Raw genomic sequence first — 41667 nt, 5'->3', positions numbered from 1 at the left:
ATCGGCGCACTCCTCGGCAACTTCTCACCCACCGAATGCGCAAACTACTTCGTCAATTCCGGATATGCGTCAACGTAGAATCATCGTGCTCTAGCGGCCGTCGCCGCGGGCCAGCGCGAGCGCTTCGAACAGGCGGGGCACGCGATCGTATTGGACCGATCGATTGTCTCGGCAGGCCTCGTGGCCAAGCGCACAGGCAATCCAGCTTTTGCCGAGCCCGGTTGCCCCGGTGATCAGCAGGTTCTCATGACGGTCGATCCAATCGCCGGCGATCAATTTGGCGAACACGGTGCGATCGATGCCGCGCGGCGTGCGCAGGTCGATATCTTCCACGCATGCGTTTTGGCGCAGGGCGGCGAACTTGAGACGGGTGGTGAGACGTTTGGTGTCGCGCTCTGCGGCTTCGCGATCGACCAACAAACCGATGCGCTCCTCGAATGACAGCGCGTCAAGATCGGGTGATCGTCGTTGTTCCTCCAAGGCCTTGGCCATGCCGATCAAACCGAGCGTGATCCGGCGCATCGAAAATCCCTCGGTAGGCATCGGGATTCCTCATCGATTGAATGAGAAACCCGTAACCCGGTTGAGTTGTCGGCCGAAGCGTCCGGCACCCACACAATGGGTCCTCACGATCCCCTGAAATCCTTGCTCACGATCCCGCGAAATCCCTGCTCACGATCATCTGAAATCCGTGCTCACGATGCCGCGAAACGCGCAGCGCACCGACCCGGTGAAACTGATCTACTGGGACGGCACGGGAGTGCGTCTGTTTGCCAAGCGGCTCAAGAACGGTTCGTTCTGCTGGCGAACGTGCAGGACGGCCTCATTCGCCTGACCGCGGCACAGCTGTCGGCGCTGCTCGAAGGACTTGATTGGAAGCGTTCGCGAGACGCCGCGACGCGTGATGTAATCGCATCATGACGACGACGGCCGACACGCTTCCTGCGATCCCAGCACGCTAAAGGCGATGCTGCTGACCGAACAGGCGCGCCACGCGGCTGGAGTAGATCATTAGGGAGTTGCAGCGTCATCATGTTGACCGCGGGCCGAAACGGTGCTCGAGGACCAGTTGCTGCTCGGCCTGGACGATGTCGAACAGATCGAAGCGTGCAGCGATGCCGCGACCGATGCTGGAGCGATCCAGCCGGGCCGCCAGGCGCCGCAACAACAGAAGAGCGCTGCCGGCGCATCTGCCGTGGATCGAGATGCTGGTCGACATCGGCGATCATGCCTGCCCGTGCTGCCAGCACGCGCTGGAGCAGATCGGCGAGGATGTGAGCGATTACGATCTTCAATCGAGCGGCACGTCGCCATTTGTCGAAGGCGGCTCTTCCACCGAGGTTCATCGAAGACAGAGAATCCTCTCCGGCGCAGAAGCCGTATCCACCGAACGAGCTCGACTCATTCCGCTCCAGACGAGCACTTCAATATCAACGAGGTCAACCGCCGAAAGGGCCGCTCGCCCAGGCTCGATGCCAACCGGCGGCGCGACACGATAGCGATCCACTCATACGCGAGCATCTCACCTCGGCGATCCGCGATTCCATCTTGCGGCGTTTGCTGATGGGAGGGATCGATGAACAGACCGCGCGATGATCTTCAGGTCGACCTGTTACGGCCGGCGTTTGCCTGCGATCTCGCGGCGGATGTCGCGGATGTCGCGGATGATACGCCCTAGCCTTTGTGCGCGGGAATTTGAGCTCGCGGCGAGCGCGCTTGAACTGATGGGCATGGGTATAGCGTCCAATCATGATCCTGAATCGCATCCAATGCGTTCAGCTAACGTACCATTATCGCGCGTCAACGATCTTTTGGAACGTGCCTTGCCGAGTCCATTTCGAAAGCCTCCTTTCCCTTTGCGGCCCAGAGCGCTCGGGCCTGTTCGCCTTGATTGCTTTTGAGCTTTTCGGCCATCCAGAGCAGCGCGCCGAGGATAATGGCGCGGTCGCCGCCGGTCAGGTCCACGATCCCGGCTTTGACGACGAGGCCGCCGAGTTCGATCAGAAGCCGTGTGCGCTTGCGGCGCTCGACCTGCCATGTTCGCATATCATGTCGCGCCTTTGCGGCTTGGTGCCGGTTGCGCGCCGCTTGGTTGCGCAGGAGCGCCGTCCGTGTTGCCCTCAGTTGTTGGTGCATTTCGCCGCGACCGGCTCTGAAAGAACGCGGCCCCGCGCTTCGCCCAGGCCTCCCTCTTTCCGGCATCCTTGGTTTCCGCCAGCACGACAAGCGCGCCGGCCAGTTCGTCGGCGTCCAGAACGTCGGCGCCGGTGGCGATCACCAGTTCGCCGAGTTGCTGCACCTTGCGGGTTTTGAGGTCTCTGGCCTTTTCTTCTAGCGCCTTCAATTCGGCATCAAAGTCGCGTGGCTTGCGCATCGTCTTCTCCACAAGTTGTCGATGCAGCGATGATAGTTGAGCGCCTTGCGGAATGCCGTACGGTCACCGGGACGGTTTGAGACGGCGTAGTCCCTCCCGAGAATTTTTCGAGGGAGGGCGCGCTTATACGTCGTTCCGACGTGCGCTTCGTCGTGCCACTGATCTGATCGCGATGGCGATCTATCATCTTCACGTCAAGGTCATTGGCCGCAAGTCCGGCTCCAGCGCGGTAGCGTCGGCCGCCTACCGCTCGGGCTCGCGGCTGCGCGACGAGCGCCTGGACCGCAGCCATGACTTCTCTGCCAAGCGCGGCGTCGTCCATTCCGAGGTGATGATGCCGGAGAATGCGCCGGCGGCATGGAGCGACCGCGAACGGCTCTGGAACGATGTCGAAGCCTTCGAGGTCCGCAAGGATTCGCAGCTTGCCCGCGAAGTGGAGTTCGCCATTCCGCGCGAGATGACGCAGGCGCAAGGCATCGAACTGGCCCGCGACTTCGCGCAGTCCGAATTCGTTGACCAAGGCATGATTGCCGACGTCAATGTGCATTGGGATATGGCCGAGGACGGCATGCCCAAACCCCACGCCCATGTCATGCTGACCATGCGTGCGGTGAACGAAAACGGCTTCGGCCAAAAGGTGCGAGACTGGAACCGCACCGAGATGGTCGAGCGCTGGCGGGAGCGCTGGGCCGAGATCGCCAATCAGCGGCTGGCCGAACTCGACATCGACGCCCGGATCGACCATCGAAGCCTGGAAGCGCAAGGCATCGGGCTGGAGCCGCAAAGCCAGATCGGCGCGGCCGCGCAGCGGATCGAAAGCCAAGGGATCGCAGGGCAAGGGATCGAGGCCGCCGCCAATGTCGCTGATCGGGCCGAGATGCACCGCGAGATCGCGCGCGGCAACGGCGAGCGCATTATTGCCGATCCTTCCATCGCAATGGACGCCATCACGCAGCAACAATCGACCTTCACGCAGCGCGACATGGCGAAGTTCGCGCACCGGCACAGCGACGGCATCGACCAGTTCAACGCCGTCACGGGCGCAATGCGCGGCGCGCCTGATCTGGTCGAACTGGGCAAGGACGGACGGGGTGAGGATCGCTTCACAACCCGCGAGATGATCGAGACCGAACAGCGCCTGCACCGCGCCGCCGAGCGGATGGCGAAGCGGGATCGTCATGAGGTGCGGGACGCTGACAGGTTGGCGGCGCGGGCGCGGGCGGAAGCGCGCGGTCTTGTGCTTTCGGCGGAGCAGGCCGACGCCTTGGCGCAGGTGACGAACGGTCGCGATCTCGGCGTCGTGCTCGGCCATGCCGGAACGGGGAAGAGCGCGATGCTGGGCGTGGCGCGGGAGGCATGGGAGGCGGCGGGTTACGAGGTCCGGGGCGTGGCGCTGTCCGGCATCGCCGCCGAGAATCTGGAAAGCGGATCTGGCATTACGTCACGCACCATCGCCGGCATGGAAAATGGCTGGGGACAGAGCCGCGACCTGCTCAGCGAGCGCGATGTCCTGGTAATCGACGAGGCCGGCATGGTCGGCACGCGGCAATTGGAGCGCGTGCTGTCCCATGCCGCCGAGGCTGGCGCCAAGGTCGTGCTGGTCGGCGATCCGCAACAGCTGCAAGCAATAGAAGCGGGCGCGGCGTTTCGGTCGATTCATGAGCGCCACGGCGGCGTCGAGATCGGCGAGGTGCGCCGCCAACGCGAGGATTGGCAGCGCGACGCCACGCGCGACCTGGCGACCGGAAAGACCGGCGCAGCGATCCATGCCTATGCGAGAGGCGGCATGGTGCATGTGGCGGGGTCCCGCGAGCAGGCGCGCGACGATTTGATCGAGCGCTGGGACCGCGACCGACAGGCATCGCCGGACCGCAGCCGCATCATCCTCACCCACACCAACGACGAGGTGCACGCGCTCAACGAAGGGGCGCGAGAGCGGATGCGTACCGCAGGCGATCTCGGCGAGGATGTGCGTGTCACGGTGGAACGCGGCGCGCGCAGCTTCGCCAGCGGGGACCGCATCATGTTCCTGCAAAACGAGCGCAGTCTCGGCGTGAAGAACGGCACACTCGGCACCATCGAACAGGTCAGCGCGCAGTCCATGTCGGTGCGTATCGACGATGGCCGTTCCGTTGAATTCGACCTGAAGGATTACAACCGCATCGACCACGGCTATGCCGCGACCATTCACAAGGCGCAGGGCATGACAGTGGACCGGACCCATGTGCTGGCCACGCCGGGCATGGACGCCCATAGCAGCTATGTCGCGCTGTCGCGACATCGCGACGGCATGAACCTGCATTATGGCCGTGACGACTTCGCCGGTCGGGACCGGCTGGTCCGCACCCTGTCGCGCGATCGGGCCAAGGACATGGCGTCGGATTACGAGCGCGCCGACCCGATTCAGGGTTATGCCGAGCGTCGCGGCATCAATTTCCGCGAGCGTGTCGCCGAGATCGTGCGCAAGATCGTGCCCGAGAGGGTGCGCGGTATGTTTGACGGCCTGCGCTTTCCTGGAGATGTGCCCGGCCCGGATGGCGAACGGAGGCGAGAGCGGGAAACGCCGGAAAGGGAAAGCGCCACGGCGGCGGTCCGGCGAACGACGGATGCGCCGGAAAGGACCGTGGCGGAAGATCCGGAAAAGGAATTGCGTCGCATGCGCACCCGAGCGCTCGTCCGCCATGCCCGCGCCGTGAATTCGATCTTCGAGATGCAGCAGCAGGGAGGCAAGGCCAGCCCGGAGCAGGTGAAGGAATTGCAGGAGGCCCGCAATGAGTTCGAGGCGGTACGGCCCTATGGATCGCACGACGCTGAAGCCGCCTACAAGACGAACCCGGAACTCGTAGAGCTAGCCGCTTCGGGCAATCCCGCCCGCGCGATCCGCGCCCTCCAACTTGAAACCGAGCTGCGCACCGACCCCGCCCGGCTCGCCGACCGCTTCGTGGAACGTTGGCACAAGCTCGACCAGACCAGCCAGCGTCAGTATCAGGCCGGCGACATGTCCGGTTACAAGACCACGCGGGCAAGCATGGGCGACATGGCCAAGAGCTTAGAGCGCGATCCGCAGCTTGAATCCATTCTCGCGGGCCGCAAGCAGCAACTCGGCATCCAGTTCGAAACAGGCCGCCGCCTCGGCCAGGAATTGGCATTCACCCACGGCATCGACCTCGGCAGAGGCCGGGGCATCGGGCTCTGATCTGATGCATGTCATTGGCCCCAAACCTCTCCGCACCTTTGGCGGCGTGCATCGATCCGCCGATCAGAAGTATTTGCCGCCGATTCTACGCCCGGTTTCGCCGACGCGAAAAATACTCTTGCGTGCGCGTCACTGCTTGCTCTGACTGGATCAAGAGCAGTCAGAAACAACCGGCAGGATGTAGCGAAGCCATGCCCGAACCAGACCGTATCGTTCGCCTGAAAACCGTCCTTACCCGGACCGGCCTGTCCCGATCCACCATCTACCGCAAGATCACTGAGGGGACATTCCCGGCCCAGATCAGGATCAGCGTCAACGGCGCGGGCTGGCATGAATCCGAAATCAATCGCTGGATCGCAGATCCCGTCTCATGGCGTCCGAAACACGAGTTCGATGAGGCTCGTTGAGGTGGGTGGTTGTACCATTTTCTCGCCCGGGTGCTTGAGGCTCCGCAGCCAAATCCGATGCTGGAAAGTCCGCACGCCTTGCAGCGGTCCGCCAGCCCCCATCGACAGGACTTCGGCAACGTCCAGCACCGTCTTGCCCGCGCCACCGGGCGTGTTGGAGACGTAGGGCGGTGGGATAATGCACAGCTTCACCTCCTACCCGTTTCGGCCAGGACGGCATCTGCGCGGGACGCAAGCGGCGTGTCGCCGACGTAGACGACTTTCAGATCGCCGCGTTTTATCTGACGCCCTGCTTCTCCGGTTTCATGACTACGCCCGGAACGCCACGACGGTGTCACCGCTGCTGAAAGGTCGTGCGCAATAGTCGGCCCAGTCCTCCATCATCCGGTTGCGCAGGTCGAGGAACGTCGTGCGCCGATAGGCCGCGACCACTTCGTCGCTGACCTTGTGCGCGAGCGCGGCTTCGGCGACGGGATCGTCATAGCCGTGCTCTGCAGCCCAATCGCGGAACGACGACCTGAAGCCGTGCGGAACGATTTCGCGGTCGAACTTGGGATCGATCCAGCGCCGCTCCAGCTCATTCATCCTGTCGATCACCGCGGCCATCGAAGCGTCACTCAGTGGCTTGCCTTTGGTGTTGGGGAAGATGTACTCGCTGTCATCCTTCTTGGCTTCCATCCGATCAAGCACGGCGAGCGCCGCCTTGCTCAATGGCACTCTGTGTTCGGCATCGCTCTTCATGAGTGTGGCCGGAATCGTCCAGACCGATGTCTGCCGATCGATCTGGTCCCATTTTGCCGCGACTGCGTTGCCCGGCCTGACGGCCGTCAAGATTTGAAACTCAAGAGCCGCCGCAGCGGCACCGTCACGCTCGCGAAGCTTGCGCATGAAGTCGGGCAATTGCCTGTAAGGCAGCGCCGGATGATTGCGGACCTTGCGAACCTTCGACGTGGCCGGGAGCAGATTATCGAGATGCCCCTTCCAGCGTGCCGGGTTTTCGCCATTGAACTCGCCCTTCGCCTTGGCGGCGTCAATCACCTGCTCGATGCGACTGCGAATACGGGTGGCCGTTTCGGTTTTGCTCGCCCAGATCGGCTCAATGACCCGCAGGACCAGTGTCGTATCAATCGCGCCGATGGGAAGCTCACGGATCGTCTTGCAGTAGTCGTTCTTGCTCGGCTTGCCCTTCTGGTCGATGCCGAGCAACGTCATCACCCATTGGTCGGCATGCTTGGCGTTTTTCCAGCCTGCCCGATTGGCTTTGATGAACCGCTTGGCCGCCTCTCCGAACGTGATCGCCTTGGCCGCGTCGATGCGGGCGGCGGCTTCCGCTTGGCGCTTTGCCTGGATGGGGTCGCCGCCATTGCGGCGGACCTTGCGCGCTCCGGTCGCCTTCTCTCGCGCCTCTTCGAGGCCCACGTCACGCAGCGAACCCAAGCCATGCCAATGGGTGCGGCCGTGGAGCTTGTATCGAAACAGCCAGCTCTTTGAGCCGCCCTCGGCGATCTGCAGATAAAGCCCGCCGCCGTCAGCGTGCATACCTCGCCGAGACAAATGCTCGACCGTCTTGACCGTTAGTTTTCCGAATCCCCGCGCCATAAGCCGGCACCTTGGAGCTACATACACCTTTACATACACTTAGGCGTGAGATCTGGCGAGACACGGTGGAGCGGAGTGGCACGCCAACCCCTTTGTACAAGGCTGATATTACTACGATTTATGGCCGAAATTGGGATTAAATGGAATGTCGTGAAACAGTATTCTGGCGGAGAGAGTGGGATTCGAACCCACGGTACGGTTTCCCGCACACACGCTTTCCAAGCGTGCGCCTTAAGCCACTCGGCCATCTCTCCGTGCGCCTTCTCATGACGGGGCCGAGGGATTTTGGCAAGGGATGCCGCGGCAGATCGCGCGGTTTTCCATAAGCCTATGGTTTATCTTTTGAATCCGGCGCGCCGGGACGCCGGCGGCGGCAGCCCAGCCATTCGGCGCGCGGCCTTGGGCGTTTCGCAACGCGTGCGCGCCTGCGATTCCTTGCGAAAGCGCCGCATCGGCCGCGGCCAACTGCGTCGGCATCTCTTCCGAACCTTGGCGAAATCACCAGATGGAACAGCTGCAGCTCAAGGCACGCCTGGCAAAGCGCGGTGCGCCGGCCGAAGAGCGAAGCCACCCGCCGAAGAGCGAAGCCACCCAACGGCTATGCGCGGAGCTGCGCTCTGTACTGCTCCGTCGCAAGAGCTGCCCGCAAGGGAGCTTAAGCGCCTGGATCCCTTGCGACATCCCGGCCATGCGACATTCCGGCCAAGCTCTCATTTCGGCTGGTCTTCACCGCCCATCGCGGCGCCGACCCTAATGAAACCGGATGGTGTCCCGGCCGAGCACCGAGCGCAGCGGCCACAGATCCGGCGGCTCCGCCACTTCGATGGCCTGCTCGGCCTGGTCGTTGACCGCATGGGCGCTCTGCAAGGTGGCGAGAAAATCCTCGAACCAGTGGTGGATCGAGCCGATCCGCAGCTTCTCCATCATCGCTTCCCAGCGCATCCGCCGCTCGATCAGCGGCATCGCCAGCGCGGTCGCCAGCGTCCGCGCCATGCCCTCGACGTCGTGCGGATTGACCTGCAGCGCGGTCTCCAGTTCGTCGGCGGCGCCGGCGAATTTCGACAGCACCAGCACGCCGGGATCGCCCGGGTTCTGCGCCGCGACGTATTCCTTGGCGACCAGGTTCATGCCGTCCTGCATCGGCGTCACCAGGCCGACCTGCGCGGTGCGATAGAGGCCTGCCAGCACGGTCTGGTTGAAGCCTTTGTTGAGATAGCGGATCGGCGTCCAATCGACCTCGCCGTGACGGCCGTTGACGTCACTGACCAGGCGGGCGAGTTCGGACTGCAGCGTGCCATAGGCTTCGATGGTGCCGCGCGACGGCGTGGCGATCTGCAGCAGCGAGACCGCGCGCAGCATCGCCGGGTGGCTGGTCAGCATCTGGTCGAAGGCGGAGATGCGGTTGACCAGCCCCTTGGAGTAATCCAGCCGGTCGACGCCGATGATCAGCTTCTCGCCGTTCAGGCTCTTGCGCAGCCGCGAGACGTCGGGATGCGAGACCGCCTTGCTGGCCTGCTGGGCGAATTTGTCGACGTCGATGCCGATCGGGAACACGCCGCAGCGGGTGGTGCTGGTGGAAGATTTGATGGCGTGGCCGGCGACGTCGAGGCCGAGCTCGGACCCGACATAGCCGAGGAAATTGTCGAGATCGTCCTCGGTCTGGAACCCGATCAGGTCGTAAGCCAGCATGGCTTCGATCAGTTCGCGGTGGTGCGGCACCCCGCTCATGATGGTGGCGGTGGGCCACGGCGTATGCAGGAAGAACCCGATCGGCTCGGTGACGCCGAGTTCCCGCAGTTCGGCGCCGAGCGCCAGGAAGTGATAGTCCTGCACCCAGAACGCCGCCTCCGGCTTGCGGAAGCGGAGCAGCGCGCGGGCCATGAAGGCGTTGACTTCGCGGTAGGATTGGTAATCGTCCTGCGTCACCCGAACCAGATCGAGGCGGGAATGCAGCGCGGGCCACAGCGCCGAATTGGCGAAGCCTTCGTAATAACCGGCGTAATGCGCAGAAGGCAGATCGACCATCGCCAAGGCGCCGGTGCCCAGCGCCTCGACTTCAGCAAAAGGGTCCTTGTGGGCCCCCTCGCGCACCCGGCCGCTGGAACCGACCCAGATCGCTCCGGATTTCTCGACGACGGGAAGCAGCGCCGCGGCCAGGCCGCCGGTCATCGGCTCGTTAGCCGCAGCGCGCGCTACCCGGTTTGACACGACGATGAGCTTCACTGGGGTCCCCTCCCGGCTTTCCGCACAATGGGCGTTTGGAAAGATAAACAGCTGTTCATCAATATCGTTCCGGGAACTTCCAGGCGCATTGCGGCGGGTTCAAGTCTTCAATCGGGCGGGAACCGGAAAAATGCTTGGACGCGAGGATGAGTATCGCCGCTCAGCCGCGTTGCAGCAGGCTCGCCAACCAGGCGCGCACGTCGCGCGGCTGCTCGAAATGTCCGGCCACGCCGCGGCTGTGGCGGCCGACCGAAAACGCAAATCCCTGCAGATCCGGCATGATCGCGAACACCGTCTCGTCGGTGACGTCGTCGCCGATGAACACCGGACGGCGGCCTTGGAACGGCGCGTGCTGCATCAGGTCCAGCACGCCGGTGGCCTTGGTGAATCCCGCGTGCTTGATCTCGCAGACCGATTTGCCCGGCAATACTTCGATCGGCGCGCTCGGCAATTCGGCCCGGATCAGCGCCACCGCTTCGTAGATCGCCTTTTCGGCGTGCGGCGCCAGGCGATAGTGCAGCGCCAGCGAGTAGCCTTTGTCTTCCAAGAGAATGCCGGGGCTGAGCTTGGCGATGGCGGCGAGCCGGCCTTTCAGATCCTTGTCCAACGGCGGCGCCTGCGTCGGCATCAACTCGCCGTCGCCGGTCAAGCGCATCTCGGCGCCGTGGCCGCCGACCCCGGGGAACCGGACCGGAGCGAAGATCAGATCGATGTCGTTCAACGAGCGGCCGCTGACCAGGGCCATTGCGCCTCCGGTTCGCGCATGCAGCCCGGTCAGCGTCGCCTCTAACCCCGGCGGCACCCAGACCTCGCGCGGCGTCGGCGCCAGATCGAGCAGCGTGCCGTCGATATCGAGCAGGATCGCGCAATCCGCCAGCGGCGGCAGAATCTCCAGCGGCACCGGGTCGAATCGCAGCGTGGCCGCATTGTCCTGGCGCGGCTGGTGGGCGAGATCTTGCTTCATTTCATTACTCCACGGTGGCCAGTGGACGCGCCACTTGCTCCAGCGATTTTCGTTCGGCGGCGATGCCGTAGCGGCGCGCGATGATCGCCGCGGCGATCATCAGGCCGGCGCCCAGAAGATAGCCCGCGAACACGCTGTTGCGCGAGCCGGTATCGACCAGCGCGCCGAACAGCATGGGACCCGCGACGCCGCCGATTCCGGTTCCGATGGCATAGAACAGCGCGATCGCCAGCGCCCGGACTTCGAGCGGAAAGGTTTCGCTGACGGTGAGGTAGGCCGCGCTGGCCGCCGGTGAGGCGAAGAAGAAGATCACCATCCAGGCGATGGTCTGGGTTTGGGCGCTGAGCGCGCCGATCGAAAACAGATACCCGGATAAAGCCAGCAGCACGCCGGAGGTTCCATAGGTCAGCGGGATCATCACCCGGCGTCCCAGCGTGTCGAACAATCGGCCGAGCAGCAGCGGGCCGAGGAAGTTCCCGGCGGCGAACGGCAAAATGTACCAGCCGACCTGATTGGAGGCGATGCCGAAGAAATCCGTCAGCACCAGCGCATAGGTGAAGAAGATCGCGTTGTAGAAGAACGCCTGCGCGGTCATCAGCGACAGCCCGACCAATGAGCGCTGCCGATACAGCGTGAACAGCGTGTGGGCGACCTCGCGCAGCGGGGTGTGGCTGCGCATCCGAAGCCGGATGGTCGGCAGCAATGTGGTCACCGGCGGCGCGTGCGCGGTGCGCTCGATGTCGGCGATGATCGCCTGCGCGCGCTCCGGCTGGCCGTGGATCATCAGCCAGCGCGGGCTTTCCGGAATCCACATCCGCATCAGCAGCACCCCGAGGCCGAGCACGGCGCCGGTGAGATAGGCCAGCCGCCAGCCGTAGTCCGGGCTGATCACCGCCGGATCGAGCAACGCGATCGCCGCCACCGCGCCGAGCGCTGCGCCGACCCAGAAACTGCCGTTGATGACGAGGTCGGTGAAGCCGCGGTAGCGCGCCGGCACCAGCTCCTGGATCGTCGAGTTGATCGCGGTGTATTCGCCGCCGATGCCGGCGCCGGTGAGAAACCGGAACAGCGCGTAGCTGCCGACGCTCCACGACAGCGCTGTGGCGGCGGTGGCGCTCAGGTACAAGGCCAGGGTGATGAAGAACAGTTTCTTGCGGCCGATGCGGTCGGTCAGCCAGCCGAAGCCGAGCGCGCCCAGCACCGCGCCGGCGAGGTAAGCGCTGTTGGCGAAGCCGACGTCGAAATTTGAGAACTGCAGCGAGCCTTCCTTCAGCGCGCCGGATAGCGCGCCCGCCAAGGTGACTTCGAGCCCGTCGAGAATCCAGGTGATGCCGAGCGCCACCACGACGCGGGTGTGAAAAGTGCCCCAGCGCAGCCGGTCGAGCCGCGCCGGAATATCGGTCTCGACCACGCGGTCGGATCCCGCCGATGTGCCGACAGGCGTTACGCTCGCGACGCTGCTCACTCCGGCCATTCGACGTCACCCCCGCGGCGTCAGCGATGCGCAGGCCGTCCTGTCGCAGCTGATGGACAGTTCAACCGGGCGACGCGGCATCGGTTCCCCGTTCAACAAGGTGGAGCCTTGTGTCCCGGACGCGAGGCCGCGTCCTTCACGCGGCGTCGCGAGCCGGGACCGTAACGAGCGCCACGTTCCGAAACGGCCCCGGCTCTGTAGCGCACCACGCCGCAAAGGCGGCGCGCTGCGCTGCGTCCGGGGCACGCTCGTCCAAGGAACGGACTCTATCTGCAGCCGTTGCCCGACAAAGCAGGGAGACGCGTCATGGCTCGACCAACGGCATCCGGCATGTCCAAGAAAACCAGCGCCCGCAAGACCGCGGCGAAAAAATCTTCGGCGCGCAAAACCGCGAAGCGCAAGAGTTCGTCCCGCAAGACGTCTGCCCGCAAGGCACCGACACAAAAAGCCACTACCCGCAAGTCCGCCAGCCCAAAGCGCTGGTCGCAGCGGGTCACCGAGGAGAGCGACGCGCTGGACTTGAAGCAGGGCGTGTTCACGCTGCATGATCCAAAAAAGATCGCGGCCTCATTGAAGCGATCGGCCGAAACCAGTTCGCGGCGCAAGACCGGCGCCTACCGCTCGGCGCTGTCGATGCTGACGTTCTACGTCAACCGCGCCGGCAAGACGCTGCCGAAGACCCAGCGCGACCGGCTGGAGCGCGCCAAGGACGAATTGAAGCGGCAGTTCGGGCGGGAGTAACAGCCCAAATCTGTAGCCCGGGTGAGCGTAGCGAACCCGGGGACGGAGCCAAACCACGACGAGGCGCTCCCTCGTGATTCCCGGATTTCGCTTCGCTTCATCCAGGCTACAGGCTACAGGCTTCCCGGATTTCGTTTCGCTTCATCCGGGCTACAGGCTGTCGATGCTGACGTTCTACGTCAACCGCGCCGGCAAGACGCTGCCGAAGACCCAGCGCGACCGGCTGGAGCGCGCCAAGGACGAATTGAAACGGCAGTTCGGGCGGGAGTAACAGCCCAAATCTGTAGCCCGGGTGAGCGCAGCGACACCCGGGGACGGAGCCGACCGCGACGAGGCGCCCCCTCGTGATTCCCGGATTTCACTTCGCTTCATCCGGGCTACAGGCTGATCGGGCTACGGACTAACGACTACGCCGCGCGGATCGTGGCCATGAAGCGGTCGAGTTCGGCGCGCAGTCGTGCGCTTTCCGCCGACAGGCTCTGCGCCGAATTCAGCACCTGCGCCGACGCCGCGCCGGTCTCGGCGGCGCCGCGGTTGACCGCGGTGATGTTGCCGGCGACCTGCCGGGTGCCCTGCGCCACGCTCTGCACGCTCAAAGCGATCTCGCGGGTCGCCGAGCCCTGTTCGGTGACGGCGCTGGCGATGATCGAGGCGATCGACGAAATCTGCCCGATGGTGTCGCCGATCTGCTGGATCGCCGCCACCGACTCCTGCGTGGCGTTCTGCATCTCGGCGACCTGCGCGGAAATCTCCTCGGTGGCCTTGGCGGTCTGACCGGCCAGCGACTTCACCTCGGAGGCGACCACCGCGAAGCCGCGGCCGGCGTCGCCCGCGCGCGCCGCTTCGATCGTCGCATTCAGCGCCAGCAGATTGGTCTGTTCGGCGATCGCGGTGATCAGCTTGACGACGTCGCCGATCTGCTGCGCGGCGTGGCTGAGCTTGCCGATCCGCCCGTCGGTGTCGCGGGCCTGGCCCACCGCGCCGTCGGCGATCCGGCTGGAGCCGAGATAGGCCAGCCCCATGCTGATCGCGGTGATGCCGAGCACCACGGCGAAGCCGAGCGTGACCTTGCCTCGAAACCGCAGCGTCGGAAGCAGCGCGGGCCGCGATGCTGCCCCGCCGAGATGTTGCTCCGTCACGTCGCGCTCCCCCACCGTCCCGAGCTCCGGAAGCCACCCGGAGTATCGCGCAACGTTAGGTGACAATGGCTAAAGCGACGTAAAGCGCAGGTTGCGCTGCGATACGGCGTTGCGCGATGGCGCCGCGGCCGGCGGCGGCGACCGCCGCAGGGCAGCACGATACCGCCGTTTGCGGATTCTTCCGTCACGCCTCTGTTATCGCCGCCCGGGGGGCGAGCTTGATGACGCCGCTGCGACGGGGCACGCGAAAATCCCAGTTGCAAAGTCGCCGCGCAGTGCTTCTAATCAGACTAATTAAAAAGTAGCGGGAGGTTTGGGTGGCTAACGTCCAATTAACGGTCAATGGCAAGGCGGTGTCCGCCGACGTCGAGGATAGAACGCTCCTCGTCCAGTTGTTGCGCGATCACCTGGGGCTGACCGGAACCCATGTCGGCTGCGACACCAGCCAATGCGGCGCCTGCATCGTCCATATCGACGGCCGCGCGGTGAAATCCTGCACCACGCTGGTCGGCCAGGTCGACGGCGCCAATATCACCACCATCGAGGGGATTTCCAAGGGCGACGAGCTGCATCCGATGCAGGCGGCGTTCCGCGACAATCACGGCCTGCAATGCGGCTATTGCACCCCGGGAATGATCATGTCGGCGATCGACATCGTCAACCGCTACGGCGCCGACCTCGACGAGGACACCGTGCGGCACGAACTCGAAGGCAACATCTGCCGCTGCACCGGCTATCACAACATCGTCAAATCGGTGCTCGACGCCGCCTCGCGGATGAAGCTGTCGATCGCGGCGGAATAAGCGGCGCGGTTAGCGCTGCTGATCGCTTGAGCGATCGACCACAATGTCTTCGCGACGATGGTATCGCCGCCGAGACTGCAATCAAGAAACAATCAAGAAAACTGGCTGCGATCCGCGTCGATTGATTCGCGGGGCACACCGACAGGGAGAGACGTCATGGGCGTTGAGGGCATTGGCGCGAGCGTGGTGCGCAAGGAAGACCGCCGCTTCATCACCGGCCGCGGCCGCTATGTCGACGACATCAAGGTGATGGGGATGACCCACGCCTATTTCGTCCGCAGCCCGCACGCCCACGCCAAGATCACCAGCATCGACGTCGAAGCCGCCAAGGCGATGCCCGGCGTGGTCGACGTCTTGACCGGCCAGCAGATCGTCGACGACAAGGTCGGCAATCTGATCTGCGGCTGGGCGGTGCATTCCAAGGACGGCTCGGCGATGAAGATGGGCGCGTGGCCGGCGATGGCGCCGGAGACGGTGCGCTTCGTCGGCCAGGCGGTCGCGGTGGTGATCGCCGAAACCCGCAATCTGGCGCGCGACGCCGCCGAGGCCGTGGAAGTGCACTATGAGGAACTGCCGAGCGCCCACCACATCGCGATGGCAATCGCCCCCGGCGCGCCGCAGCTGCATCCCGAGGCGCCGGGCAACATCGTCTACGACTGGTCGATCGGCGAGGAGAAGGCGGTCGACGAGGCGTTTGCCAAGGCCGCCAATGTGGTGACGTTCGAACTGGTCAACAACCGTCTGGTGCCGAACGCGATGGAGCCGCGCGCGGCACTCGCCGAATACAACGAGGCCGAAGAACACTTCACGCTGCACACCACCTCGCAGAACCCGCATGTCGCCCGCCTGGTGCTGTCGGCGTTCTACAACATCGCGCCGGAGCACAAGCTGCGGGTGGTGGCGCCGGATGTCGGCGGCGGCTTCGGCTCCAAGATCTTCATCTATCCGGAAGAGATGGTGGCTTTGTGGGCGTCGAAGAAAGTCCGCCGCCCGGTGAAATGGACCGGCGACCGCAACGAAGCGTTCCTCACCGACGCCCACGGCCGCGATCACATCTCCAAGGCCGAGATGGCGTTCGACGCCGACAACAAGATCCTCGGGTTGCGGGTCAAGACCCACGCCAATTTCGGCGCCTATATGTCGCTGTTCTCCTCCTCGGTGCCGACCTATCTGTACGCCACGCTGTTGTCCGGCCAGTACAACATCCCGGCGATCTATGCCGAGGTGATCGGGGTCTATACCAACACCACGCCGGTCGACGCCTATCGCGGCGCCGGTCGCCCCGAAGCCTGCTATCTGTTGGAGCGGCTGATGGAGACCGCGGCGCGGCAGCTCAAGGTCGATCCGGCAGAATTGCGCCGCAAGAATTTCATCACCAGCTTCCCGCACCAGACCCCGGTGATCATGGCCTATGACATCGGCGATTTCGGCGCCTCGCTCGACGCCGCGTTGAAGGCGATCGATTATGCCGGTTTCCCGGCGCGGCGCGAAAAGGCAAAGAGCGAAGGCAAGCTGCGCGGGCTCGGCTTCTCCTGCTACATCGAGGCCTGCGGCATCGCGCCGTCGAAGGCGGTGGGCTCGCTCGGCGCCGGCGTGGGCTTATGGGAATCCGCCGAGGTGCGGGTCAATCCGGTCGGCACCATCGAGGTGTTGACCGGCAGTCACAGCCACGGCCAGGGCCACGAGACTACGTTTGCGCAGCTGGTCGCGGGCCGGCTCGGCATTCCGATCAGCCAGGTCTCGATCGTGCACGGCGACACCGACAAGGTGCAGTTCGGCATGGGCACCTACGGCTCGCGCTCCGCCGCGGTCGGCATGTCGGCGATCTTCAAGGCGATGGAGAAGGTCGAGAAGAAGGCCAAGAAGATCGCCGCGCATCAGCTCGAGGCCTCGGAAGACGACATCGTGATCGAGAACGGAGAGTTCAAGGTCACCGGCACCGACAAGTCGATCGCGCTGCCGATGGTGGCGCTGGCCGCCTACACCGCACACAATCTGCCCGACGGCATGGAGCCGGGCCTGAAGGAAGGCGCGTTCTACGATCCGACCAACTTCACCTTCCCGGCCGGCAGCTACATCTGCGAAATCGAGGTCGACAAGGGCACCGGCAAGAGCACCATCATCAAGTTCGTCGCGGTCGACGATTTCGGCCGCTTGATCAATCCGATGATCGTCGACGGCCAGGTTCACGGCGGGCTGGCGCAGGGCATCGGCCAGGCGATCCTCGAGCAGGCGATCTATGACGACACCGGCCAATTGGTCACCGCGTCGTTCATGGACTACGCGATGCCGCGCGCCGACGACGTGCCGAGCTTCGAGATCTCGCACACCACGACGCTCTGCCCGGGCAATCCGCTCGGCGTCAAAGGCTGCGGCGAGGCCGGCGCGATCGGCGCCTCGGCGGCGGTGATCAACGCCATCACCGACGCGATCGGCAACAACAAGCTCGACATGCCGGCGACGCCGGACCGGGTCTGGCACGCCATGCAGGCGCCGCTGCAGCAGGCGGCGGAGTAACTATGGCGGGGACGACGCATCAAGCGAGGCGCGTGGTCACGGTGTCGCCGATGAGCGCCGCGCCCCGGACGCAGCGCAGCGCGCCGCTGTTGCGGCGTGGTGCGCTGCAGAGCCGGGGCCGTTACGAAACGCGGCATCTGGGACGGTCCCGGGTCGGCGGCGCCGCGCCAAGAGCGCTGCAGCTTGCCCGGGACACCATGGCCCCAAATTCATTTCTTCTCTGAGGGAGATCGCAATGTATTCCACCACCTATCACCGCCCGGCCACGGTCGACGAAGCGGTGGCGCTGTTCGCCAAGGGCTCTGACGCCAAATATCTCGCCGGCGGCCACACGCTACTGCCGGTGATGAAGCAGCGGCTCGCCGCACCCTCGGACGTCATCGACATCGCGCGGATTCCGACGCTGATCGGCATCGAGGCGTCCAGCGAGACGCTGACTATCAAGGCCGCCACCACCTATTTCGACATCCTCAGCAGCGCCGACGTTAAACGCACGATCCCGGCGATCGCGCATCTCACCTCGGTGCTCGGCGATCCGGCGGTGCGCTATCGCGGCACCATCGGCGGCTCGGTCGCCACCAACGATCCGACCGCGGACTATCCGGCCGCGGTGCTGGCGCTGAACGCCACGGTGAAGACCAACAGGCGCGAGATTCCTGCCGACGCGTTCTTCCAGGGGCTGTTCACCACCGCGCTGGAGAACGACGAGATCATCACCGCGATCGCGTTCCCGATCCCCGAGAAGGCCGGCTACGCCAAGATGCGCAACCCCGCCTCGCGCTTCGCGCTGACCGCGGTGTTCGTCGCCAAGCTGAAGTCCGGCGAAATCCGCGTCACCGCCACCGGCGCCTCGCAGGACGGCGTGATGCGGGTGCCGGTGATCGAACAGGCGCTGGCGGCGAACTGGTCGGCTGCGGCGCTCGAAGGCATCACGATCTCCGAGGAAGGGCTGATGGCCGACATCCACGGCACCTCGGACTATCGCGCCAACCTGATCAAGGTGATGGCGCAACGCGCGGTGGCCGCGGCGGGGTGAGGCGCGGCACTCGCGGCGCTGCGATTTGGGACAATTAGGCTCCATGGGCTGTCCTCCATTGGGCTGTCGTCGACGGTGCTGTCTCCCATGGCGCGAAGTGCTTCGCCAAAGAAAGCCGTCATTCCGGGGCACGAGGGCGCAAGCCCGAGCGAACCCGGAATCCAGTATTCCAGGGCGGTGAGTACTGGATTCCGGGTTCACTCGCGGCTCACGCCGCTCATGCCCCGGAATGACAGCCTCCTCCTTGTGAAGCGCTGCCGAACAACTCGCGACAGCGGGACGGCGTTGTGAGAGCCGCCTCTCACCCCACCGCAATCACCGCCACCACATCTCCGGCGCGCAGCGTCTGCCCCGGTTTGATGCGGATCGAGGCCAGCCGTCCGGCGACCGGCGCCGGCACGCTGATCTCCATCTTCATCGATTCGATGATCGCCAGCGTGTCACCGGCTGCGACCGTCTCGCCTTCGTCGACCAAAATCTTCCAGACATTGCCCGGCACTTCGGAGAACACCCCGGTCTGCCCATCAGGGATGTCGTCAGGCGCGGCCTCTGCACCGGCCGACTCATCATCCTGCACCGCGTCGAGCCGCAATTCCTTCCAGCGCTGCCGCTCGGCCTCGAACGCCGCCTGCTGGCGCTGTTTGAACGCCGCGATGCTGTCGTGGTCGCGCGAAAGCCCCTGCGCATAGTCCGCATAGGAAAACACCGTGTCCTCGATGCGCAGCGGATATTGGCCGTGCGGAAACGCCTCGCGCGCCTCCAGCAGTTCCTCGGCACTGACCGGAAAGAATTTGATCTGATCGAAGAACCGCAGCAGCCACGGGTGCCCGGGCGTGAATTCCGGCGTGGTGCGCCAGGAATTCCACATCTGGATGGTGCGGCCGAACAGCTGATAGCCGCCCGGCCCTTCCATGCCGTAGATGCACATATAGGCGCCGCCGATGCCGACGGCGTTTTCCGGCGTCCAGGTCCGCGCCGGGTTGTACTTCGTCGTCACCAGCCGATGCCGCGGATCGACCGGGGTCGCCACCGGCGCGCCGAGATAGACGTCGCCGAGGCCGAGCACCAGATAGCTCGCGTCGAACACGATGCGCCGCACCGCGGCCTCATCCTCGAGCCCGTTGATGCGGCGGATGAACTCGATGTTGGACGGACACCACGGCGCATCCGGCCGCACCAGCTCTTGATACTTGCGCATCGCCAGCACTGCCTGCGGATCGTTCCACGACAGCGGCAGATGCACGATGCGGCTCGGCACGCGCATGGCGTCGACCGCGGGCAGTTCGCGCTCGATCGCGGCCAGCGCGTCGAGCAGCTTGCGGCGCGACAGCGTGGCGCTGTCGTAGTGAATCTGCAGCGAGCGAATGCCCGGCGTCAGATCGATCAGCCCCGGCAATTGCGCCGCGGCGACCGCGTCGGCCAACAGCTGCACCCGCAACCGCAGCGCGATGTCCAATTCCATCGGGCCGTATTCGACCAACAGATTGTCGTCACCGGCGCGGCGATACACCACCGCGATCGGCCCATCGTCGCGCCGCGCCACGATCGCGGAGCCGAGATCGCGCGGCGCGGCGACCACCGTCGGCCCCGCGATCGGATCATCGTCGCGCTTCTGCGGCACGAAGCGAACCATGTCGCCGGGCTTCAGCTGGCCGGTCTTCCAGAGTTCGTCGCGCGCCACCACCGCCGGGCAGACGAAGCCGCCGAGACTTGGACCATCGGGCCCGAGGATGATCGGCATGTCGCCGGTGAAATCCAGCGAGCCGACCGCATAGGCGTTGTCGTGGATGTTGGAGGGATGCAAGCCCGCCTCGCCGCCATCGGCGCGCGCCCATTGCGGCTTCGGCCCGATCAGCCGGACGCCGGTGCGCGCCGAATTGAAATGCACCTCGTAGTAGCTCGAGAACAACGTCGCGATGTCGTCGTCGCGGAAGAAATCCGGCGCGCCGTGCGGGCCGTAGATCACGCCGATCTGCCAAGCGCGGGTCAGCGGCGGGATTTCGTCGGCCGTCGCCGCGCGCGGCGCCGGAAGTGTCTCGCTCGGCGCAGCGATATGCAGCACGTCGCCGGCCTTCAGTGCGCCGGTGGCGTGGCCGCCGAATGCGCCGAGCAAAAACACCGCGCGTGAGCCAAACATCTGCGGCGCGTCGAAGCCGCCGCGCACCGCCAGATAGCAGCGCTGGCCGGCGCCCTCGATTTTGCCGATCGCCAGCGTTTGCCCGGCTTTCACTGCGACCGGCGCGTGATGCGCGATCTCCAGGCCATCGAGCTTGGCGATCATATGCGCGCCGGCAAGTCCAATCACCGCGTCGGTGTTGAAACGCAGCGTCGGGCCGTTGACGGTGAGTTCGAGCGCGGCGGTGACGTCGGGATTGCCGACAATGATATTAGCAAGCCGGAATGAGCGATCGTCCATCGGCCCCGACGGCGGCACGCCGACGTGCCACAGATGCAGCCGCCCCGGCAATTCCTGCAGGCCGGACTGCGCGCCGGGCGCCAGCACGTCGATGGTTCTGGGTGAGAACGCAAAGCTCGCCAACACATTGGTGGCGACGCGGCCGGAGCGAAACAGCTCGGAGCCGGCGATGGCGCGCAGATAATCCAGATTGGTCTCGATGCCGGCGACGCGCGACTCCGCCAGCGCGTCGCATAGTTGATTGATCGCCTGATCGCGGCTGTCGGCGTGCACGATCAGTTTGGCCAGCATCGGATCGTAGAACGGCGTCACCTCGACGCCGGTCTCGATCCAGCCGTCGACCCGCACGCTATCGGGAAATTCCACATGCGTCAGCCGGCCGGCGCTGGGGCGAAACCCGGCATTGGGATTTTCCGCATAGAGCCGCACCTCGATCGCCGCACCCTGCGGCGGCCTCGGCGTGTAGCTCGCAAGCGGGCTGTCGCCGGCGGCCTGCCGCACCATCCACTCCACCAGATCGACGCCGAACACCGCTTCGGTGACCGGATGCTCGACCTGCAGCCGGGTGTTGACTTCGAGAAAGTAGAAATCTTTTCGCGCCACGTCGTAGATGAACTCCACGGTGCCGGCGGAAAGATAGGCGACGCTCTCGCCCAGCGCCACCGCGGCGCGATGCAGCCGCGCCCGCAAGTCGTCGCTGAGCCCCGGCGCCGGGGTTTCCTCGATTACTTTCTGGTTGCGCCGCTGCAGCGAGCAATCGCGTTCGCCGAGCGCGATCACTTTGCCTGCGCCGTCGCCGAAGATCTGCACCTCGATGTGGCGCGCCTCAGCGACGAAGCGCTCCAGATAAACCCGGGCGTCGCCGAAGCTCGCCTTGGCGGTGCGCTGCACGGCGGCAAAGCGCTCGCGCAGCGTGTCGGCGTCGTGGCAAAGCTGCATGCCGATGCCGCCACCGCCGGCGGTGCTTTTCAGCATCAGCGGAAAGCCGATGCGCTCGGCTTCGTGCATCGCCTCGTCGATGGTCTCAAGTAATCCGGAGCCGGGCAGCAGCGGCACGTTGCTTTGCTGCGCCAACTCGCGGGCCTTGTGTTTCAAGCCGAAGGCGTCGAGGTGTTCGGGCCTTGGCCCGATGAAGACGATGCCGTGCTCCGCGAGGCGTTCGGCAAAGCCGCGGTTTTCGGAAAGAAAACCATAGCCGGGATGCACCGCCTGCGCGCCCGTCTCACGGCACGCTTTGATGATCGCATCGATGTTGAGATAGCTTTCCGCCGCAGGCGCAGGGCCAACCCGCATCGCCTCATCGGCGTCGAGCACCGCGCGGGTGAAGCGGTCGGCGTCGGAATAGACGGCGACCGAGGCGATGCCCATGCGGCGCAACGTTTTGCCGATCCGCGAGGCGATTTCGCCGCGGTTGGCAATCAGGACCTTGTCGAACATGCGTCAGCCCTCTCCCGCCTCGTAAATCACCACTTCGATCGGCGTCGGGAAGAAGCCGTTGCAGGGGTTGTTGATCTGCGGGCAGTTGGAGATCAGGCACAGCACGTCGATCTCCGCGACCATCTCGACATAGTCGCCGGGCTTGGAGACGCCGTCGACCACGGTGAAATTGCCTGAGGGATCGATCGGCACGTTCATGAAGAAGTTCAGGTTCGGCACGATGTCGCGCTTGGTGAGGCCGTATTTGCCGGCCTCGATCAGAAAATTCTCGCGGCAGGCGTGCAGATACTTGGTCCCGTGGCCGAACCGCACGGTGTTGCTCTCGCAGGAGCAGGCGCCGGCGGAGGTGTCGTGCAGGCCGCAACTATCGGCGGTGACGCGCAGCATCACCCGGCCTTCGCTCGACATCAGTGCGGTGCCGGTCGAGACATAGGCGGAGCCCTGCGCGCGCAGCGTATCCTGGCCGCTATAGCGCTCCTGGTAATCATCGGCAGCGTAGAACAGCGTGTCGACGGCCTGCTGGCCGTGGCTGTCGATGATGCGCAGCCGCTGGCCCTTGCGGATGATCGCCGACCACGGCACCCGCGCGGCAATGGCGGTCTGGAGCACGATCTTCGCGGAAGCGGGAATCGAATCGGTCATGACATTCACCCCGCCACGTTGGAGTTGAGCCAGGTGGCGTTGTTCTCAAACGCGCGCTTGGCTTCAAGGCTGGCGCTGCGACACAGATCGTCGGCTGCAATGAGCGGCGCCTGGTAGCGGATGAGTTCGACGTCGCCGGGCGCGTAAGCGGGTGACGGATCGAGCGGATGCGGACAGTTCGACAGCGCCAGCAGCAGATCCATCTCGGCACGCAGATCGACGAAGTCGCCGGCGGTGCGGCGTTCGCCGTGCCATTCGAAGCGGCCGTCGGCATCGACGCTGACCGGGGCGAACCACGCCACGCAAGGGTGCACGTCGCGGCGCGACAGCCCGAGCTTGCCGGCGGCGAGCAGGAAATTGTCGCGGCTGTTGCGGAAGCCGTCGCCATAGCGCGCGGCATTGGTGGCGGCATTGGAGCAGCCGGCCAGCGTATCATGCGCGCCGCTGCTGTCTTCAATGATGCTGAGCAGCGCGCGGCCCATGTCGGAGAGGATCACCCGGCCTTTGCGCAACGACGACGCCCATTGCACCTTGATGGTGTCGGCGTGGTTCAGCCGCTCGCTTGTATCAGCTGCGTTCCAGGCCAGCAGGCTGACGCAGGAACGGCCGGTCGAGTTGACGATGCGCAGCGCCTCGCCGCGGTTGAGCTTGGTGACGAAGTACCAGCCGCCCGGCACGGTCTCGTGGTGGATGATGGAAGCCGGCGCAATCGGCGCGCCGTCGCGCGGCGTCGGCGGCGGCAGCGCCTTCGGCGCCTGCTGCTGGCCGAGTGCCTTGTGTTGGTCGTAGCGCTGCCGATTGGCGGCGACGTCGGCCTGTTGCTCCGCGGTGAGGATCATGGATTGCCCTTTCTGAAAGACAATGCGCCGGGCCGTCCCGGCTCATGCTCCTTGTTCGGCCGGGTCGTCCCGGCCGGAGCGAATGGGGGCGACCGCGCGCAGCTGCGCGGTACGCCGCGGATAGATTTCGAGATCGCGCGAGATCGTGGCGCCGTAGCGCTCGCGCTCCTCCGGGCGATCGCGGTTGCGCTCAAAAGCGATGACGCGGGTGGCGAGCCGAAACGCTTCGCTGAGATCGTGGGTCACCATCACCACGGTGAGTTCGGTCTCGTTCCACAGCCGCTTCATCAACACGTGGATGTCGGCGCGGATGCCGGGATCGAGCGCGCCGAACGGCTCGTCGAGCAGCAGAATTTTCGGCCCGCGCATCACCGCCTGCGCCAGCGCCAGGCGCTGCTGCATGCCGCCGGACAGCGCGGAGGGATATTTGTCCTCATGGCCCTTGAGGCCGACTTCGGCGAGCAGTGCCATCGCCTCGTCGGTGGCCGCCTTCTTGGCGGCGCCGAACAGCCGGCCCAAGAATTTCGAATGTTGCAATTCCCGGCCGAGCAGCACGTTCTGCAACACGGTGAGATGCGGAAACACCGAATAGCGTTGAAACACCACGCCGCGGTCGGCGTCGGGTTCCGGCTGCAACGGCACCCCGTCGATCAGGATCTGGCCGCGGGTCGGGCGCTCCTCGCCGAGCAGCATGCGCAGAAACGTGGTCTTGCCGCAGCCGCTCGGCCCCACCAATGCGAGGAAGGCGCGCGGCGCCACCTCGAGCGTGATGCGCTCCAGCACGATGTGGTCGCCGTATTCCTTCCAGACGTCGTCGAAGCGGATCGCGCTCATTCCGCCCTCACCGACGCGAACCAGGGGAACGCCTTGCGCTGCAGCAGCCGCAGCGCGAAATCCATCAGGAAGGCCAACAGCGTGATCCAGATCACGTAGGGAATGATGATGTCCATCGCCAGATAGCGCCGCACCAGGAAGATCCGATAGCCGAGCCCGGAATCCGAGGCGATCGCTTCGGCGGCAATCAGGAACAGCCAGGCCGGGCCGAGTTGCAGCCGCAGCGAATCGATCAGCCGCGGCAGGATCTGCGGCAGCACCACGCGCAACGCGATCTGCCAGCTCGAGGCGCCGAGCGTCTGCGCCTTGATCAATTGCTCGCGCGGCAGCTCCAGCACGCGCATCGACAGATCGCGGATCATTCCCGGTAGCGTGCCGATCACGATCAGCGCGATCTTGGAATTTTCGCCGAGCCCCATCACGATGAACAGGATCGGCAATAGCGCCAACGGCGGCACCATCGAGGTGACCGAAACGAACGAGCCGAGCATCGCGTTCGCCGCTGGCAACAGCCCGATGACGATGCCGAACACCAGCGCGGCCGCAGTGGAGATCGCCAGCGCCGACAGCAGCCGACCGAGGCTCGCGATTGTATCCGAGAGCATCAGATAGCTGCCGGTGCGGGCGTCGAGCTGGAACGCCATCTGCTTCACCGCCTGCGCCATCGTCGACAGCGCAGGCAGCAATTTGTCGTTGGGGTTTTCCGCGAGCCGGGCCTCGGAGCCCAGCACATAGCCGATCGCCACCAGCACGAACGGCAGCGCGGCCATGTAGATGGCCAGTTGCCGACTGGGTCTGAGGTTGATCAGGCGCATGGGTTTCAGCTTCGGAAAAGAGAAACGTTGATTGTGCTATTCGATTCAACGAAACGAATATTTGTTTCAGACGGATGATGGGAAGCGACCTCGCTCCGACCGCAGCGCGCTCCCTCGCCCCGCTCTTGCGGGGAGAGGGTTGGGGTGAGGGGCTGCGGCCGCCCCGCGCGCACCGCAGCTTGCGACAAGCGCCGTGCCAGGCCCCTCACCCGCCCGGCTTCGCTTACGCTTCGCCGGTCGACCTCTCCCCGCGCAGAGCGGGGAGAGGTTGCGCCGTGCCGGAGATTGGCCGTTGCCGTTCGCATCGGCTTACAGCTTGCCCTTGGCGGCGAGGTCCATGTAGCTGGCGTCGAAGCGCAGCTTCACATTGGCCTTGTCGCCGAGCACGGTCTTGTCGCCGAGCTCGATGCCGACCGCGTCGGCCGACTTCGCACCCTTGCCGAGCAGTTCCTTCTCGAACAGGAACTTGCGCACCCGGTCCATGGTCTTGCCGACGGTGGCGCTCTTGGTGAAGGCTTCGGCGTCGGCCGGCTTGTCGAACAGCTTGGTCGAGGCGAGCTGGCTGTCGAAGCCGGCGAGATCGGTGCCGGAGGCTTTCGCCATCGCTTCCTTGGCCGCCTTGCCGTCGGCGCCGCCCGCCTGCATCTTGGCGATGGTCTCGTACCAGATCCCGACCAGCGCCTTGGCGAAGTCCGGATTGTCCTTCACCACTTGGGTGTTGGCGACCATCAGGTCCATGATCTCGCCGGGAATTTGCGAGGAATCGAACACCTTCTTGGCGTCGGGCGCGGTGAGGATTTCGGCGACGATCGGATTCCAGGTCACCACCGCGGTGACCTCGGGGGTCTTGTAGGCGGCGGCGAGATCGGCGTCGGAGGTGTTGACGACCTTGATGTCCTTCTCGGCGAGCTTCTTGGTCTCAAGCGCGCGCGCCAAGAGATAATGCGACACCGAGAACTCGACCAGGTTGACCTTCTGGCCCTTGATCGCGGCGAGATCCGATTTGCCCTTCAGGATCACCGCGTCGTTGCCATTGGAGAAGTCGCCCATCACCACGGCAGTAGTGTCGACGCCGCCGGCGGCGGGGATCGACAGCGCGTCCATGTTGGTGATGGTCACCGCGTCATAGGAGCCGGCGGTGTATTGGTTGATCGATTCGACGTAGTCGTTGAACTGCTTGACCTCGATGGTGATGCCGTATTTGTCGGCCCATTTCTTGACGATGCCGGTGTCGGCGGCATAGCCCCACGGCATCCAGCCGACATAGATCGACCAGGCGACCTTGAAGTCCTTCTTCGGCGCGGCGTCGGCACTCGACACGGCGACACCGAGCATCACGGCGGCCAGCGCCAGATTGCGCAGCATCGACCTGGTTCGGAGAATGGAGCGGAGTCTGTTCATTGCGATCCCTCTTGTAAAAAATACAAAAAGGGAATGGCGATAGACCATCGCTTCGCCAATCCCTTGGCCAACGAGGTCTCCCGGGCTTTTGTCCCGCCGTGTCCTGCGAGGATGTCTCCCCCGCAAGCGGCCGCTCTCGGACCAGCACCCTGCACAATGGCAAGGCCGGAACCCTAGCAACCAACTCCGCCTGCATAATGCAGGAGCCGTGCCATGGTGGCAACCATTGAAATGAAACCGATTTCCCCGCCCCGCCGCGCGGCTCCCGCGAATCGCGTCGGCAGTCCCGAGGCATCTGCTCAACATTTGCGCAGGCGCCAGTGCTATATTAACAGACGGATGCTGTTGTTGTGGCGCGGCGCGGCAAGGGGTCATAAAACGGCTTCACCCCGGCTGACCTATGATCACCCGCTGCGGCCGCGTGACGATAATCGTTTGAACAAACGGACCCCCATGGCCAAGACCAACGCCAGTATCGCCAAGAAGGCGCGCGCCAAAGCCGAGGCGGATTTCGCCACCTGGCTGATGATGGCGAAGCTCGGCAGCTTCGAGGATCTGCCGGCCAACGCCCAGGAATTCCTCTCCCGCTATCGCGCGCGGTTCGGCGAGATGAGCGAAGCCAAGTCGAAGACCGTCGCGGTCAGCGAGATCTATCTGACGTATTATAAAGAGATGGGCGGCACCGGCACCGCGCCCGAGCCGGAGCCGCGCCCGCTGTCGAAGTCGCCGACCGACGACAACGTCGTCAAATTTCAAAAGCCGCGCAAACCGGACAAGCCCGCCAAACCCGCGGGGCCGGCTGCGGCCAAGCGGCCGATCCCCGCGCTGCTGATCTTCGCCGGCATGGTGGCGCTGATCGCCGCCTACAAATTTCTCGCCGGATAACCGCTCGCGTCGACGCTGTTGCGAGAGCTTCGCATAGTTGCTGCGGCGTCGCGTCTCATGCTTCGTGGCCTTGGGATTGCGCGGATGCCTTGCACGGATCGGTCGGCACATCTAATTTGCCGCGCACATTCCTCTCGTCCGCTACGATCCGCGAAAGCTTTGGCAATGACCGACCAGAAGCTCGAATTCATCGACGGCCAGCTCAAGGCGCTGTTCAACATCGTCGTGCAGCTCATCAACACCCACCCCGACCCGGCCGCGCTGAAGAGCGATTCGGTCGAGGAGGAGGTCGACGAGGCCACGCTGGTCGACGGCCAGCTTCCCGCCGAAGCCTTCCTCGACGGCATGAACGACATCAATCAGAAATTGATGCTGGCGATCGAGGCCGCGATCGCCCGCCGGGGTGCGGGCAGCAAGTAACAGGGCGGCTGGTCGGGAGAACGCCGCGAGGCAGCCTCGTTATCGGCTCTCGACAGCCGAAGCGATCGACGAACAAGCATCACTCCGTAAGCCGCGATTATCAATCAACGCGAGCTAACGGCACCGCTTCACCTCTCCCCGCTTGCGGGGAGAGGTGAACCCGGCGAAGCGTCAGCGAAGCCGGGTCGGGTGAGGGGGCGCCTCGGCATAACGTGGCGCCCCCTCACCCGACTCGAACGCGCTACGCGCATTCGAGCCACCCTCTCCCCGCAAGCGGGGCGAGGGAAAACACGCCGTGTCCCGCCTCCGCCTGGCGAAGTTTAGAGCGAACCTAAATTGCAGCTGTAGCAAAACCCCGGGCGATGCGGTTACAACACCGCAGCGGCCGCTGACTACCGCTCGGATGTTTCCATCTGTGACAATGGCCATGTGCGGAAGCTTGTTTGGACATCACGGATCGGTCGATGAGCGACGGGCGACGCATTGCGGATCACAAGAAGCGCCGCGCGTTCTTGCTCAAGCAGCTCTATCAATGGCACTGGATCAGTTCGGGGCTGTGCCTGATCGGCATGCTGCTGTTCGCCTTGACCGGCATCACACTGAACCACGCCGGCCAGATCGAATCCAAACCCAGCGTGGTGATGCGCGACGGCCAATTGCCGCAGCCCTTGCTCGAAAGTTTGAAGTCGCAACCAGCGGTGGCGAAAGCGCCGCTGCCGTCGGAGATCGACGCCTGGTTGCGGCGTGAGATGGGCGTCAGCGTCGCCGCGCGCGACACCGAATGGTCGGCGAAGGACGTCTACGTGGCGCTGCCGCGGCCCGGCGGCGACGCCTGGCTCAGCATCGAGCGCGACAGCGGCGCGGTGTCTTATGAAATCACCGATCGCGGCTGGATTGCCTATCTCAACGACCTGCACAAGGGGCGCCACACCGGCGCGTCGTGGAGCTGGTTCCTCGACCTGTTCGCCGCCGCAGCGATGATCTTCTGCATCACCGGGCTCTTGCTGCTGCAACTGCACGCCGGCAAACGCCCGGCGACCTGGCCGGTGGTCGGGCTCGGCTTCGTGATTCCGCTGTTCGTCGTCGTCCTGTTCATTCACCGCTGAGGTTCTTTGATGCGTTTCCTGATCACCGCCGCGCTGACCACCCTGGCCGCCGGCAGCGCGCTCGCCGGCGAAGCCAGTATCAGCATCGAGATCCCGCGGCTCAGCGTCAGCGAGTATCACAAGCCTTACGTCGCATTCTGGGTCGAGAACGCCGACGGCAGCAAGGCGACCACGCTGGCGGTGTGGTACGACGCCAAGCAGAAAGACCACGAGGGCAACAAATATCTGAAGGACATCCGGCAATGGTGGCGCCGCGTCGGCCGCGAATTGACGCTGCCGGCCGACGGACTGTCGAGCCCGACGCGCGGCCCCGGCACCCACCAGATCGTGTTTGACGCCAGCGCCAAGCCGCTCGGCGAGCTGCCGCCCGGCAGCTATCAGCTAGTGGTCGAGGCGGCGCGCGAAGTCGGCGGCCGCGAAGTGCTGCGGGTGCCGTTCCAATGGCCGCCGCAGGCGCCGACGACCGCGGATGCCAAGGGCGCCGACGAAATCTCCGCGCTGACGCTGAAGCTCACGCCGTAATCACGTCGAGACCGAAAGGATTTTTCGCAATGACCAAGTTCATCAAACTGGCGCTGCTCGCTTCCGCCGCCTTATCGATGCTGTCGGCAAGCGCCGAGGCGCATCGCACCTGGCTGTTGCCATCGGCCACGGTGCTGTCCGGCAAGGACGCCTGGGTCACGGTGGACGCCGCGATTTCCAACGACCTGTTCTACTTCGAGCATCATCCGCTGGCGCTCGACAATCTCGCGGTGCTGGCGCCGGACGGCAAGACCGTCACGCCGGAAAATATCGCCAAAGGCAAGTTCCGCAGCTCGTTCGACCTCAAGCTGGAGCAGCCCGGCACCTACAAGATCAGCGTGCTGAACCAGGGCGTGTTCGCCAACTACAAGCTCAATGGCGAGACCAAGCGCTGGCGCGGCAAGCCGGAGCAGATCGATAGCGAAATTCCCGCCGCCGCGACGGATGTGAAGATTTCCGAGATGCAGGGCCGCGTCGAGGCCTTCGTCACCTCGGGCAAGCCGAGCGAGGAGACGCTGAAGCCCTCCGGCGTCGGCCTGGAATTAGTCCCGGTGACGCATCCGAACAATCTGGTCGCAGGCGAAAAGGCGACGTTCCGGCTGGTGCTCGACGGCCAGCCGGCCGCCGGCGTCGCGGTGGCGGTGGTGCCGGGCGGGATTCGTTATCGCGACAAGCTCAACGAAAGCAAAGTGACCACCGACGAATCCGGCTCGTTCAGCGTCACCTGGCCCGGGCCCGGGATGTACTGGATCAACGCCTCGGTGCAGGACGACAAGAGCAAGATCAAGAACGCCACCCGCCGCGCCGGCTACGCCGCGACGCTGGAAGTGCTGCCGCAATAGCGCAAGCAGCGCCGAACATGCAGCCTCGCGTCGCCATCCCGCTGACGCTGTCCGCGCCGCGCCGCACGCCCGGCCGCGGGCCATTGCTGCGGCTCGGCGGCACCACCATGGGCACCACATGGTCGGTGCAATGCATCGCCGCGGCGGGCTTGGAGCAGCCCCTGCATCGCGCGATCGCGGCCGAACTCGATCGCGTGGTCGCACAGATGAGCCCGTGGGAGCCGCGCTCCGATATCAGCCGATTCAACTGTGGGGCGATCGGCGAATGGCAGACGCTGCCGGCGGAGTTCGCCAAGGTGATCGACTGCGCGCTGCGTGTCGCGCAAGAGACCGACGGCGCCTACGATCCGTGCATGGGCGCGCTGGTCGATCTGTGGGGCTTTGGCCCCAGCGCGCGGCGTATGTCGCCGCCGGCACGAGAGGCGATTGAACAGGCTCTTGATCACAGCGGCTGGCGGCATCTCGCATTCGATCCTCAGCAAGCGCGGCTGCGCCGCACCGCTGCCGCGCAGCTCGACCTCTGCGGCATCGCCAAAGGCTTTGCGGTCGATCAGGTGATGGCCGCGCTGCGCCGCCACGGCGTCGATCACGCGCTGGTCGAGATCGGCGGCGAATTGGCCGGCTGCGGCGTCAAGCCGGACCGTACGCCATGGTGGGTGGCGATCGACCGCCCCGCCGGCGAACGCATCGCCACCGCGCCGCTGCTGGTGGCGCTGCACGGGCTCGCGATCGCGACCTCGGGCTGCGAGCGCGGCTTCGCCGATGCCGGCCGCGTCTATTCGCACACCATCGATCCCGCCACCGGCGCGCCGATCGACAACGCCATGGTCAGCGCATCCGTGCTGCACTTAAGCTGCATAAAGGCCGACGCCTATGCCACCGCGCTGATGGTGCTCGGTCCCGAGGCGGGACTTGCATTCGCCGCGCGGCACAATCTCGCGGCTGCGCTGCTGTTCAAATCAGGCGGCTCGCTTGCCGAAAAGCTTTCGCCGGCGCTCCAGGCGATGCTGGACTAAGTGTCGTGCGCCTCACACCTCGGCCCATTGCCGCAGCAGGTTGTGATACAGCGAAGTCAGCGACACCACCGAGGGATGCTCGGGGTGATCGCCGTTCAGCCTAATAATCGACATATCAAGATCGAACATCATCGCGCGGCGCGTCACGTCGCCGATCATGCTCTGGGTCCAGAAGAACGACGCGATCCGCGAGCCGCGCGTCACCTTGGTGACGTGGTGCAGGCTGGTGCCGGGATAGACCACCATGTCGCCGGCCGGCAGCTTCACCGCGTGGCTGCCATAGGTGTCCTCGACTACCAGTTCGCCGCCGTCATATTCGTCGGGCGACGACAGGAACAGCGTCGACGACACGTCGGTGCGGACGCGGATCGCGGTGCCGGGGATGGTGCGGACCGCGTTGTCGACATGCGCGCCGAAATTCATCTCGCCGTCGGCGTCGTAGCGGTTGAACAGCGGCGGAAAGATCGTCTTCGGCAGCACCGCCGACATGAACAACGGATGCCGCGACAACGCGCGCAACACCAATTCGGAAAGCTCGCGGGCCTCCGGCGTGTGCTCCGGCAGTTGCAGGTTGCGCTTGACCTGCGCCGACTGATGGCCCGCGGTGATGCGGCCGTCGACCCAATCGGCGCGCGCCATCACCGCGCGGCAATGCTGTACTTCGTCCTGCGACAGCACCTCGGGAATATGAACCAGCACGCGCCCCTCCTTCAAACTCAACCAGACCCGTGCCCCGGACGCAGCGCATCGCGCCGCGTTTGCGGCGTGGTGCGCTGCAGATCCGGGGCCTTTACGGCCGCAGCCTTCGTAACGGTCCCGGGTCTGCGGAGCAGCGCCAAGGCGCTGCACCGCGCCCGGGACACATGCATCCGCGCAATTCGAACGGCGCCCGTGCACAAACTCCGGCCCCGCCACAAGCACACCTCATGGTGAGGAGCGCGCCGCTTCGGCGCGCGTCTCGCACCATGGGCCACATCCCTCATCCTTCGAGACGCCCGGCTTCGCGCTACGCGCTTCGCCGGGCTCCTCAGGATGACGGCTTCTCAGAACGCTAGAACGACGCCCGCGCCGAGACCGAGACGTAGCGCCCTGCGCCCGGCACCGCGTAGCCTGCACCGGCCGCCGAGTCGTAGTAGTACTCGTTGGTCAGGTTGTAGATATTGAGCTGCAGCGTCAGGTTGCGATCGACCTTGTAGGAGGCCATCGCGTCGAACCGCCAGTAGTCCGGGATGCGGGCGTCGTTGGCGACGCTGGAGAACCGCGAGTCGACGTAGAACGCGCCGCCGCCGATCGTCCATTGCGAGTCGAGCTCGTAGGTGGTGAACACCGAGAACGAGTTCTTCGGCGTCATCGCGAGTTCGTGCCCGACATTGCTCAGCGTCACCGAATCCAGCAGCCGCGACTTCAGATAGGCATAGCCGCCCGACACGCTCCAGGCATCGGTCAACTTGCCGGTGGCGCCGATCTCGAAACCCTCGACTTGCGAGGTGCCGATCGCGACGTAATTCGGCGCCGCGTTGGTGCCCTGGTTCTCGATGTCGTTCTTCTTCTTGATGCGGAACACCGCGGCGTTGACGTTGAGCTTGTTGTTCAACAGATCGGCCTTGGCGCCGATCTCGTCGACCGAGGACTCCACCGGATCGAGCGTCTGCTGGCCGTTGGTGATGGTGGTGAATTCCGCCGGCGGATTGGCCGAGGTGCCGCGCATGTAATAGACGCTGGAGTTCGCCGTCGGATGCAGCACCACGCCGGCGCGGTAGCTCAGGAAGTCGGTGTTGGAATTCAGGCTGAGCAGGCCGGATTGCGCGCCGGTGGCGCGGGTGATGGTGTAGGTGTTCGAGGTCGCGTCGAACACGTCGTAGCGCACGCCGCCGAGCAGCTCCAGCCACTCGGTGACCTTCATCTGATCCTGCGCGTAGAAGCCGCGCGCATTGGCCTTCGACACCGTGGCCGCGGTGGTCGGGTTCAGCACGCCGGTCACATAGGGATTCGGATTGGCGACGTTGATGCGGTAGCTGTCGGCGAAGGTGGTGCGGAACTGGTCGCGGTTTTCCTTGCTGAATTCCATGCCGACCAGCACGTTATGGTGCAGCCAGCCGGTGGCGAACTGCGCATTGACGTCGCTGACGTTGCTGATCAGCTCGTTGTTGGTCTGGTTCTGGAAGTGGTTGGTGTTGGCGATCCAGATGTTGTTCAGCGCGGTCGCGGTGGTCAGCGGATTGCCCGCGGTCGCAAGCCGGGTGCCGCCGACCGGCGCGCTCCACAGATTGGAGGTCGCGGTGCCGAGCCCGGAGAGCTGCACCGGGCGGGTGCGGTTGAAGCGCTCGACGTTGGAATAGCCGGTGAGGTTGGTGAATTTCAGCCCCGGCGCGAATTCGTGCTCGAACTTGTTAGTGATGCTGTGCGCCTCGGTGCGCTCGACGTCGTCCTGGCCCGGCGTCAGCACGCCGTAGTAAGTGTTGCGCGGCACCGGCGCGGGCTGCCGATAGCTGGTGCCGAAATATGAGCCCGGCAACATCGGAATGCCGCGGTCGGCGATGTTGTCGTCGTTCTGATAGACGTAACTCAGCGTGTCCTTGGTGTTGTCGGTGATCTGCCAGGCCACCGAGGGCGCAAAGCCGTAGCGCTTGGTGTGCACGTTGTCGCGGTCGGCGACGTCGGTGTCGTAGCCGAGCATCGACAGTCGCGCGGTGACGTCGCCGTAGGTCTTGTTGAAGTCGGTCATCACCCGGCCGCCCGCGGCACTATTGCCGGTCGCCTCGACGACGTAGAAGTCGCGGTTCTGCGGGGTCTTCGAGACGATGTTGATGACGCCTCCGGTGGAGCCGCGGCCGAACAGGAACGACGACGGCCCCTTGTAGACCTCGACGCGATCGAAGCTGAAGGCGTCGCGGGTGTACCAGCCGGGGTCGCGAATGCCGTCGCGATAGAAGTCGTTGCGCGCGGTGTAGCCGCGGATGGTGACGTTGTCGCCCTGCACGCCGCCTTCGCCGGCGGTGAAGGTGATGCCGGGCACGTTGCGCAGCGCGTCTTGCACCGACGTCGTGCGCTGATCCTGCATCAACTGCTGCGACACCACGTTGACGGTCTGCGGCGTGTTGAGCAGCGGCGCCGGCATCCGCGAGATCCCGGCCTGCGCCGGCGTGCGATAGCCGGCGACGCCGGCGCCATCGCCGACCACCGGGTTGACCACCGCGTCGTTCGGCGCGGTCGCCACCGCGGGTGCGGTGCGGGCCGGCGCGCGGCGCGTCGCCTGGCGCTTGGCTTGCTGGCGCTTCGGCGCGGTGACGCGCACCTGGGGAAGATCGTCGCCGTTCGACACCGGCTGGGCATCTGCGGAGTCCGGCATCAGCATCACCGACGCGATGCCGATCGTGGTCTTGCTCCAGGCCAGCTTGGAAGGACCGCGCGACAACACGCCACTAAATGTTCTGACACCCGCCTGCCCCAGCGATACGATGCTCATCAACCCGAACCCCCACTCGTGATTATTCGCCCCGGGCTTGCTAACGACACGCGGTCGAAGCGGCGCCCGATTTTCTCTTAGCTTTGCGACTACGTCGCTGCAATGGATCAAACCGCGTGAACATGCCGCTTTATAGATGTTCTAGTTTGGCAGCGTTCGCCGGGCGTATTCGCTGCTAAGCGTCGAATGAAAGCGAAGCAACCCAAGGGCTGCACGCGGAGTCCGGGATTGCTTGATCGCAAAGCGCTCCTCGCAATGACGAACTCATAAGCCTGATCTCGTCGATGGCCTGGCGAGGGGACAATGCGCGGGCCGCAAGACAATGTCTGGAATACGACCGCGGTCGCCGCGCAACCTAGAAAGATTCCAAATCGGGTCTTTTAGCGATTCTAAAAGTCAGTCGCGGCTTGTTTCTTTCAATCGCGAAGCGGTAGCGATAGACCATCGAAGGCAAAGCTGGTGCCATTGGCGCGGCCTGACGCGGACGTCGCGCGACACAACAAGAAGAAATCATCCATGATACTGCGTTCACTGCACGGATGCGTGGCCCGGTCGAGCGATCGCGCCGGTTTGTCCCTGGTCGCGCTGCTGCTGGCGGCGACGCTCACTCTGATGCCGAGCCTTGCAATGGCGCAGGCGGCGGCCGCGCCACCGACTACGGTCTCCGAACCCGCGGCGATGCCGCCCGCCACCGAACTCGCATCGGCATCTGATGTTTCGCCGGTGCTGCCGCATGAATTGACGCCGATCGGCATGTTCATGGCCGCGGATTCCATCGTCAAAGCGGTGATGATCGGCCTGGCGCTGGCCTCGGTGCTGACCTGGTCGGTGTGGCTGACCAAGACCATCGAACTCGCCACCGCGCGTCGCCGGCTATCGCGCGACCTGCGCATTGTCGAGGCCTCCAACACGCTGCGCGAAGCCTGCGCCAAGCTGCAGGACGCCGACAGCGACATCGCGGTGCTGGCGCGCGCCGCGGCCGGCGAGTTGCAGCGCTCGCAAGACACCACCAATCACGACGGCATCAAGGAGCGCGTCGGCTCGCTGTTCACCCGCATCGAGGCCGCCGCGGTGCGGCGGATGACGCGCGGCACCGGCATCCTGGCGACGATCGGCTCGATCGGCCCGTTCGTCGGTCTGTTCGGCACCGTGTGGGGCATCATGAATGCCTTCATCGGCATTTCGAAATCGCAGACCACCAACTTGGCCGTGGTGGCGCCGGGCATCGCCGAGGCGCTGCTCGCCACCGCGCTGGGCCTCGTCGCCGCGATCCCCGCGGTGGTGATCTACAACATGTTCGCGCGCTCCATCATGGGCTATCGCGGCCTGTTGAATGACGGCTCCGCCGAACTGATGCGCATGGTCAGCCGCGATCTCGATCGCGTCTCCTACATGCCGCGCCGCCACGCCGCCGAATAGACCGGAGAAACGCCCGTGGCCGGACAGCTCCAGACCGCATCCGCCGACGACGAGATGCAGCAGCTCAGCGAGATCAACGTCACGCCGTTCATCGACGTGATCCTGGTGCTGCTGATCATCTTCATGATCGCGGCCCCGCTCGCCACCGTCGACGTCGCGGTCGATCTGCCGGCCTCGACGATGAAGCGGCAGCCGCGGCCGGACAAGCCGATCTTCGTCACCATGAAGGCGGATCACTCCTTGGCGATCGGCGAGAATCCGCTGTCGCGCGACAGCCTGGCGGGCTCGCTCGATCAGGTGACGTCGTCGGACCGCACCAAGCGGCTGTTCGTGCGCGCCGACAAGACCATCCCCTATGGCGACGTGATGACGCTGATGAACGATCTGCGCAGCGCCGGCTATCTGAAGATCGCGCTGGTCGGGCTTGAGAGTTCGACGCCATGAGTCTCGCCTCCTATCGCGGCGTCAACCGCAAGGACTTTGCGCGCTGGGGCCTGTGCTTCGTGGTGACGCTGAGCCTGCACGGCGCGGTGGCTGCAGCATTGCTGACCAAGCCGCAGGACGAAGGCGACACGCTCGATACGGTCACCGCGATCGACGTCGACTTCACCACCGAATCCTTCCAGGACGCGCAGGCGCGCGACGTCGCGCCCGGCGAGGAGCAGATGCAGACCGACGCCGCGCCGCCGCCGATGGAGAAGGCGGAGCTCAAGGCCGAGGAGAAGGCCGAGCCGGTGAAGGATCCGCAGCCGACGCCGGACGAGCCGGTGGCGACGCCGCCGTTGCCGGCGATGGCGGAGCCCGACGTCGCGCTCGACACCGCGGCGCCGCCCGAGCAGAAGAAAGAAGAAGAGAAGAAGGACGACGCCGAGAAGACGCCGAACGCGGCACCGCCGGTGGTCGCGGCCTCCGCCACCACCGCGCCGACGGCGTCGGCGGCACGCACTGCGATGCTGGTGAGCTGGAAGCGGAAACTGGCGCTGCATCTGCAGCGTAACAAGCGCTATCCGGCGGAGGCCCAGGCGCGGCGCGAGAGCGGCGTCGCCAAGGTGGCGTTCGTGGTCGACCGCCAGGGCCATGTGACGTCGAGTTCGATCGTCAAGGGCAGCGGCTCCGAGGCGCTCGACCGCGAGACGCTGGCGCTGCTGCAACGCGCGCAGCCGTTGCCGGTGCCGCCCGCCGAGGTCGGCGGCACGCAATTCGCGTTCTCGGTGCCGATCCTGTTCCAATTGAAATGATATTGCGGCTGGCCCGCGCGGCGTTCGGCTCGCGCGCCGAGCGCAGGCTGGCGCGTTATCGCGCGATCGCCGAACAGATCATCTCGGCGGCGCCGGACGACGCGACGCTCTCCGACGCGGCGTTGCCCGACCGCGTGCGAGAGCTGCGCGCCCAGGCGGCGGCAGGGACATCGCTCGACGACCTCACGCTGCCGATGTTCGCGCTGGTGCGCGAGGCAGCGCGGCGCACGCTGGCGCAGCAGCACGTGCCGGAGCAGCTGATCGGCGGTCTGGCGCTGCGCGACGGCGCCATTGCCGAGATGCAGACCGGCGAAGGCAAGACGCTCGCCGCGACCTTGGTGTGCGCGCTGCAGGCGTTGGCCGGCCGCGGCGTCCACGTCGCGGTGCCGAACGATTATCTCGCCGCGCGCGACGCCGGCTGGATGCGCCCGGTTTACGAGATGCTCGGCCTCAGCGTCGGGCTGATCACCCAGGAGATGGACGACGACACCCGCCGCGCCGCTTACGGCTGCGACATCACCTACGGCATGGCCAGCGAGTTCGGGCTGGACTATCTGCGCGACAATCTGAAATTTTCAGCGGCCGAAACCGTGCAGCGCGGCCACGCGTTCGCGCTGGTCGACGAGGCCGACGCGGTGTTGATCGACGACGCCGGCGTGCCGCTGTCGCTGTACGGCCCGCTCGGCGATCAATCGGAGTATTATCGGCTGATCGACCGCATCATCGCCGCATTACAGCCCGTGCATTATCAGCTCGATACGCGCCGCCGCGTCGCGCTGAGCGACGCCGGCTACGATGCGGTGGACCGCGCGCTGCGCCAGGCGGGATTGCTGAAGGCAAGCTCGCTGCATGAGATCGAGTCCATCTCGCTGCTGCATCACGTGGTGCAGGCGCTGCGCGCCCATGTGCTGCTCACGCGCGACCGCGATTACATCGTGCAGGGCGACGAGGTGGTGATCGTCGATCACGGCAGCGGGAGGATGCTGCCGGGGCGGCGCTACGACGAGGGGCTGCATCAGGCGCTGGAGGCCAAGGAAGGCTGCCCGATCGGCGAAGAGACCCGCACCGTCGCCTCGATGACGTTCCAGACCTTCTTCCGCCGCTACGACAAACTCGCCGGCATGACCGGCACCGCGCAGGCCGACGCCGAGGAATATCGCGCGATCTACGGCCTCGAGGTGATCGCGATCCCGACCCACCGGCCGATGATCCGGCGCGATGAAGCGCTGCTGCATCGGACGGAGGCCGACAAGCTGCGCGCAATTCTCGCCTCGGTGGAAGATGCCCACGGCCGCGGCCAGCCGGTGTTGATAGGCACGCCCTCGATCGAGCACTGCGACGCGGTGGCGGCGTATCTTGCCGCGCATGGCTGGAGCGAAGGCGACGGCGCGAAAAGCTTCACCGTGCTGCACGCCCGCCACGCCGCCGAGGAGGCGCGGATCATCGCCAGGGCCGGGCGTCCCGGCGCGGTGACCATCGCCACCGCGATGGCCGGGCGCGGCACCGACATCCGGCTCGGCGGCGTGCCGCACGACGAGACGCTGCGCGCCCAGGCGCTCGCCGCCGGCGGGCTGCTGGTGATCGGCGCCGAGCCTCACCCGCATCGCCGCCGCGACGCGCAGTTGCGCGGCCGCGCCGGCCGCCAGGGCGATCCGGGGCGGAGCATCTTTCACGCCGCGCTGGACGACGAGTTGCTGCGCGCGCCGCAAGCGGAGCCCCAGCTCGATCCCGCGCAGGCCCAGCGTCTGGTGATCGCCGTGCAAGCCCGCGAGGAGGCGCGCAGCTTCGATCAGCGGCTGGCGCTGCTGCGCTTCGACGAGGTGATCACCAAGCAGCGCGAGACGCTTTACGCGCAGCGCCGCGCGATCCGCGACGATCCGGCGCCGCTTGTGCTGGTCGCGCAATTCCGCGACGACACTATCGACGATCTGATGGCGCGCTTCGCCCCGCCCTCGGCGAAATGGGACGTGGAAAACCTCGACGCCGCGGTGCGCGCGATCCTGACGCTGGCGGTGCCGATCGCCGAGCCGCCGAGCGCCCGCGCCGCGGCGGCCCGCGCCTTGCGCGCCACGCTGAACGCCACAGCCGCGCAGTGGATGCAGTGCAAGATCGACGCGCTGGGTGAAGCCGCGATCGGCGAGATCCTGCGCCGGGTGATGCTGGCGCTGCTCGATCAATTATGGGCCGAGCAATCCGAGCGGCTCGAGCATCTGAAGCGGCGGATCGGCGACCGCCGGTTGCCGCCGCACAAGGTCATCGCCGAATTCCAGATCGAGGCCTTCGCGCTGTTCGAATTGCTCGCCCGCGAAGTCCGCCACGAGGTCACCGCGCATGCGATGCGGCTCGGCGCCGAGCGCAGCTAGCGACGTCATCGAACGGTGCTGCGCCGGCTGTATCCTCGGCCCGAGTTGCGGCAGCCCGCCCCGGCGCGGGAACCAAACGTTTCCGTGCCGCTTATTTTCGAGTTCCCTCACCCTGCGAGCGTTCCGATGACCAGCCTTCCGCACGACAACGACAAGCTGCCGCGGCCCAACGCCGAGCTGGTGCCGGATCCCACCCCGTTACCGCGAAACGACGCCCCGCTGACGCCCGATCCCGCCGAGCTGCCGCCCGGCGCCGAGTTCGCGCCGGAGCCGTTGGCGTCGCCCGACCCGTTGGCGTCGCCCCAACCCACGCCGGCGCCGGAGATCGCCGCGCCGCTGAGCTGGCGATCCGCAGTGCTCGGCTTCGTGCTGCAGGAGTGGCAATACCTCTTGATGCTGGTGCTGGTGCTGTTCGGCGTCGCCTATACCGGGCTGTCCGACGCGCCGATCCGCGGCTACTGGATGCTGCTGACGCCGCTGATCGGGGCGATCTGCATCGCCGCCGGTTGGGGCGACGCCACCAGCCGGCACGACCGGGTGCGGCTGATCTGGACCCAGGCGCTGCATTGGGTCGCGGTGCTGCTGGCGATGGAATTGGTCTATGTCTCCGACGTCACCCGGATCATGACCGCGGAGGCCAGCGCGCTGTCGGTGTTGACGGTGTTGGCGCTCGGCACTTTTACCGCCGGCGTCCATCTCAAGGCCTGGAAGATCGGCCTGGTCGGCGTGCTGCTGGCGCTGGCGGTGCCTGGCATCGCCTACCTGGAGCGATCGGCGATGTTCGTGCTGCTGATCGTGCTGGTCGCCGCCGCCGTGGTGGCGCCGATATGGTGGACGGTGTCGCGGTGGAATCCGTCCCGCCGCGCGCCGCTGACTTCCGACGCCGAGCCGCTGTAACGACTGCGCCTTTTGACGACCTGCGCGGCGCGGCTTGACCGCCACGCCGCCTGATGTGCTATGCGAGCCAGTCTGTTTCGTTCGAAAGACTGGACATGAAGATCGCCGTTCCCACCAAAGACTGGGCCACCGTCAGCGGCCATGCCGGGCAGTCGACCTGCTGGCTGGTCTATGATCTCGCCGACCACCAGGCCGGCGAGAAGCTGCCGGCGCCCACCCGCGTCGAACTGACCAAAGAGCAGCTGCCGCATTATTTCAAGGACGACGGCCCGCATCCGCTCGACGGCGTCGAGATCATGCTGGCAGGCAGCGCCGGCGACGGCTTCATCCGCCACATGAAGAAGCGCGGCGCCGACGTGCTGCTGACCGGCGAGACCGATCCCGTGACCGCGATCAACCGGCTGATCGCCGGCGAGGCGCTGCCCGAGCAGCGCTTCGACATCACCACCACGCTGTGCCGCCTGCGCGACCTGTTCTCGCGGCATTGAACGAGGGCGTCGTCCGTGCGGAGCGGCCGTGCCCAATGTTCCACCTGTCATTCGTCGTCCGTGAAGAAGGCCAATCAAGCGACCTGACGGCTCGTTGATGGCGGCGGTTTGGTTCGCATGATGGCGGCCAACCAGGCGCGCAAAAGGC

Annotated in this window: 33 protein-coding genes, 1 tRNA gene, 4 pseudogenes and 1 riboswitch; of the genes and pseudogenes, 21 read left to right on the top strand and 17 right to left on the bottom strand. The window is 65.5% G+C overall.

The genetic code is table 11. From position 1 onward, the window contains the following. Nucleotides 1-93 precede the first annotated feature (93 nt). A pseudogene (locus tag HNR60_RS21515) lies at nucleotides 94-543 on the bottom strand (ATP-binding protein); the annotation flags it as partial. Between the two features lie 157 nt (nucleotides 544-700). Here HNR60_RS21515 and tnpB point away from each other — a divergent pair. Together tnpB and HNR60_RS24270 are read left to right on the top strand one after the other, a co-directional pair. Further along, a complete protein-coding gene (gene tnpB / locus HNR60_RS24520) occupies nucleotides 701-835 on the top strand; it encodes an IS66 family insertion sequence element accessory protein TnpB (RefSeq protein ID WP_430695021.1) in 135 nt (44 codons plus the stop codon). Nucleotides 836-917: 82 nt separating this feature from the next. Further along, nucleotides 918-1283, top strand: a pseudogene (locus tag HNR60_RS24270) (transposase domain-containing protein); the annotation flags it as partial. A gap of 517 nt (nucleotides 1284-1800) precedes the next feature. Here HNR60_RS24270 and HNR60_RS21500 read toward each other — a convergent pair. Both HNR60_RS21500 and HNR60_RS21495 read right to left on the bottom strand, forming a co-directional pair. Beyond that, nucleotides 1801-2046 carry a conjugal transfer protein TraD gene (locus HNR60_RS21500; protein ID WP_184261947.1) on the bottom strand — a complete coding sequence of 82 codons (246 nt, stop codon included), beginning with the start codon at nucleotides 2044-2046 and terminating at the stop codon, nucleotides 1801-1803. A gap of 1 nt (nucleotide 2047) precedes the next feature. Beyond that, nucleotides 2048-2374 carry a conjugal transfer protein TraD gene (locus tag HNR60_RS21495; RefSeq protein ID WP_184261945.1) on the bottom strand — a complete coding sequence of 109 codons (327 nt, stop codon included), beginning with the start codon at nucleotides 2372-2374 and terminating at the stop codon, nucleotides 2048-2050. A gap of 172 nt (nucleotides 2375-2546) precedes the next feature. Between HNR60_RS21495 and traA the strand changes: the two genes are divergently transcribed. Together traA and HNR60_RS21485 are read left to right on the top strand one after the other, a co-directional pair. Further along, nucleotides 2547-5570 carry a Ti-type conjugative transfer relaxase TraA gene (gene traA, locus HNR60_RS21490; RefSeq protein WP_184261942.1) on the top strand — a complete coding sequence of 1008 codons (3024 nt, stop codon included), beginning with the start codon at nucleotides 2547-2549 and terminating at the stop codon, nucleotides 5568-5570. A gap of 191 nt (nucleotides 5571-5761) precedes the next feature. Beyond that, the gene (locus HNR60_RS21485; protein ID WP_184261940.1) at nucleotides 5762-5977 is read left to right on the top strand and encodes a helix-turn-helix transcriptional regulator; all 216 of its coding nucleotides are present in this window, start codon (nucleotides 5762-5764) and stop codon (nucleotides 5975-5977) included. Nucleotides 5978-6286: 309 nt separating this feature from the next. Here the strand turns inward: HNR60_RS21485 and HNR60_RS21480 are convergent, their stop codons facing one another. From HNR60_RS21480 to HNR60_RS21460, 5 genes are all read right to left on the bottom strand, one after another. After that, nucleotides 6287-7576, bottom strand: a complete 1290-nt coding sequence (locus tag HNR60_RS21480; RefSeq protein ID WP_184261938.1) for a tyrosine-type recombinase/integrase — start codon at nucleotides 7574-7576, stop codon at nucleotides 6287-6289. A gap of 164 nt (nucleotides 7577-7740) precedes the next feature. Beyond that, nucleotides 7741-7830, bottom strand: a tRNA-Ser gene (locus tag HNR60_RS21475). A gap of 496 nt (nucleotides 7831-8326) precedes the next feature. Beyond that, the gene (gene otsA, locus HNR60_RS21470) at nucleotides 8327-9799 is read right to left on the bottom strand and encodes an alpha,alpha-trehalose-phosphate synthase (UDP-forming) (protein ID WP_184261936.1); all 1473 of its coding nucleotides are present in this window, start codon (nucleotides 9797-9799) and stop codon (nucleotides 8327-8329) included. Nucleotides 9800-9959: 160 nt separating this feature from the next. Beyond that, nucleotides 9960-10763, bottom strand: a complete 804-nt coding sequence (gene otsB, locus HNR60_RS21465) for a trehalose-phosphatase (protein WP_184261934.1) — start codon at nucleotides 10761-10763, stop codon at nucleotides 9960-9962. Nucleotides 10764-10767: 4 nt separating this feature from the next. Beyond that, the gene (locus HNR60_RS21460; protein WP_184261927.1) at nucleotides 10768-12237 is read right to left on the bottom strand and encodes an MFS transporter; all 1470 of its coding nucleotides are present in this window, start codon (nucleotides 12235-12237) and stop codon (nucleotides 10768-10770) included. Nucleotides 12238-12567: 330 nt separating this feature from the next. Here HNR60_RS21460 and HNR60_RS21455 point away from each other — a divergent pair, with 330 nt between their 5' ends. Further along, a complete protein-coding gene (locus tag HNR60_RS21455; RefSeq protein ID WP_184261925.1) occupies nucleotides 12568-12978 on the top strand; it encodes a DUF3175 domain-containing protein in 411 nt (136 codons plus the stop codon). 157 nt (nucleotides 12979-13135) lie between these two features. Beyond that, a pseudogene (locus tag HNR60_RS21450) lies at nucleotides 13136-13249 on the top strand (DUF3175 domain-containing protein); the annotation flags it as partial. Nucleotides 13250-13385: 136 nt separating this feature from the next. Here HNR60_RS21450 and HNR60_RS21445 read toward each other — a convergent pair. Further along, nucleotides 13386-13982 (bottom strand): annotated as a pseudogene (locus HNR60_RS21445) (methyl-accepting chemotaxis protein); the annotation flags it as partial. 452 nt (nucleotides 13983-14434) lie between these two features. Here HNR60_RS21445 and HNR60_RS21440 point away from each other — a divergent pair. The 3 genes from HNR60_RS21440 (at nucleotide 14435) to HNR60_RS21430 (ending at nucleotide 18473) form a co-directional block, all read left to right on the top strand. Then, nucleotides 14435-14920 carry a 2Fe-2S iron-sulfur cluster-binding protein gene (locus HNR60_RS21440; RefSeq protein ID WP_184261923.1) on the top strand — a complete coding sequence of 162 codons (486 nt, stop codon included), beginning with the start codon at nucleotides 14435-14437 and terminating at the stop codon, nucleotides 14918-14920. Nucleotides 14921-15076: 156 nt separating this feature from the next. Continuing rightward, nucleotides 15077-17437, top strand: coding sequence for a xanthine dehydrogenase family protein molybdopterin-binding subunit (locus tag HNR60_RS21435; RefSeq protein WP_184261921.1), 2361 nt, complete (start codon nucleotides 15077-15079; stop codon nucleotides 17435-17437). 235 nt (nucleotides 17438-17672) lie between these two features. Next, nucleotides 17673-18473 (top strand): FAD binding domain-containing protein, encoded by an 801-nt coding sequence (locus tag HNR60_RS21430; RefSeq protein ID WP_184261919.1) that lies wholly within the window; start codon nucleotides 17673-17675, stop codon nucleotides 18471-18473. A 301-nt stretch (nucleotides 18474-18774) separates the two neighbouring features. Here the strand turns inward: HNR60_RS21430 and uca are convergent, their stop codons facing one another. The 6 genes from uca to HNR60_RS21400 form a co-directional block, all read right to left on the bottom strand. Beyond that, nucleotides 18775-22326, bottom strand: coding sequence for an urea carboxylase (gene uca, locus HNR60_RS21425; RefSeq protein ID WP_184261917.1), 3552 nt, complete (start codon nucleotides 22324-22326; stop codon nucleotides 18775-18777). 3 nt (nucleotides 22327-22329) lie between these two features. Beyond that, entirely contained in the window at nucleotides 22330-22968 is a 639-nt protein-coding gene (locus HNR60_RS21420) for an urea amidolyase associated protein UAAP2 (RefSeq protein ID WP_184261914.1), read from the bottom strand. Between the two features lie 5 nt (nucleotides 22969-22973). Further along, nucleotides 22974-23807, bottom strand: a complete 834-nt coding sequence (locus HNR60_RS21415; RefSeq protein WP_184261912.1) for an urea amidolyase associated protein UAAP1 — start codon at nucleotides 23805-23807, stop codon at nucleotides 22974-22976. Nucleotides 23808-23849: 42 nt separating this feature from the next. Next, nucleotides 23850-24641 (bottom strand): ABC transporter ATP-binding protein, encoded by a 792-nt coding sequence (locus tag HNR60_RS21410; protein WP_184261910.1) that lies wholly within the window; start codon nucleotides 24639-24641, stop codon nucleotides 23850-23852. After that, entirely contained in the window at nucleotides 24638-25456 is an 819-nt protein-coding gene (locus HNR60_RS21405) for an ABC transporter permease (protein ID WP_184261908.1), read from the bottom strand. The genes HNR60_RS21410 and HNR60_RS21405 overlap by 4 nt, the downstream gene beginning before the upstream one ends. 309 nt (nucleotides 25457-25765) lie before the next feature. Then, nucleotides 25766-26821, bottom strand: coding sequence for a putative urea ABC transporter substrate-binding protein (locus HNR60_RS21400; RefSeq protein ID WP_430695020.1), 1056 nt, complete (start codon nucleotides 26819-26821; stop codon nucleotides 25766-25768). A gap of 111 nt (nucleotides 26822-26932) precedes the next feature. Then, a riboswitch (guanidine-I (ykkC/yxkD leader) is annotated at nucleotides 26933-27045 on the bottom strand. A gap of 265 nt (nucleotides 27046-27310) precedes the next feature. Between HNR60_RS21400 and HNR60_RS21395 the strand changes: the two genes are divergently transcribed. From HNR60_RS21395 to HNR60_RS21370, 6 genes are all read left to right on the top strand, one after another. Further along, nucleotides 27311-27742 (top strand): hypothetical protein, encoded by a 432-nt coding sequence (locus HNR60_RS21395; RefSeq protein ID WP_184261904.1) that lies wholly within the window; start codon nucleotides 27311-27313, stop codon nucleotides 27740-27742. A 165-nt stretch (nucleotides 27743-27907) separates the two neighbouring features. Beyond that, a complete protein-coding gene (locus HNR60_RS21390) occupies nucleotides 27908-28162 on the top strand; it encodes a hypothetical protein (protein WP_184261902.1) in 255 nt (84 codons plus the stop codon). A 464-nt stretch (nucleotides 28163-28626) separates the two neighbouring features. Then, the gene (locus tag HNR60_RS21385) at nucleotides 28627-29268 is read left to right on the top strand and encodes a PepSY-associated TM helix domain-containing protein (RefSeq protein WP_184261900.1); all 642 of its coding nucleotides are present in this window, start codon (nucleotides 28627-28629) and stop codon (nucleotides 29266-29268) included. Between the two features lie 9 nt (nucleotides 29269-29277). Continuing rightward, nucleotides 29278-29790: a DUF2271 domain-containing protein gene (locus HNR60_RS21380; protein WP_184261898.1), complete on the top strand. Its 513-nt coding sequence runs from the start codon at nucleotides 29278-29280 to the stop codon at nucleotides 29788-29790. Nucleotides 29791-29819: 29 nt separating this feature from the next. Beyond that, nucleotides 29820-30632, top strand: coding sequence for a DUF4198 domain-containing protein (locus HNR60_RS21375; protein WP_184261896.1), 813 nt, complete (start codon nucleotides 29820-29822; stop codon nucleotides 30630-30632). Between the two features lie 17 nt (nucleotides 30633-30649). Continuing rightward, nucleotides 30650-31648, top strand: a complete 999-nt coding sequence (locus HNR60_RS21370; RefSeq protein ID WP_184261894.1) for an FAD:protein FMN transferase — start codon at nucleotides 30650-30652, stop codon at nucleotides 31646-31648. Between the two features lie 12 nt (nucleotides 31649-31660). Here the strand turns inward: HNR60_RS21370 and HNR60_RS21365 are convergent, their stop codons facing one another. Continuing rightward, nucleotides 31661-32347 carry a Fe2+-dependent dioxygenase gene (locus tag HNR60_RS21365; RefSeq protein WP_184261892.1) on the bottom strand — a complete coding sequence of 229 codons (687 nt, stop codon included), beginning with the start codon at nucleotides 32345-32347 and terminating at the stop codon, nucleotides 31661-31663. Between the two features lie 352 nt (nucleotides 32348-32699). Further along, on the bottom strand, nucleotides 32700-35114 hold the full coding sequence (locus HNR60_RS21360; RefSeq protein ID WP_184261890.1) for a TonB-dependent receptor: 2415 nt from the start codon (nucleotides 35112-35114) through the stop codon (nucleotides 32700-32702). Between the two features lie 516 nt (nucleotides 35115-35630). On the opposite strand from HNR60_RS21360, the gene exbB reads away from it, so the two are divergent. The 6 genes from exbB to HNR60_RS21330 all read left to right on the top strand — a co-directional run bounded on the left by exbB (nucleotide 35631) and on the right by HNR60_RS21330 (nucleotide 41519). Next, nucleotides 35631-36533, top strand: coding sequence for a tonB-system energizer ExbB (gene exbB / locus HNR60_RS21355; RefSeq protein WP_184261888.1), 903 nt, complete (start codon nucleotides 35631-35633; stop codon nucleotides 36531-36533). A gap of 15 nt (nucleotides 36534-36548) precedes the next feature. Continuing rightward, nucleotides 36549-36977: a TonB system transport protein ExbD gene (gene exbD / locus HNR60_RS21350; protein WP_184261886.1), complete on the top strand. Its 429-nt coding sequence runs from the start codon at nucleotides 36549-36551 to the stop codon at nucleotides 36975-36977. Beyond that, nucleotides 36974-37771, top strand: a complete 798-nt coding sequence (locus HNR60_RS21345) for an energy transducer TonB (RefSeq protein WP_184261884.1) — start codon at nucleotides 36974-36976, stop codon at nucleotides 37769-37771. Before exbD ends, HNR60_RS21345 begins: the two co-directional genes overlap by 4 nt. Then, on the top strand, nucleotides 37768-40134 hold the full coding sequence (locus tag HNR60_RS21340) for a preprotein translocase subunit SecA (protein ID WP_184261882.1): 2367 nt from the start codon (nucleotides 37768-37770) through the stop codon (nucleotides 40132-40134). Before HNR60_RS21345 ends, HNR60_RS21340 begins: the two co-directional genes overlap by 4 nt. A gap of 126 nt (nucleotides 40135-40260) precedes the next feature. Beyond that, on the top strand, nucleotides 40261-41031 hold the full coding sequence (locus HNR60_RS21335; RefSeq protein ID WP_246433044.1) for a hypothetical protein: 771 nt from the start codon (nucleotides 40261-40263) through the stop codon (nucleotides 41029-41031). Between the two features lie 95 nt (nucleotides 41032-41126). Then, complete coding sequence (locus tag HNR60_RS21330) at nucleotides 41127-41519, top strand: NifB/NifX family molybdenum-iron cluster-binding protein (protein WP_184261880.1); 393 nt, start codon at nucleotides 41127-41129, stop codon at nucleotides 41517-41519. Nucleotides 41520-41667 lie beyond the last annotated feature (148 nt).

The sequence above is a fragment of the Rhodopseudomonas rhenobacensis genome (genome assembly GCF_014203125.1).
Classification (GTDB): Bacteria; Pseudomonadota; Alphaproteobacteria; order Rhizobiales; family Xanthobacteraceae; genus Rhodopseudomonas_A; species Rhodopseudomonas_A rhenobacensis.
The sequence above is the reverse complement of the archived record's forward strand: the minus strand, read 5'-3'. Positions and strand labels throughout refer to the sequence as shown.

Coding starts and splice junctions, on each gene's coding strand:
- HNR60_RS21405 (WP_184261908.1), bottom strand. CDS start 25,456: ATGCGCCTGATCAACCTCAGACCCAGTCGGCAACTGGCCATCTACATG.
- HNR60_RS21360 (WP_184261890.1), bottom strand. CDS start 35,114: ATGAGCATCGTATCGCTGGGGCAGGCGGGTGTCAGAACATTTAGTGGC.
- HNR60_RS21410 (WP_184261910.1), bottom strand. CDS start 24,641: ATGAGCGCGATCCGCTTCGACGACGTCTGGAAGGAATACGGCGACCAC.
- HNR60_RS21485 (WP_184261940.1), top strand. CDS start 5,762: ATGCCCGAACCAGACCGTATCGTTCGCCTGAAAACCGTCCTTACCCGG.
- HNR60_RS21435 (WP_184261921.1), top strand. CDS start 15,077: ATGGGCGTTGAGGGCATTGGCGCGAGCGTGGTGCGCAAGGAAGACCGC.
- HNR60_RS21495 (WP_184261945.1), bottom strand. CDS start 2,374: ATGCGCAAGCCACGCGACTTTGATGCCGAATTGAAGGCGCTAGAAGAA.
- tnpB (WP_430695021.1), top strand. CDS start 701: ATGCCGCGAAACGCGCAGCGCACCGACCCGGTGAAACTGATCTACTGG.
- HNR60_RS21460 (WP_184261927.1), bottom strand. CDS start 12,237: ATGGCCGGAGTGAGCAGCGTCGCGAGCGTAACGCCTGTCGGCACATCG.
- HNR60_RS21500 (WP_184261947.1), bottom strand. CDS start 2,046: ATGCGAACATGGCAGGTCGAGCGCCGCAAGCGCACACGGCTTCTGATC.
- HNR60_RS21385 (WP_184261900.1), top strand. CDS start 28,627: ATGAGCGACGGGCGACGCATTGCGGATCACAAGAAGCGCCGCGCGTTC.
- traA (WP_184261942.1), top strand. CDS start 2,547: ATGGCGATCTATCATCTTCACGTCAAGGTCATTGGCCGCAAGTCCGGC.
- HNR60_RS21390 (WP_184261902.1), top strand. CDS start 27,908: ATGACCGACCAGAAGCTCGAATTCATCGACGGCCAGCTCAAGGCGCTG.
- HNR60_RS21395 (WP_184261904.1), top strand. CDS start 27,311: ATGGCCAAGACCAACGCCAGTATCGCCAAGAAGGCGCGCGCCAAAGCC.
- otsB (WP_184261934.1), bottom strand. CDS start 10,763: ATGAAGCAAGATCTCGCCCACCAGCCGCGCCAGGACAATGCGGCCACG.
- HNR60_RS21415 (WP_184261912.1), bottom strand. CDS start 23,807: ATGATCCTCACCGCGGAGCAACAGGCCGACGTCGCCGCCAATCGGCAG.
- HNR60_RS21480 (WP_184261938.1), bottom strand. CDS start 7,576: ATGGCGCGGGGATTCGGAAAACTAACGGTCAAGACGGTCGAGCATTTG.
- HNR60_RS21400 (WP_430695020.1), bottom strand. CDS start 26,821: ATGCTGCGCAATCTGGCGCTGGCCGCCGTGATGCTCGGTGTCGCCGTG.
- HNR60_RS21455 (WP_184261925.1), top strand. CDS start 12,568: ATGTCCAAGAAAACCAGCGCCCGCAAGACCGCGGCGAAAAAATCTTCG.
- HNR60_RS21370 (WP_184261894.1), top strand. CDS start 30,650: ATGCAGCCTCGCGTCGCCATCCCGCTGACGCTGTCCGCGCCGCGCCGC.
- uca (WP_184261917.1), bottom strand. CDS start 22,326: ATGTTCGACAAGGTCCTGATTGCCAACCGCGGCGAAATCGCCTCGCGG.
- HNR60_RS21335 (WP_246433044.1), top strand. CDS start 40,261: ATGACCAGCCTTCCGCACGACAACGACAAGCTGCCGCGGCCCAACGCC.
- HNR60_RS21330 (WP_184261880.1), top strand. CDS start 41,127: ATGAAGATCGCCGTTCCCACCAAAGACTGGGCCACCGTCAGCGGCCAT.
- HNR60_RS21430 (WP_184261919.1), top strand. CDS start 17,673: ATGTATTCCACCACCTATCACCGCCCGGCCACGGTCGACGAAGCGGTG.
- HNR60_RS21380 (WP_184261898.1), top strand. CDS start 29,278: ATGCGTTTCCTGATCACCGCCGCGCTGACCACCCTGGCCGCCGGCAGC.
- HNR60_RS21375 (WP_184261896.1), top strand. CDS start 29,820: ATGACCAAGTTCATCAAACTGGCGCTGCTCGCTTCCGCCGCCTTATCG.
- HNR60_RS21420 (WP_184261914.1), bottom strand. CDS start 22,968: ATGACCGATTCGATTCCCGCTTCCGCGAAGATCGTGCTCCAGACCGCC.
- HNR60_RS21345 (WP_184261884.1), top strand. CDS start 36,974: ATGAGTCTCGCCTCCTATCGCGGCGTCAACCGCAAGGACTTTGCGCGC.
- exbB (WP_184261888.1), top strand. CDS start 35,631: ATGATACTGCGTTCACTGCACGGATGCGTGGCCCGGTCGAGCGATCGC.
- HNR60_RS21340 (WP_184261882.1), top strand. CDS start 37,768: ATGATATTGCGGCTGGCCCGCGCGGCGTTCGGCTCGCGCGCCGAGCGC.